Origin of the sequence: Flavobacterium plurextorum (genome assembly GCF_024638035.1) — a bacterium.
GTDB lineage: Bacteria > Bacteroidota > Bacteroidia > Flavobacteriales > Flavobacteriaceae > Flavobacterium > Flavobacterium plurextorum.
Genome location: NZ_CP100442.1, coordinates 57672 through 114709 on the forward strand (window position 1 = coordinate 57672; position 57038 = coordinate 114709).

Sequence of the window (57038 nt, forward strand, 5' to 3'; positions counted from 1 at the left end):
GCTTGAAAATCTAGATTCTCAAGCTTTTTTCGTTTGATGCAAAATACAGGATGTATTTGAACTAAATCAAGGTTTTTCATTTTTAGAGCAATCCGTTTTTTATTTTCATATTCAAACTAAATTTGATATTTTTTATATTAGCCCTATCTATACAATATAATAAGCGTATGCAGCAAACTTTAAAAAACACAACTCTTAATGACGAGGATATTAAGTTCCTAAAAAGACAACTTAAAAAAGGGTATTTAACATGGATCATTTTCTCCTTATTCACGATTGTGTTCCCAGGTGTTTGTATTTATATGATTATTACAAATGAAGAAATTAGCGACAAAGCAACTCCCATTTTAGCTGTTATAATTATTTTTGGCTTCTGGATCTACATAACCATTAAAGCAATAATCGACACTACAAAAGAGCAGCAGAATTTGTTACTACAGAAAAAAGTAGAAGGAAATATTATAGTTTTAGAAAAAGAAATTATCACTACAAAAGGGCATGAAGCAAACGATACAGATTCTTACGAAATAACAATCTATTCTGAAATCGAAGAAAAACACAAAAATATCTCAGTAAAGAAAAAATACTACGAAAAAATCCAAATTGGAGATATGCTCTGGATTGAGTATTATCTAGATTCCAATTACATAAAAACATTAATTTTTGAGCAACAGGATATTAAATCTAAATATTTTACAAACTAAAAAGTATTGAGATGCAAACAAAGCAACAAAACAACAATGTTTAGCAACTTTTATTTTGAGTCATCATTAATTCTCTATTCATAAATAAAAACACCTTTTTACAAAGAAAAGGAGACGGCATCACTATTATTGCACACACTAACACAGGAAAGCATACTTAAAAAAAAACAAATAATTCAGATCGAAAACCTACGAAGAATTCGAATTCTGTACCGTAGTATCTCAGGCAAAGCAAGATACGTTAAAATAAAATTTAGTTTTTTTTTCATAAAAACCACTACTTTAATTTTTTATTAAATTTACTTGAAAAAGATATTGTGAGATCAAAAATAACTTTCTATATTTGCACCCGCGTTCAGGGAATGCAATGACTCGATAGCTCAGTTGGTAGAGCACATCACTTTTAATGATGGGGTCCTGGGTTCGAGCCCCAGTCGGGTCACAAAAAGGTCGAGTATTAATTTACTCGACCTTTTTTCATTTTAGGCCATGTGGAGAAACGGTAGACTCGCCATCTTGAGGGGGTGGTGCTCGTAAGGGCGTGAGGGTTCAAATCCCTCCATGGTCACTAAAAAAAGGAAAAGTATATTTTATGTTTTTCCTTTTTTTATGCTTTGTATTTTTCCTAATTAGTCTTTTCCATACGTACTAAGAATAATTATAATTCGTTTTACAACTTAATGAAAGCATACTTTTCTTTTTTATTTCTTTTAGCATTCCCGTATTTCTGCGTAGCACAGATTGACACCACCTATATTAAACCATTTGACAACAAACTTTCTGTGAGAACTTATTTATCCATGAAGTTTATATCAATGGAACAAGAAGTAGACGGTGAGATTAAAAAATTCATGCCTAACAGTCCTATGAGTTTAGGCGCAGGAGTTTCTATAAACAACACAATAATCAATTTGAGTTATGGTTACGGATTAAATTTTATGAAAGATGACAAAAAAGGAAGAACAAAAGCACTAGACTTTCAAATTCACAATTACGGAAGAAAATTCATAATTGATCTTTTTGTTCAAAAATATCATGGCTTTTACACTTCAGACAACTCAGATAAAAACATACAACTGTATCCAGATTTAAAAATTCAGCAATATGGTGCTTTTGGACAATATGTTTTTAATAACAAAAAATTCTCTTATAAAGCAGCTTTTAATCAAAATGAAAAACAATTAAAATCTGCAGGAAGCTTTTTAGTGGGTGGAGGAGTTTACTTTTCAAAAATAAACTCAGACAGTTCCTTTGTACACAAATCAAAAAACTCACTGCGTAATTTTCAATTTGGATTCAGCGGCGGTTATTCCTATACTTGGGCAATCAATAAAAGATGGTTCGCCAGCGGCTCAGCAACAACGGGAGTTAATTTTGGCACCGAAAGAATAAATGATTTTGGCAAACAAAAAATAGAAATCTACCCTACATTTTTCCCACGAATATCCGTTGGTTACAACAAAGAGAAATGGTCGCTTGGCTTATCATACGTCAATAATTTTATCTTTTCTTCTTTCTCAGACAATAACAACAGTAACATTGGCTTATCTTCAGGAAATTTCCAAATTGGATACATCTGGAGATTAGATTCGAATCCTTTCTTCAGTAAGAAAAAATCAGAATAAAGCATTCCTTTTTTACTTCGTTAGAAGATATTTTGCAACAGCATCATAAGCAGGCAGAGAATACGGGTCGTTTGCTGTATTTCCCGCTACAGGATTTGATGCAAAACGCACAATAACCATATCAGCTTTTGGATCAACGTAAATTACCTGTCCATGCACGCCGCGAGCACAAAATGCGCCGTGATCATTATTAGTTATCCACCACATGTTTCTATAACTCCAACCTTTCAAGAGTGAATATCCGGCTTTTTCAAATGCTTTTTTATCACCGCCTTTTCTAATATCATCAATAGCAGCTTTAGGAATAATCTGCTCCTGCCCTACTTTACCATCATTTAAAATCAACTGCCCAAAGCGAGCCATATCTCGCAAACCAAGATTAAAACCACCACCCGAAAAAGGCGTTCCTATTGCATCTACCGAAAAATATCCGTCTTGCTCAGCTCCAATTTTCTTCCATATCCTTTCAGACAAAACTTCAGGTACAGATTTACCTGTAACTCTGGCTATAATCCAACCCAAAACATCTGAATTAACCGTTTTATATCCAAAAGCATCTCCGTGATTACCTTTCTTCTTAACTGTTGGCAAATATTCATAATAAGTTCTCGGTCCGTCATAATCTTTAGGCTTTGGGAGTGGATTCCCTGCCGCAGAGAATTTCCAAATTTCTGCATTAGGATCTGCGTAGTCTTCACTAAACTGCAGCGCCGTTGTCATATCCATAACCTGCCTTACAGTTGCATCTCCAAAAGCAGAATTTTTAAGCTCTGGAACGTAATAAGAAACCGTTTTCTCAGTATCTATCAAACCCTCTTTTGCCAATATAATTCCAAGAGTTCCCGTAAACGATTTGGTAACCGACATTGCCGCATGCTGTCCGTCAATCGTTAAAGCACCAAAATACTTTTCATAGACAATTTTTCCATGATGCATAACAATCACTCCATCCGCATAAACCTTTTCAAGCGACTCTTCCCACGTCATCGACTTAGTTTCTCCAAGAGGAACAAACTTCACTTTATCAATATCTCTGTTAAAATTTGTTAGTATAGGAATTGAAGCTCCTAATCCGCGAGAAACATTTACAGTCGGCATAAACTGACGCATGTGCGCAACACTCCATCGAAGAGCCGGAAACTGAAAAAAACTCCCATCATCAAATCGAGGAATACGATCAGCGGGCGGCGGCGAACCAATCATCCATCCCATTCTTGCAGGATCACTTTGCAGCGCATCTAAATATTTCGTCTTTTCCTGAGCTGTAGAAATAGTTACACATAAAAACATCAACACGAAAAACAATAACCGAGAACAAAAATGAAGTGATTTCATATTATTTAATTTATAGAAATGAACACTAAAAGACTTAATTCGAGAAGATAACGAATTCTTAGTAATAATAATTATAAGAATTTACGCTAAGTTAAGAACTTAATTTCAAACACGTTACTGTGTACATTATAATACTTCTGTTAAAAAAGAAAAATAATAGTTATTTCACAGAAAGAACTTCTCTTACAAAACAAAACTTTCTTAAATTCGTTTCAAAATAATTAACCACTAATCCCAAATTAGTTTATGAAAAACCTGCTAGTATTATTCTTTATTATGATTACCTGCTCATTATCGGCACAATCGGCAACCAGTTATTTTGACAAAGCCATGAAAAAAGCCGAAGCCGGCAACACAAAAGGCGCAATCGCTGACTACACTAAAGCAATCAGCCTGAATTCGAAATTTGCTGAAGCATACCAAAACCGAGGCGTAGCAAAACTCAAACTTAATGACCTAAAAGGAGCCTTGGCCGATTTTACCCAAACAATTGAACTTGACAGCATGAACGCCGATGCTTTTACCGGCAGAGCAAACGTAAACTACAAGTTAATGAACTTTAAGGGCACTATTGAAGACTGCACCTCATCTCTTGGTTTAAACCCAAAAGATTATATCGCGTACAATCTGCGAGGTTTGGCTTATAATAAAATTGACGACAAAAAAAATGCCTGTAAAGATTTTTCAAAAGCCATAGAACTTGGAAGTCAAAGTGCTGTAAAAAATAAAGCCACATTTTGTAAATAAAAAACAAGCTTTGAAAAGCAAAAAAAGCAATCTGTAAATATTTTTTTACAGATTGCTTTTTTGTTTAGACAAAAATAGACGTAAAGCACTAATAATCTATGATTTTCACTCTCTACTAAGAGATTCTCTAAGATTTTCTTCTATTTTTGTTTATCTAATTGTAAAAAATGGTAAACAACATAAAAACTGTTTTCAGTATTAAAGATCTAGAGAATTTATCTGGAATAAAAGCGCATACGATTCGTATTTGGGAAAAGAGATATAATATTCTAGAACCAATGCGTACAGACACTAATATAAGATTTTACAATCTGCAGAATCTGCAAAAACTATTAAACATAACCTTACTGCATGAGTATGGTTATAAAATTTCTAAAATTGCAACTTATCCTGAAGAAAGGATACCAGAATTAGTACGCGAAATTATATCGAAGAAAAATTCTCAAAACTTTGCCATAACCTCTTTTAAAATGGCAATGATGAATTTTGACCAAGAATTATTCTTCAATACTTTCGATTGGCTTATTGCCGAAAAAACGTTTAAAGAAGTTTTCAAAGAACATTTTCTTCCTTTGTTGAAAGAACTAGGATTATTGTGGCAGTCAGAAACCATCACGCCGGCAAATGAACATTTTATGAGTCATTTGATCAAGCAAAAAATATTGATTTACACAGAAAGTCTTCAAATTCAAAAACCAACTAGAACAGATAGAATCTTTGTGCTTTCACTGCCTTTAAATGAAGTGCACAGTATAGGATTACTCTATCTTCAATATGAAATTTTATTAAAAGGATACAAAACCATATATCTTGGAGAAAGTATGCCTATTGAAAATCTGCAGGATTTAACGAAGCATTTTGAAAATATCACTTTTGTCTCGATGATGACCATTCAGCCAGACCGCAGCGTTATCAATCAATATGTAAAATCGATGGGGCAAAAACTATTGCTGAAAAATAACGAAATATGGCTGATAGGCAATATGATTGAATATATTGATAGAAAAGTTTTACCCGAAAGAATTCAAATTTTTGATTCGATGCAAGAAACAATTGAAAGAATTTAATTTTATTGTTTAACTTTTCTGTACATTTGTTAAACAAATGAAGAAAACAATAACAATCATAGGATCAGGATTTTCTTCCTTGGCTGCTTCATGTTACTTGGCTCAGCAGGGAAATCAAGTTACTGTATACGAAAAAAACCACTCTATTGGCGGGCGGGCACGACAGTTTAAAAAAGATGGTTTTACTTTCGATATGGGACCAAGCTGGTATTGGATGCCAGATGTTTTTGAACGTTTTTTTCAGGATTTTGATAAAAAACCATCGGATTATTATGAGCTCATAAAACTAAATCCTGCTTATCGGGTTTATTTTGGAGTTAATGATTTTATCAGCATTTGCGATAATTTAGAAGAAATAAAAAACGCCTTCGAAAATATTGAAAAAGGCAGTGCAAAAAAACTAGAAAACTTTATAAACCAAGCCAAAAGCAATTATGACATTGCCATAAAAGATTTGGTTTACCGTCCAGGAGTTTCTCCGCTTGAACTAATTACTGCCAAAACAGCTTTAAAACTTAATCAGTTCTTTGGTTCTATAAGTATTGACATTCGTAAAGAATTTCAAAACGAGAGACTAATTCAGATTTTAGAATTTCCCGTTTTATTTCTTGGAGCAAAACCAACTAAAACGCCTTCTTTCTATAATTTTATGAATTATGCTGATTTTGGTCTTGGAACTTGGCATCCAAAAACGGGAATGTTTGATGTAGTTCAAAGTCTCGAAAGTCTTGCTCTAGAACTTGGCGTAGTAATTAAAACAAACACTATTGTTGAGAAAATAATTGTTGAAAACAAAACTGCAACAGGAATTGTCATCAACGGAGATTTTATAAAATCTGATGTTGTATTGAGCGGTGCCGATTATCAGCATACTGAAACTTTGCTCGAAAAGCACCATCGTGTTTATTCTGATACGTATTGGGAAAACCGAATTTTCGCCCCGTCTTCGCTCCTGTTTTTTGTTGGTTTTAATAAAAAAATAGAAAACATCTCACATCATGCTTTATTTTTTGATGTTGATTTCGATAATCATGCAATTGCTATTTACGACAATCCAAAATGGCCTGAAGCACCTTTATTCTATGCCAATTTCCCTTCTAAAACAGATCACACTGCAGCTCCAGACGGAATGGAAAGCGGTTTTTTCTTAATTCCGCTTGCACCCGGAATTGAAGACAGTGAAGCGTTAAGAGAAGAATATTTCGAAAAAATAATCAGTCGTTTTGAAAACCTTACACAGCAAGAAATCAGAAATAACATTATATTTAAAAGATCATTCTGTAAAAATGATTTTATTGCAGATTATAATGCATTCAAAGGAAATGCTTACGGAATGGCCAATACATTATTACAAACGGCTTTCCTGCGCCCAAAATTGAAAAGCAAAAAAGTCAAAAATTTATATTTCACAGGACAATTAACAGTTCCTGGTCCAGGAGTTCCGCCTGCTTTAATATCAGGAAAACTAGCAGCTGAATTAATTCAAAAATCTTTTAGATCGTAAAAAAATGAAATCACCCTTCGACGACGTTTCTTTCAAGTGCAGTAAACTGGTTACTAAAAACTACAGCTCTTCTTTTTCGATAGCTGTAAAAATGCTCTCGCCAAGTATTCGTGATGCGATATACAGCATTTATGGCTTTGTTCGTTTTGCCGATGAAATTGTCGATTCTTTTCATGATTATGAAAAAGAAAGTCTTATTGACGATTTTGAAAAAGAATACTATAAAGCTGTAAATCTCGGAATAAGCCTTAACCCAATTCTAAACTCTTTTCAACATACCGTAAAAGAATATAATATTACCGATGATTTAATTCAGGCATTCTTAAAAAGCATGAAGCAAGATCTCACAAAATCAAATTACAATACACAAAATGAATATGCCGATTATATTTATGGTTCTGCCGATGTTGTCGGCTTAATGTGCCTAAAGGTTTTTACAAAAGGAAATAAAACAAAATACGAACAGCTTAAAAATGAAGCAATGCGATTAGGATCAGCTTTTCAGAAGGTAAATTTCCTTAGAGATTTAAAAGATGATAATTTGATTTTAAACAGAACTTATTTTCCCGGCATCAATTTGAATAATTTTACTGAAGCTGCAAAAACGCAAATTATCAACGAAATAGAAGACGATTTTAATATTGCTTATCAAGGAATTGTAAAATTGCCAATTGAAGCAAAATTTGGGGTTTACACTGCTTATGTTTATTACAAAAAACTGCTTACTAAATTAAAAAACACACCTTATCACGAAATTGGAAACTCAAGGATTCGTGTTTCTAATTATACAAAAGCAGGACTTTTGGCGCAGTCATTTGTAACATATAAACTGAAACTAGTATAATTTCGTTCCGTTTGTCATTTCTACCGAAAGGAGAAATTGACAAGAACAAGTAAATGATAAAATCAAACAATTATTAGAACAAATTCAAAACACAAAAAATGGTTTCCTTTTTAATCTTTTTAGGCGTTTTTTTATTCATGGAATGCGTGACATGGCTTACTCATAAATATGTAATGCACGGTTTCATGTGGTATTTTCATGCAGATCATCATCAGCCCAAATACGAGCATCCTTTTGAGCGCAATGACATTTTCTTTGTTCTATTTGCAATACCAAGTATTCTATTATTTTATTTTGGCGTTCAGGGCGGTTTCAATTATTTGTTTTTCATTGCCTGCGGTGTAACACTTTACGGAGCTTGTTATTTTTTAATTCACGATGTTCTAATACATCAGCGTTTCAAATGGTTTAAAAACACCAAAAACAAATACCTCATCGGATTACGAAAGGCTCATAAAATACACCATAAACACTTAAATAAAGAAAAAGGAGAATGCTTCGGAATGTTGTTTGTTCCGTTTAAATATTACAAAATGTAAAATCCTTTTAAAGCGTCAAAAAATAGATTCTCAAAACAATGACAAAACAAAAAGTTTCTTTTTTCTGGTTCAGACGAGATTTACGTCTGGAAGACAATACAGGTTTGTTTCATGCTTTACAATCAAACTTTCCTGTTGTTCCATTATTTATTTTTGATGATGATATATTGGAAAATCTTCCTGCAAATGATGCCAGAGTAAGCTTTATTTATGATTCACTTCAAAAAATAAATTCAGAATTAAATACTTTAGGTTCTTCACTATTGATCAAAAAAGGTAAAACGATCGAAGTTTGGAAATCACTTTTAGAAGAATTTGATATTCAAAACCTTTTCTTTAATAAAGATTATGAGCCGTTTGCGATCAAACGTGATATTGCCATTTGCTCTTTATTGAAAGAAAGCAATATAGAGTGTTTTTCATATAAAGATCATGTGATTTTTGAAGAGAAAGAAATCACAAAATCTGACGGGCTTCCGTATACCATTTACACACCTTATAAAAATAAATGGCTCGAAAAATATCATTTTTCAGGAGCTGCGATTGAATATGATTCCAGTTTATTTCAATCTAATTTTGTAAAAAGTCAATTTACATTTCCAGAATTATCTGAAATTGGTTTTGACCGAAGTCCTATAAAAGTACTTCCACATAACTTAACTCAAATTGCCAATTACAAAGAAACTAGAGATTTTCCTGCTCTAGACAGCACTTCTTACCTTTCGCCGCATTTACGATTTGGTACAGTAAGTATTCGTAAATTAGTGAATTGGGCAAATAGAAAGAATCAAACTTTCTTAAGCGAATTAATCTGGCGAGAATTCTTTATTCAAATTCTGTTTAGCTTTCCCAATTGTGTAAACAACAATTTCAAATCGGCTTACGACGGAATTCAATGGCGCAATAACGAAGACGACTTTAAGCGCTGGTGTTCTGGAACAACGGGTTACCCAATGGTCGATGCAGGAATGCGGCAACTAAACGAAACAGGATATATGCACAATCGTGTTCGAATGGTTGTTGCGAGTTTTTTATGCAAACATTTGTTGATCAACTGGCAGTGGGGAGAAGCTTATTTTGCCGAAAAACTTTTAGATTTCGAATTAGCTTCAAACGTAGGAAACTGGCAATGGGCAGCTGGAACCGGCTGTGATGCCGCGCCTTATTTTAGAGTATTCAATCCTGAAATTCAGCAAAAGAAATTTGATACAAAAGGAGAATACATCCGCAAGTGGATTCCAGAATTTGATTTTGGTTATAATGAACCAATGATCGATCATGCCTTTGCAAGAGATCGAGCGATTGCAACTTATAAAGCTGGAATTTTAAAATAGTTTGTCTTGGTTTCAGGTTTCAGGTTACGTAACTTGAAACCTGAAACAAAACTTAATACTTCAAATAATTTTCAACAACAATCTTTGCTTTCAAATCAAACATTAAATTATACAAACCAAAGAAAGTACGGTTCATATAAATAAAGTGTTTAGAACCTCTGTTCCCGTTCATTTTTTTGAGACTTGTATCATTCGAGAAACGCTCTCCTAATTTTGCAATGCTGTCAAAAAACGTTTCATCAGAAAAATCGAAAGTTTCATTTTGAAAAGGTCTTGTAAAAAGCGACAGCAAATCATGAAACATCTCAGTAAAATATTCAATTTCGGCTGGCGTATCGTCTTTGCGAAGAATTTCTAACTCGAACAATTTTTCATTAAACAAAGTTTTATCTGTAATTACATTTTTATTAATCAATTCAAAATACGGCGTATAAAAATCATCAGGAATTTGTTTCATACAACCAAAATCTAATGCAATTAACTGATTTTGATCATCAACCAAAAAGTTTCCAGGATGTGGATCTGCGTGTACTTTTCTTAAAACATGAATTTGGTACATATAAAAATCCCAAAGCGCCTGTCCTAGTTCATCACCTACTTTCTGATCTTTATTTTTTGCGGTAAATTCTGAAAGATGAATTCCCGTCATCCAATCCATCGTGATAATTTTCTCTGACGAGAACTCTGGATAGTAATTAGGAAAAATAATATTTTCGATTTTACTGCAGGCTTTTACAACTTCTTGACTTTGCTTTAATTCTAATAAATAGTTGGTTTCTTCGATAAGTTTATCTTCAACTTCTTTAAAATATTTATCTGAATCTTTTCCCTGTAGATTAAACATTCTAATAGCAATAGGTTTAACCAAAGCCAGATCTGAAGAAATACTATTAGCTACTCCTGGATATTGAATTTTAACTGCCAGCTTTTTACCATTCTTTTTTGCCAAATGCACTTGACCAATACTTGCTGCATTTACAGAATTTGCATTGAATTCATCAAAAATCTCGTAAGGCGTTTTGCCAAAATTACTTTTGAATGTTTTTAAAACTAATGGTGCTGAAAGCGGCGGAACTGAAAATTGTGATAATGAAAATTTCTCTACGTAAGCTTGAGGCAAAAAATTCTTGTCCATGCTTAACATTTGAGCTACTTTGAGCGCACTGCCTTTTAAGCTTTTTAATCCGTCATAAATATCTTCGGCATTATTCTCATTCAGCTTGTCTCGAGTTAAATCAGGATTAACCATTTTTTCGGCATAATGCTTAACATAGTTTACACCAATTTTTGCTCCCGTTTGAACCAATTTTCCGGCTCTTTCTATTTTCGAGGTTGGAATATAATCGATCGTTTTCATTGTTTGCTGTATATTTTTTCTTTGAATAGAAATTTCCCAAAATCGATCAAATGATTCATTGGCGCAACATTCATCAACTCAAATGATGCATTAACTGATTTTTCGATAAAAATATCTGTTTTCTCAAAAGCAGCAGATTCATCTTCCATCCAGAATTTTATGGTGAGCATTAATTGCAGCCAAGCAGATTCCTGAATAGCTTTTTCTTGAAATTTTTGCAGTTTTTCTTGTTCAAGTCTATAATCATCAGTTAAAATTTCGGAAACATAATTTCTAAAATTATCTCTAAGCAAAGTAAGCTGTACTAAATTTTTGAGCGGGTTTTTATCCATTTTAAGCACTTGCAGCACATAACTTCTATTTGCGGTTAAAATTTCGAAAAAGGTAAAATAGAAACTCAACATTTTATTTTTCATGTCATATTCAAGGTAGTCTCCATTTTTATGCAGTAAGTCGACTGTATTCTCAAAAAACAGTCGGAATATTTCCTTTTCTAAACCTTCTAACGTTCCAAAAAAAGAATAAAATTCAGCTTCGGTAAAATCATTTTCTTTAGTAAAATGATAAACTGATTTTGGTTTTGTTCCTTTTTCTAAAACTTCATTCATGTATTTTGAAACGATATCCTCTTTTGTGATAGTCTTTTTTTTAGTCGCCATTTCATTAAATTTAGAATTTGCCTTAAAGGTAAGCATTGTTTAAGTACCTTTACATGTCCCTAAACAGAATGCGCTGTTAAATATATTATAAACTATCATGGTTGAAAATGTTCTAATAACAGGTGGAAGCGGATTCATTGGCAGGCATTTGACAAATGCTCTAATTGAAGCTGGCTTTACTGTGTCTGTTTTAAGCCGTACCGACAAAGAAAACACTCCTGAAATCACTTACTATAAATGGAATTTAAACAGCAATTATATTGATGAAAATGCTGTTTTAAATGCGGACTACATTATTCATCTTGCCGGCGAAGGAATTGTTGAAAAAAGATGGACACGACGAAGAAAAAGAAAACTTCTAGAAAGCAGGGTTAAACCAATTGATTTGATATTTTCTATTTTAGAAAAAAACGATAAAAAACTAAATGCTTTCGTTTCGGCTTCGGCAATTGGAATTTATGGCGCTGTTACAAGTCATAAAATTTGCACTGAAACAACTGAGCCCGCAAATGACTTTTTAGGTACTATTTGTCAGAAATGGGAAAATGCATCAAACAAACTGGAGGCTTTAGGTATTAGAACCGTAAAAATTAGAACTGGAATTGTATTAGGTAAAGATGAAGGTTTTTTAAAAAAACTCGGCCCTACTTTTAAATCTGGCTTTGGTGCCGTTATAGGAACAGGAAAACAATATTTACCATGGATTCATATTGACGATTTATGTGAGATTTACTTAAAAGCTCTGCTAGACGAACATATGCATGGCCCGTACAATGCTGCTGTTACTGATAATACTACAAACTTGAGATTCTCTAAAATATTAGCTGCATTATACGGATATGCAATATGGCTTCCTAAAATTCCATCTTTTATTCTTAAAATAAGTTTAGGAAAAATGAGCGAAGCTATTTTAAAAGGGCAAAGGGTGTCATCTGAAAAAATACAAAAAACTGGATTTGAATTTCAATTTACTGATTTAGAAAAAGCACTTATCAGCACTACAAATTAAACATTACTTCATTATTCCGCTTAAATCTGTCTGAACCGTTTTTGAAATTTTATTGGCCACAACATAAGGAATTTCAATATTAAAGTCAGAAATAGATATTGGAAAAGTGGAAACAATCTGAATACCATCCGGAACTCTTTTCAACAAAGCTTTTACCGTAATCATTTTCGATTTCCCATGAATATATAATTTCCCCTTGACATCGTATTCTCTTGATGTTTCATCAATTTCGGTGATGTCAAATTTTTGTATTTTGCCTTTAAAATAAGCTTTAGGATAACGATGACTTTCGATATAATTGTCGTTAAAATGTTCTTCCATTAAATCCATTTTAAAACGAAAATCTTTTATTATTACAGTACAAATTAAAGTACTTGTTTGAGGTTCAAGAACAATAGTTCCGAGCTTATTTACCGCTTTTACCTCTTCGAAGAATGGAACTGAAGCTTCAAAATTTATAATCGCCGAAGTGGTTTTAAATTTTTCCTGAGCTGTAATCGAAAATGCGGTAAAAAGTAAAAATAATAATGTAGTTCTTTTCATAATCGTCAGCAATTAAACAATTATGTCATTTCATTTTTTAAAATAAAGAAAAACAAACTTACGGTAAGTTAAAAAAATGAATGGCAGTACTCCGTGAAAAAATCGCAACTAACTTTCTATTTTAAAGTTACGAAATTTTCCGTCGTATGGTTCTGGAACTAATGCTAAATATTTGTGAATATTTTTTTCTTCTAAAATGTACATTACATTTCGACTGGTGTACAAATTTCAAGTAGAAAACCATCTAAATCTCGTACATAAGCTACAACTTGTCCCCATGGTTTTTCCTTTGGACTTGTTTCTAAAACGGCTCCAAAAGAAATTGCTTTCTGTACCAATTCAGCAACATTATCTGTAATAAAACCAAGTTCAAAAGCAAAAGGTTTATTATTTAAATCGCTCTCGATAAAACCTTCTTTTAAATTTTGAACTGCCAATTTTTTTGAAGCAAATGAAATTGTAGTTTCTCCCGTAAACAATTCTCCGTAATCATTCTCTGGGCTTACAAATTTTCTCGAAAAGCCAAACGCGTTTTCATAAAACGAGATTGCTTTTTCTACATTTTCTACATATAAAATTGTATAACCAAACTTTACCATTTTCTCTTATTTTAATATTATTTAAATCCGTTAGACATAATTACTTCGTCTCTTTCGTTCTCGTACTAATCATTTTTTTTAAAACACATAAAAACATAGATTTTATACTTAAAAAAGAATACAAAAAGAAACACCTTTCTTTCACATAAGTATTCTCTGTGTTTTTTAATTATGTGAAACGCCTTTTTAAGAAGTCCGAGTTTATCCCTATAACTATCGGGACTATATGTTTAAATCAATTTCTCAAGGCAGATTAACTAATTTCTAAAAGTACATTATACTTTTCTAAACTAGCCAAATCTTCGATAGAACTTACCGTAGTAACTTTTTCATGTTCTTCAATCTCCTTCTTCACTTCGATATGTTTAATCGCTTTTCTAAAACGTCGAACTTCCTCTAAATTGGACAAAATAAGTCCAGGAACCTGAACACTTTTTCCGTCTTTATCTTTGGCTACCATTGTAAAATACGAAGAGTTGCAATGTTTTATAACCCCAGTTTGAATATGTTCTGCCTCAACACGAATGCCAACAACCATTGAACTTCGTCCAACATAATTTACTGAAGCTTTCATTGTAACAAGTTCACCAACCTCAATTGGTTTTAAAAAATTTACAGTATCAACAGAAGCTGTTACACAATAATTACCGCAGAACTTTGATGCGGCCGCAAAAGCAATTTGATCTAGTAATTGCAAAATATATCCTCCATGAATTTTACCGCTGAAATTGGTATGTGATGGAAGCATTAATTCTGAAATACTAATTTTTGATGAAGAAACGGGTTTAAAATCTGCAGTCATGTTTTATGTTTGTCTTAGTTATTGGTTAGTTTTAATTTAGTAACTCACTTTCATCCGTATTTGAAGCTCTCGCTACAATATTGTCTGGAAGTGATTTTTTCGCTTTAGCGCCCATTTTTTTAAGTCTTTCAACACTCGAAATCAAATTTCCTTTGCCGTCAACTAGTTTATTCATGGCACTTTCATACTCGGTTTTTGTATCTTTAATTTTATTTCCAATTCGAACTAAATCAGTTACAAAACCTTCAAATTTATCATACAATGCTCCTGCTTGTCTCGCGATTTCAAACGCATTTTCCTGTTGTTTTTGATTTGTCCACATACTGTCAATAGTACGAAGTGTTGCTAAAAGTGTCGTTGGAGTAACAATTACAATGTTTTTGTCAAAAGCTTTATTGTATAATGTTGAATCTTCATTTAAGGCAATCGCAAAAGCAGGTTCTATCGGAATAAAAAGCAATACAAAATCGGGACTTTCGATTTGATACAGTTCATGATAATTTTTATTTCCAAGCTGTTCAACGTGTCTTTTAATAGAATTTAAATGTTCTTTTAAATATTCGTTTTTAAGAATATCTGATTCTTCATTTGTATATTTTTCATAAGCTGATAAAGACACTTTAGAATCGACAATCATTTTTTTACCATCTGGCAGATTTATTACAACATCAGGAAAAACACGATTCCCTTCACTGGTTACAAAACTTTGCTGTACTTCATACTCACGGCCTTTTTCTAAACCTGATTTTTCCAACACACGTTCTAAAACCAATTCGCCCCAATTTCCCTGCATTTTACTATCACCTTTCAAAGCTTTAGTAAGATTTAGAGTTTCTTTGCTCATTTGAGCGTTCATTTCGCTTAAACCAATAATCTGTTGACGAAGTGCGGCATGATAATCAATACTTTCTTTATGGGTTTGTTCTACCTTTTTCTCAAAGCCTTGAATTTTATCTTGCAGCGGCAGCAAAATATTTTTCATATTCACATTATTCTGTTCTGTGAATTTAACCGATTTTTCTTCGAGAATCTTATTTGCTAAGTTCTCAAACTCCTTTGTAAATTTATCCTGAAGCTCCGTTATTTCGGTTTTTTGCTCTTTATGACGTTCCCATAAATTCTCAAAATCAACTTCTTTTTTAGAAAGTTGAATCGCAAGGCTGTCTTTTTCGGTTCGGATACTTTCCTTTTCCTGATTACTTAATTGAAGTTGTTTTTGAAAAGTAAGTTTTTCATTTTCCTGCTGTTCCTTTTGTACTTGCAGCTGGTTTGTATTTGCATTCAGTCTTTCTTCTAAACCAACTTTTTCTGACTGAAATTTAGCCGAAGACAGTACTTTACCTAAGTATATACCTAGAAATAAAGCAATAACAAAAGCCAATAAATACGGAAGAAAATCAAACATGTCTAAGTTTTTTTAAGTAAAAGTACGCAATAATACGTAGTACTGTGGTTATTAAATTAAAATTTCACGAATTAGTATTTATTCCCAAATTAAAAAACAATTTGAAACTAATTTCTATCTAGTAGATAAAAAAAAATAAAAAAAAGACGCAACCATTTTTAAACACAACCATCTATGAGAATATAACCTATTTAAATTTTATCATGAAAAAAATAATGCTGAGCTTATTTGTAGCTTTTGGACTGAGTGCTTGCTCATTAGGAAATGAAGATTTAACTGTTGATTGCGGACCTATTGGCGAACTTCCTTTTACAGGATTCCCTCTTTTATGTACATACAGTGTAAAAAATTTACCTAATAATCCTACTGCTCTTGCTTTTAACTCTCAAGAAAAACTAGAAACTTACTTCACTAAGCACGAAAACACATGTCCAGCTGCTACTAATCTTGATATTGATTTTACAAAAAACTTTTTGATAGGAATTTTTGCTGGAGCAAAACCTACGAGCGGTTACGACATAAAAATAACTACGATTGTAGAAAACAACTGTCAGATTATTATTAATTTTTATGAGAAAAGTCCTTTGGCTGGTGAAACTCTTACACAGACTCCAACTTATCCATCAGACTTTATATTGATTCCAAAAACATCAAAAACAATTTTATTTAACAGAACAAACGAAAGCTCTGACAATGTTATTATTGGAGATTATGGTATTACAAGTTCTAACTCTTTCTTTCAAATAAACGATTTTAATATTTTGAAATTCTTAGATGTTAAAGCTGAAAAATATGATTTTGAGCAGTACAAATACTCTGCAAAAACTAAAAAAGATGAATATACTTTATTCTTAAAGAATGTTCCTGCAGAAATCCTGGCATTAAAAGGGGGAACAAAAACATACGGAACTCCAGATCCAGCTGATAAAGGCGGAATCTATTTTCAGTTAACTCAAGGAGCTGTTACTACAACAGTTTATATTGATAACAATGATACTCCAGATCAAAACACTGAAATAATATTGTTTAAAAAAGCTGTTCGCCAAAAGATCATCAGTTTGAACTAATTTCACTCCTATGAAAAAACATTTTCTATTTTTAGCTGTATTGTGCATTTTCTCTTCGGCCTATTCTTTAGAATCAACGGTAGCAAACACAAGTTCTATAGTGAATGCCTGGATATGGGAAAAGTCAATTGGAGGAGCAGATAATCCTTATACAGCGACACCTAAAACAATTGGGTTTGCAAAAAAAGTAGTTTTCACTTCAAATGGCAGAGTGATAACGTATAAGAACAATGTAGAGATTAGAAACAGCACCTATCAAATAGAAAAAGGTATTGGCTATTTTGATTCGGCTGAGCATGATCTTATTACTTTTGAAGGCAAGACATATATCATAGAAAAGCTTGACAATCAAAACCTAACCATTGTAAGCAATAACAAAGATGCTTCCCGATCTATCTTTAAAAGATAGTTTTATAAGCTTTTAAAAACTATTTTTGCAAAACCAAACAATACCACTTTTTTGAAAGACGATTTAGAAAAATATATTAAGAAATGCATCAAAAATGACAGAGAGGCACAACTGAAAATTTATCAGTTGTTCTCTCCTGTTTTATATGGTATATGTCTTAAATATATGAAAAATGAAGATGACGCAAAAGATGTTTTTCAGGAAGCATTTGTCATTGTTTTTCAAAAAATGAGTCAATATAAATTTGAAGGAAGTTTCGAAGGCTGGCTGAAACGAATATTTATCAATAAGCTGATCGAGACTTTAAACAAAAAGAAAAAAGAGAGTTTCTTTCTAGATGTTTTTGATCCTGATACCGATTTTGTCGAAGAAGAGGATTTAGACATTCAACCAATAGAACAAGAGAAACTGCTGGAATATATTAGAGATTTACCAGACCAATACCGAACGGTTTTTAATCTCTATGTCTTTGAGAAACTAAAACACCGAGAAATTGCCGAATTACTAAATATTTCTGAAGGTACATCAAAATCAAATTTAAACCGGGCAAAGCACATTTTGCAAAAAAGAATACTGAGCATAAAAAATTTTAAAATAGCATGAAAAAGCAGGATATAGAAGATATTTTTTCATCAATGGAAGACTTCTCTAGTGTTCCGCCTCCTGAATTGTGGGGACAAATTGAAGAAAAACTTGATAAACCTAAAAAGAAGAAAAAAGTAATTCTTTGGTGGTCGGCGGCAGCATGCTTATTATTAGGCTTATTGCTCCCTTCTGTTCTGAATTTTACTTCTAACTCAGGAATCAAAACTATAAATAATGATGCTTTAGAAAACAATAAAGTTGTACTTGAGCCAAAAGATAATAAAAACACTAACGGCAAAGAAAACGGTACAGAGAACAAAACAATTAACAATCAAATTTCATCATCAGAAAACGAACATAATCAATCAAACCAAAATCAGGAAACCGTAAATACGGGAGCAAATTCACAATCTAAATACGATAAGAATGAGGCTGCATCAAAAACAAATGCCTCAAAAAATGCGTTAAACAATGTTGCGGTTCAGCAGAATTATGTTCCTGCAAAAGCAAACGGCTTTAACTCAGCTTCAAAAAATCAAATATCAGATATAGAAAAAAGAAAAGCAGATAAAGTTCTTGCTGAAAAAACTTTTACTTCTGGTAAAAAAAATCAATTCAACACAGGTTTAAATAACGCTCTTGCAAGTTCTATTTTTGAAGAAAAGTCAACTTCAAAAACGCAAAGAAAAACAGTTGTGAGTCTTTCTAGTAATGCTGTAAACTCAAGTGCTTACCAACAAAAAACAGATAAAGCGATTCAAGAAAACAGATCGATTGCAAGCGCTAAAAATGACAATTTGAAAAACAACAATTCAAATATCACAAACAGCTTGACTAAAAAAGATTCTATACAACTTAGAGAACTTCAAAATTTAGAAAAAGGCATTGCTGCAACTGAAAGTAAAAAAGAAAAAGAGGACAAAACACTTTCAAAACAAGACAAATGGGCACTTCAGCTTTTTGCAGGCGTAGGAAGCTCTGAAAACTATAAAAACAATAAAACTTTAGGAAACGTAAACGACTCTAAACAAAGTAATTCATACGGAGTAAAAACGCAATATAAGATCAATAAAAAATGGGCGGTTGCTTCTGGAGTTAAAATTAACGAACTTGGTCAGAGTGTTGCTAATGTTTCTTACTTAAGTGCTAAAAACAATGCGTTTTTTAGTGCAAGCGATTATTTTGCTCAAAATGTATCAGCACCTTATATTGCAAGTGATGCAAATTATGTACTTGTTTCTAACAGTACAAAAGAGGCCATGAAAAGTGAAAATATACAAACTGGTAACTTAGATCAAAATCTTCGTTATGTCGAAATGCCGTTAGAAGTTTCTTATTCTGTTTTTAGTAAAAACAAAGCAAGTATTAATTTAAATACTGGCGGATTTGTTGGTAAATTAATTTCAAATAGTGTTTCTATCGACGGAAGTTCTATAGGAGAAAATGTAAATGCAAACGATTATGTATACGGTTCTACTTTGAGCAGTACGATACAATATCGTGTTTACAAAAAAACAAATGTTTTTGTTGAGCCTGCAGTAAATTATTATGTAAATCCGTTAAACAGCCAGTCTTTCAATCAGTTTCAATGGGGATTGAATTTCGGACTTAATGTTTCTTTTTAATTGTTGTAATTTATTGTAATTTCACAAAAAAAGAAATTAATGCCTTTAAATAAGAAGCTGGAAGATTCTGTTTTTCTTCCTAAAAACTTAAAAATTGCCAAAGAATTAATTTATGATCTCTGCGGATTTACATGTTCTGAACTACAGCCAGAAACCGAAAGTCAAGATTATGAAGCTTTAGATTTTAAAATCGATAATCAGCCTATTAAATTTAGATCGGCTAAAATTACCCCGACCAAAACTGGTCAGTTTGTAACTTTATGGAAGCGTAATAAATCAGGTATAATTGAACCTTTTGATTATTCTGATTCTATTGCTTTTGTAATTGTAAGTGTTCAAAAAGGAAATCTTCTTGGACAATTTGTTTTCCCTAAAGATGTTCTGCTTAAAAAAGGAATTTTCACGACTGAAACTAAAGAAGGAATAAGGGCCACTAGGGTTTACCCGCCTTGGGATGAAACAACTAGTAAACAAGCACAGAAAACACAGCAATGGCAATTGAATTATTTCTACGAAATAAACCCGAATACTGATTTAGGTACTTTTAAAAAGCTTTTTGCATTATAAGACGCAATCTGGTTTCCAAGTTCTTAATGTCTTTTTTTATAACTTTAGACAATCGGCAATAAAATGCTGTTTCTAAACTATCAATTTAAAAGAAACGAAATGAACTTTTTCAAAATCAAAACCTGCTGGTCAAATGCCGACTTTATTGTCTTGAAACTTTGCATTGCTTCGGCTTACATTTTAATAGGCACTTATTTTCATGATTTTTTCAGGAATTACTACACTCCTTTAATTCTCTTATTTGGCATTACAGTAATTTGGTCTGTTTATTTATGGCTGAGCAAAATGAAAAACAGGAATAAGGAGTAAGCACAAACTCGAATTACTTGTAAAAACAAAGCTATCTTTGCAAAAAAATAAAACATGCATCGACACTTCATTCTTTTTAAGCCTTATGGTTATTTAAGTCAATTTATATATGAATTGAAAAGAAAGAAAAAACTTTTAGGCGAACTGCATGACTTTCCAGAAGGAACTATGGCAATTGGAAGACTTGATGAAGACTCTGAAGGTTTATTATTACTCACAACTGACGGAAAGGTAAGTGAGCAAATCAGAAGTAAAAAAGTCGACAAAGAATATTATGTTCAGGTAGACGGCATTATTACACCTGAAGCAATCGAACAATTACAGAAAGGTGTAGAAATAGGTTTTGAAGGTGGAAAATACAAAACAAAACCCTGCTCAGCTTTTATTGTAACTGAAATTCCTGATTTTGGACCTCGAGCAAAAAAAATCCGAGACGAACGCCACGGACCAACTTCGTGGGCATCAATTACCGTGAATGAAGGAAAATTTCGTCAAGTTAGAAAAATGACTGCCGCTGTTGGATTTCCTACTTTACGTTTAGTTCGCGTAAGAATAGGAAATGTATATTTGCAAAACTTAAAAGCTGGAGAAGTCCTTGAGGTTTCTGATTTTAAATTAGATAATTCTCAAATTAACGATTAACCGAACAAACAAATAAACGATAATGCTAAACGTAGTTCTTGTAGAACCAGAAATACCAAATAATACTGGAAACATTGGAAGATTGTGCGTAGGAACTGAAAGCCGACTGCACTTAATTCATCCGTTCGGATTTGTGATAAACGATAAAAATCTAAAACGTTCTGGTTTGGATTATTGGGTTCATCTTGACGTTACGGAATACCAAAATATAGAGGAGTGGATCAAGCAGATTCCAGATCAATCACGTGTTTTTTTGATGAGCTCTCATGCTGAAAAATCATATTTAGAAACAGATTTTCAAGATGGAGATTGGTTAGTTTTTGGCAAAGAAAGCGTTGGATTAAGCAAAGAAGTTTTGGCTCGTTTTGAGAATCATTTAACGATTCCAATGTCAAAACTAATTCGCAGCTTTAACATTGCAAATTCTGTTGCTTTTGTGGTTGGTGAAGCGAAGAGACAGATTGGAGCTAAAAAAGTTTAATCGCTTATTTGTTAAGGTGTTTAATCGGATAATCAAAGTTCTTATGAAAACGGATGCGCTAGCCCTGATGGAAACGGCATCCTTTTGTGGCGGCCCCGAAGCCTCGGGACGCCACAAAAGATATAGTGAACAGCAGGATTAGCTCCTGAAAAAACTTCTAAGTAATCACAAATTTCCCTTTTTCGGCATCAAAAACAATATGTTCATCCTTGAACAAAGTGGCAAAATTTCCGTTTGAAATTAAATTACAAGGTTCATCTTGAACAACACTTTCTGGGGTCATGATAATCATTTCGTCACTTAATTGAATTGCTAAATCAATATCGTGAGTAGAGAATAAAATGCATTTTTGAGTTTCCTGTGTTAGTTTTTTCAGCAATTTAAATAAAGAAACTTTGTGCAGTAAATCAAGATGTGTTGTAGGTTCATCTAAAATAATCAGCGGCGTATCTTGTGCCAAAGCTCTGGCGATTAAAACCTTTTGCAATTGACCATCGCTAATTTCAAAATGCTTTTTTTGAGCCAAATGTTCTATTTGTGTCAGCGCCATTGCTTCCTGAACCTTTTCAATATCTGTTTCAGTTAAAGAATCAACCCAATTGGTATAGGGCTGACGGCCTAATGCCACCAACTCAAAAACAGTGAGATTACTTGGCGGCAGTTTTTCGGTTAAAACCAAACTTAGATTCTGAGCCAAATCTAACGGCTTATAGGTATTGATATTTTTATCATTCAAAAAAACAGTTCCTGACAAAGGCTTCTGAATTCCTGTAATAGTTCGCAGCAAAGTCGATTTCCCAATTCCGTTAGCACCAATCAACGAAACGAGTTTCCCAGAAGTTAAATTCAAATTTAAATTTTCAGCAATAGTCACAGTTGCTTTCTTGGTTTTATATCCAATATTTAAATTTGAAGTTTTTAAAATTGATTTCATCTATTTTAAGGTTCTGAGTTGATAAGGTTCTAAGTATCTAAGTTTTTCCTTGTCTCAAGATTAATTTATTTAATAACATGAGATAATCCTTTTTATCTATATAATCTGTGGCTAATACAATTTACTGAAAGTTTCTTTTTCGCATTAACAGCCAAATTACAACCGGCGCGCCAATAATTGATGTAATTGCATTAATTGGCAATGTTACCTCTAAACCCGGCATCTGTGACGCCATATCGCAGAACAGCATAATTATGCCGCCAAAGAAAAACGTACTCCAATATAAAACAGTATGATTACTCGTTTGAAACGTCAGCTTCGCAATATGCGGAACAGCCAAACCTATAAAGGCAATAGGTCCTGCAAAGGCAGTAACACTTCCAGCTAAAATACTTGTTGCCAAAATAATTACTAATCGTGCTCTCTTATAATTCAAACCCATACTTTTAGCATAATTTTCGCCTAAAAGCAATGCATTTAAAGGCTTGATACTGCCTGCACTTAAAAGTAAACCAAAACCTATACAAACCGCCAGAATAACAATCGATGTCCAAGAAAGATTTCCCAGACTTCCTAAAGACCAAAAGGTAAACTTCTGCAATTGTTCAGCTGAACTAAAATAGGTTAAAACTCCAACAATGGCACTTGTAAAACTGGCAAACATAAGTCCAACAATTAAAATTGCCATCGTATTTCGCAATCTTTGCGCAACCAGTAAAACTAAAAGCAAAACAGAAATACTACCTAAAGTAGATGCCAATACAATTCCATATGGAGATAATAAAACTGAGCTTAAAAAAGACGGTAATATTCCTGCACCTAAAATTACAATAGCAACTGCCAAAATAGCTCCAGAACTCAGTCCTAATACATCAGGACCTGCCAACGGATTTCTAAACAATGTCTGCATCAGCAAACCGCTTATAGACAACCCTACTCCAACCAAAATAGCTGTAATTGCTTTTGGCAGACGGTAATTAATAATAATATATTCCCAAGTTGATTTACTTGCCTGTCCTCCTGTTAAACTGCTGCACACTTCTTTGAATGGAATTGTAACAGATCCTAAACTAATGTCTAGGAAAAACATAAACAAAAGTACCAATCCAAGTATGGAAAACAGAGTTATATTTCGCGTTTTTTTTATCAATTGATCTTAGTTTAATTTAGATGCAAAAGTAAACTCATAACTTGGCAACAAATCAGGATGGAAAATTTTTATATAATCTTTTAAGACTAAATCTGGACGACTCGGCGCTAATTCATAATAAACAGTTCCGCCTGTTGCTCCAAATTTGCCTTCGAATGTATACACATTTTTATTTTTAAAAGCATCAAACTGACTGTAATGCGGATTTGTTTTCGCTATTTCATCTAAGCTTTTAAAAGATCCTGAAGCGATCCAAAAATCAGCTGTTTTAGCTTTTACTAATATCTTTTCAAATGACAAACCTTCACTTCCAGTTCCTTTTAAATCTGACCATAAATAATTGGCGTGAGCATCTTTCATAAACTGAGCAACCCAGCTGTTTCCTTTGGCAACATACCAAACATCTTCGTACATCGAACCATACAAAACTGTTGAAGATGCAGGTTTATCTGCCACCAATTTTTTAGCTTGATTATAGCTTTCCACAATTTTATCAAACAATTCTTTGGCTTTTTCTTCTTTACCAAACAAAGCTCCGTACAACTTAATCCATTCTGCTTTTCCAAGTGGAGACTGTTCCATCCAATCCGCTTGAATAAAAACATTTAGACCGCTTTTCTTTAAATTATCCAACATCGGATTATTGTTGTCTACTCCAAACGTTACGATCAAATTTGGTGCTAATTCGATTAACTGTTCAATATTTAATTTTTCATTTTGACCTACATTTTTTACCGAACCTTTATCAATTAAAGCTCTTGTTTTTTCTGATGAAACATAATCTGTGTGTGGAAAACCAACCAGTTTATTTTCGACCTCAAGCATTTCTAAAAATGGTACATTAGTAGTTGACGTAACCACAATTGACTCTAAAGGCACTTTTATAGTTGTGTAAGTTTCCAAACTATCCGGAACCTTTGCATCTTTTTCTTTTAAAATGTATTTGAAATTTTTATTGGCATTAGGCCACGGTTCCATAACCGTAACAACTGAATATCCATCATATTTAATGATCGAAAGCCCTGAAGCAAACTCAATACTATTTTTTGCACTTTCAGATTTTGCAACCTCAACTGTTTCAGACTTCTTACATCCTGTAAGGATAAAAAAAGAGAAAATAAAAATTAACTTAGGGAATAAATATTTCATGTTTTACGTTTTGGATAGGAACAAAGGTAAACCATTTTCTATTTTTTTTGTTTATTTTTATTCCTACAAAATTCAACAAACTGTATCTTTACACTATGAATACCACAAAAACAAAAGTTTGCTCAAGCTGTGAAACTCAATTCAGCTGTGGAGATATTTCGGTTGAAAACAAATGCTGGTGCAATGATTTTCCGCCTATTTTCAATCTTTCTGAAGGAGGCGATTGTCTATGTCCAGTTTGTTTTAAAGAAGCATGCGAAGATAAAATCGACGCTTACATTGAAACACTGACTCCTGAAAGAGCACTTAAAAATAAAGCTGCAACCCTGCCTAAAACAGAAAACCTAATTGAAGGTATCGATTATTATATCGAAGATGGCAATTATGTTTTCAAGACTTGGTTTCATCTCAAAAGAGGAAGTTGTTGTGGAAATGACTGTCGACATTGCCCTTATTAATTGTTAATTATAAATTGTTAATTATGAAAGAAAATATTGTAAAAAACAAAACTTTTGACTTTGCAATCAGAGTAGTTAAACTATATCAATATTTAAGTAATGACAAAAAGGAATTTATACTTTCTAAACAACTTATAAGATCTGGAACAAGCATTGGTGCGATGGTACGTGAAGCTGAACATGCAGAAAGTAAAAGTGATTTCATTCATAAATTCGCAATTGCACAAAAAGAAGCTAATGAAACAATTTATTGGTTAGAATTATTAAAATCGACTAATTTTCTAAATGAAAAAGAGTTTGAAAATATTTCTAGTGATGCAATAGAAATTTTAAAATTAATAACAAGCATTATTAAAACCACTAAAAATCAAATCAACTCCAAACAATCACAAAAATTAACAACTAACTAATTAACAATTCATAATTAACATTTTATAATTAACTAATGATTTACTTGATTACCGGCGGCGAACGCTCAGGAAAAAGCGGATATGCCCAATCTCTAGCTTTACAACTTACAAACAATCCGATCTATGTAGCTACGGCCAGAAAATGGGATTCTGATTTTCAAAATCGGATAGACCGTCATCAAAAGGATCGTGATGAGCGATGGACAAATATTGAAGAAGAAAAATACTTAAGTAAAATTGATTTTTCTGGTAAAGTTGCTCTAATTGACTGTGTAACACTTTGGCTTACCAACTTTTTTGTAGACCATAAAAACAATGTCGATTTAAGTTTAGAAGAAGCTAAAAAAGAATTTCTTTTGTTAGCCGAACAAAAAAATACATCGATTATTATTGTAACAAACGAGATTGGAATGGGCGTTCATGCTTCTACCGAAATTGGACGAAAATTTACTGAACTGCAAGGCTGGATGAATCAATTTTTGGCTTCAAAAGCTGATGAAGTTGTTTTAATGGTTTCGGGAATTCCTGTAAAAATCAAAGGATAAAATTCTAATCCTAAAAAGGGAATTCCAAAATTAAAATTCCAAATTCCAACACTATATCCTACCTTTACTTATATATTCAAATTTCAGTCGCAATGGAATTTGGACTTTAAAAACTGGAATTAAAAAATGAGCTATTTAGATGATATTTTAAAATCACGCCGTGATACAAGGCATTTTACAACAGACGAAGTTCCCGATGAAGTAATTCAGAAAGCTTTGCAAGCTGGACATTGGGCACCTTCTGTTGGGCTGACCGACGCGACAAGATATTATATCATAAAATCTAAAGAAGTTAAAACCGCAGTAAAAGAGCTTTTTTTAGATTATAATAAAAAAGCCGAAGAACTAACTGATAATCCCGAGCAAAAAGAACTTTACAGATCCTTAAAATTAGAAGCAATTGAAGAGGCTCCTCTAGGACTTATTATTGCTTACGATCGTTCTGTTCTTAATCAGTTTACGATTGGAACAATTGGAAGTAACGAAGCGGTAAAATTCAGCTCAGTTTGTGCAGCTCAAAACATTTGGCTTTCGCTTACTGAACAAGGCTATGGAATGGGCTGGGTTTCGATTATCAATTATTATCAATTTAAAAAAATTCTTGACTTACCAGATAATATCGAACCGCTTGGGTATTTCTGTATTGGAAAACCCGCAACAAATTATAATAATCAGCCAATGTTACAGCAATTACATTGGAAACAAAAATCTGAAGCTCCATTTTGTACTGAAATCGACAAAATACAGAAATCAAATTTTCTTGATTTAGATTTAAAACAACAAAATAGCACTGAGATCAAAACAGATTTCAGCGCACTCCTTCAAGATAAAATAGATTCAAAAACAAAACCTATAGGCGCTTTAGGAACTTTAGAAACCTTAGCTTTTCAAATGGCAACCGTTTTTGAAACCTTAAATCCAAAAATAATAAATCCAAATATAGTAGTTTTTGCCGCTGATCACGGCATTGCAAATCATGGCGTTAGTGCTTACCCGCAAGATGTTACCCGCCAAATGGTTACTAATTTTCTGGAAGGCGGAGCCGCAATCAATGTTTTCTGCAGTCAGAATAATATTGATTTATCTATCGTAGATTCAGGTGTAAACTATGATTTCCCAACGAATGCAAAATTGATAAATGCTAAAATTGCAAAAGGAACTCAATCTTTTCTTCATGTTCCAGCAATGAGTGAAACCGAAGTGCAATTGTGCCTTGAAAAAGGAAAATCGGTTGTTGATGCGATCGCCAAAACAGGTTCAAACTGTATTGGTTTTGGTGAAATGGGAATTGGGAATACTTCGACAGCATCTGTATTAATGAGCCTTTTAACTAATTTACCAATTGAAGAGTGTGTTGGAAAGGGAACTGGTGTTGAAGACGAAAAGCTAATTCAAAAACAAAATTTGCTCAAAAGTGCCATTCAGAATTATTCTGGTCAAGCCGATTTAAAACAGCAACTGGCATATTTTGGCGGTTTTGAAATTTTACAAATTGCCGGCGGAATGCTCGCAGCTTATGAAAACAAAATGCTCATTCTAGTTGATGGCTTTATTTGCAGTACGGCTTTTTTAATTGCTTCAAAAATAAATCCTGACATCAAACATAATGCTGTTTTCTGCCATTGCTCTGCCGAAAAAGCACATATAAAATTACTAGATTACCTAAATGCAAAACCTGTTTTAAATCTAGATTTGCGCTTGGGCGAAGGAACCGGCTGCGCAGTCGCTTTTCCGATTTTAAAATCGGCGGAAGCATTTTTAAATGAAATGGCTAGTTTTGAAAGTGCAGGAGTCAGCCGCAAGTAAACTCCAAATAAAAATTTATTTTAAATGAAAAAAGAACTACACATCTTCTTCACCTGTTTGATGTTCTACACTAGAATTCCTTGTCCAAAAAACATCAATCATGATCCAGATTACTTAAATAAAGCAACGCGATATTTTCCATTTATCGGTTGGATTGTAGGAACAATTTCATTTGCTTTTTTCTATATTTTTTCTCTTTTCCTATCAACAGAAACGGCAGTTATTTTTGCCATCATAACTTCTGTATTAACAACTGGAGCTTTTCACGAAGATGGATTTGCTGATGTCTGCGATGGATTTGGCGGAGGATGGACTAAAGAAAAAATCCTCATGATTATGAAAGACAGCGCAATTGGAGCTTATGGAGCAATTGGATTAGTTTTACTTTTTTTAGCAAAATTTAAATTGCTGACAGAATCAATTTCACTTTTTACAAACAGTAATTCTTATTTATTAGTTTTTTTATTATTTATTTCCGCTCATTCTATAAGTCGTTTAGCCGCAATTAGTATTATTTTCACGCATGAATATTCTCGAGACGATGCTTCAAGCAAAAGTAAACCGATTGCTAAAAAGCATAGCTGGAAAGAAATTTTCGGATCTTTTTTCTTCGGATTGATTCCTTTGCTGGCACTCTCCTATTTCAATTCTAAATTTCTTTTAGCTTTAATTCCTGTTTTTATTATGCGTTATTTTCTCGCTAGATATTTCCAAAAATGGATCGACGGCTATACAGGAGACTGTCTTGGCGCAACACAGCAAGTTTGTGAAGTTGTTTATTACTTAAGCTTTCTTTTGATATGGAAATTTATTTAGTTCGTCATACTGAAACGGTCTGTGAGAAAGGAATCTGTTACGGGCAATCTGATGTTGATATTGCTGCTCCTTTTGAAATGATATTCGAAAACATTGTTTCACAACTACCTTCAGAAGCTCTCATTTTTACAAGTCCGTTAAAACGCTGTGTTACTTTAGCAAAATACATTCAAGCAAAAACCAAAGCAATTTCATATCAAGAAGACGAGCGTTTAATGGAAATGAATTTTGGCGATTGGGAATTGAAAAACTGGAATGAAATTCCACCAGAACAATTAAATCCATGGATGAAAGATTTTGTAAATATTAAAGTTCAAAATGGAGAATCGTTTGCTGTATTACACGAAAGAGTTGCAGACTTTATAACAGCACTTATCTCAAAAAAAATAAAATCTCCAATCGTTATTACAGCACATGCCGGTGTAATCAGAAGTATTTTATGTCACCAGACTTCACTGCCGTTAAAGGATGCTTTTCAAAACAAAGTAGACTTTGGACAGGTTATAAAAATCGAATTATAAAGTCCTTTTGTTTGCATTTTAATCTGAAAAGCAAAACAAATTTGAATTATCATTATTTTTAACTTTATATTTGCAGCAAATTAAGGTTGTGTTTTATTATTAACACATTAAAAGGGAATCAAGTAAAAATTCTTGAGCTGTACCCGCAACTGTAAGCTTTGTTCTGAAAAGAATGCTTGTTGTAAACTACAAAACCACTGTTCGCCACGGCGAATGGGAAGGTAAACAACAAGACGCAAGCCAGGAGACCTGCCTTTGTAACAAATATCGAGCTCTCGGGAAAAAGAGTGTAGAAATTATGACTTTAAAAATACGCTTTGCTTGTCTTTTCTTATTGTTGTGCCAGAGTATTTTGGCGCAAAAAGATTCTATTAATAACCTGAAAGAAGTTCTGGTTTCTGATGCTAATCTTAAAAAATACTCCAATTCTCAATCCGTTTTAAAACTTAATGATTCCATTATAAGTAAAAATGAAGCTTTACTTACTGATTTGTTAAATTTTAATTCAACTCTTTACTTTAAAGAATATGGCCGCGGAATGCTTTCTACGGTTTCTTTTCGAGGAACTACTTCTTCGCAGACTGCAGTAATCTGGAACGGAATTAACATTAATTCTCAAATGAACGGAAGCACTGATTTCAACACAATTTCAGGTTCTGATTATAATTCTGTCAGTGTAAAAGCAGGCGGCGGAAGTGTTATTTATGGCAGCGGTGCAATTGGAGGAACTGTGCATTTAAATAATGACATGAGTTTTTATAAGCGTTTTGAGAATAATTTAAGATTAGACTACGGCAGTTTCAACACGATTGGAATCAATTATAAAACCAATATTTCTAACGAAAAATGGAGCGCTCAAATTGGTTTTTCGAAAAACAGCTCAACAAACGATTATAAGTATTTAAATCGATATACTTGGAGAGGTGAACAACGCTGGAACCAAAACGGACAATACGACGTTATTACAATGAATGCTAATGTGGGATATAAAATTAATGCCAAAAACAGCTTAAAATTATACACTCAGACTTCAAACACAGATAGAAATACTTCTTTAATTACTGAAACAGAAACTAAAAGTAAGTATGTTAATGGTTTCAACAGAAACTTATTAGAATACGATGGTAATTTTGGAAAACTTACTGCGAATTTCAAAACGGCATATATTTTTGAAAACTATCAGTATTATGCTGATAATTCAAAAAATCAATATACATACGGAAAAACGGAGAGTTTTATTTCTAAAGCTGATTTGGGTTACACTTTGTTTAAGTCGACTCAGATAAACGGAATCGTAGATTATAACAGAACAAAAGGTTACGGAAGCGGTTTTGGAGATAACACTAGAGAAATTGGTTCGGCTGCTTTACTTATAAAACAAGATTTTTCGACTGACTGGAAGAATGAATTTGGTATTCGAAAAGAATTTACAGACAATTACAAATCTCCTGTTTTATTCAATCTTGGATCTTCTTATCAGTTTAACAAATTGTACAATTTAAAACTGAATTTATCTCGAAACTTCAGAATCCCAACTTTCAATGATTTATACTGGGAACAAGGCGGGAATCCTGATTTAAAGCCAGAAAGCTCTTATCAGGCAGAAATTGGAAACGTTTTTACTTTTAAAAACATTTCGTTGACACAGACTTTTTATTACATCAAAATTAAAGATTTGCTGCAATGGGTTCCGGGTTCAAATGGTATTTGGACACCTCAAAATAGAGATAAGGTTAATAGTTATGGTGCCGAAACTTTGTTGAGTTGGAAAAAACAGTATGGCAAAAATATCTTTGGTGCAAATGCTTCTTATGCTTACACTGCTTCTAAAGACGAAGAAACTAAAAAACAGCTTTTCTTTGTTCCTTTTAATAAAGTGACAGGTTCCGTTTCTTATTCTAGAAATAGAATCTCTGCTTATTATCAATTTTTATATAACGGATTTGTTTACACTAGAGCAGATAACAATCCAGACGAAATCATAAAAGATTATACCTTATCCAATATTGGAATCGATTATGATTTTAAATTTCTTGACTCCTTCAAACTTGGCATTCAGGTATTGAATATTTTCAACGAAAATTATGAAAGTCTTGAGGACAGACCTATGCCGGGTCGAAATTTCAACATGTATTTAACTTTAAAATTTTAATAATTATGAAACTTAGTAAATTACTTTTAATAGCACTTGGTGTTTCCTTATTTGTGTCTTGTTCTAATGACGATGATGACCAGCCAAAAGGAGAATACGACAACGGATTTTTCATTTTAAATGAAGGAAGTACAGGACAAGGGACGGTTTCTTTTTCTAGTGATAATTTTAGTCTTTTTACAAAAGATGCTTACACTGCAGCAAATGGATCAGATTTACTTGGAAAATACGCTCAAAACATTTTCTTTAACGGAGACAGAGCTTACATCATTGCTGGTGGTTCAAATGTTATAAATGTAGTAAACAGATATACTTTTAAATTAATCGCTAAAATCGACAGCGGACTTGCTAATCCAAGATATGGTGTTGTAAAAGACGGAAAAGCTTACGTTACTAATGCAAATACTTACTCGTACATTAATGCTGCCACTGGCGATACTGATGATTACGTTGCTGTAATTGATTTAGCGACAAACAAGGTAGAATCAAAAATCGAATTGAATGCTACTGCAAACAGACTTATTCTTGAAAATGGTAAATTGTACATTACTGAACCAGATGCGAGCGATAAACTTTTGATTGTTAATATTGCAACTAAAACTGTAGAAGCTCCAATAACAATTGGAACGAGCGCTGATTCAATTGAAGAGGAAAATGGTATTCTATACATATTAAGAGCACCTTGGGGTGGAGCAAGCAGCGAAATTGTAAAAGTAAAATTAGCAGACAAATCTGTTTCTAAACTTCCATTCCCTGCAAGTTTAGAAAAAGCTGGATATTTAGATATTTCTGATGACAAAATTTATTATACAGTAAAAAATTCTGTTTTTGTTATAAACACTTCTGCAACTGCAGTTTCTTCAACTCCAATTTTCAATGCTCCTTCAGTTGCTAACTTATACGGTTTTGCAGTTAAAGACGGAAAAGTTTACTTGGCAGACAGCGGTAACTACAAAGTAGACAGTAAAGCATACATCTATAACTTGACTGGAACTTTACTAAAAGAATTAACAGTTGGTATTGCACCAAATGGTTTCTATTTTAATGATTAATTCTTTTAGAATTTGTTATTAGTTTTTGGAAAAAAAATAGGCTTTCATCTCTGAAAGCCTATTTTTTTTACTTCTATTTTAAAGTCCTCATAAATTCTTTTGGAACATTCTCTAAATACATTTCATTTCGAAGTCCATTTATTTTTTTAGAATTGCTGATTTCAGGTAAATCGAAACTGTCGTCGGTTTGGATCTTCTTAGCTGTTGCTCCTGTTATTTTTGAAATCACTAGATTTAACAACGGCTCCGTTTTATCTCCTAATATCCCCAAATGAGTACCTGGCTCATCCTTTATAACAACCTTTTCATTTAAAGGAAAGGTTGGTGATAATCCTTGTGTATAATCTCCAAAATCAGCGGCATTAGCAATTTTAAAAACCAACGGCTGCATAGCATATCTATGATTTGGATTCACCTTTGTCTTTGTTAAAGTTGGAGAATCATAAACCGTAAACGAACCCACATTTTTACCTGTAGTAATTTCGCCTACCTGAACAACTTCAATATATGGTTTTAGTCCGTTTATAACCAATTCGCTTGCAGATGCTGTATTTGCTGTGGTGATAATAAATACTCTCGCTAAGTTTAAACTATTTATTGCTGCACCATCAATACTTTTTACAAATCTTTCATTCAATAGCTCTAAATCATCGGCTGTCATACCGGCCATCAACTTAAAATTATATTGTCTTTTCGAAAATATTTTCCCTTCAAACTGTCCGGTAATCATGCTGGCTAAACGTGTAGAAGATCTTACAGAACCTCCGCCGTTATATCTTAAATCTAAAACCAGATCCGTAATTCCTTTTAAGTCGCCAAAAGCCTGGTTTAACTTGGCATCATATCCTGCATAAAATCCATTATACATTAAATATCCTATCTTGTGTTCTCCAGATTCAATCACTTTATTAATAAGAATAGGATTTTCTTCTAAAGTTGTTTTAGACAAGGAAACCGTTTTTCCATTCAATACAAATGCCGATCCGCTAAAATCAGCTAGATCTAACGTATAATTATCATTACTTAATAAAGATTGATAATTTGAAATCGTAAGTTTAGTTCCGTTTATACTCGTAAACAAATCTCCTCTTTTAATATCTTTAGTCGATGCATTAGAATTAGGAATAACATAACGAACATAGCCCACTAAATCATTAGATCCCTGAGCAATTCTAGTAAGTTTAAAATCTAAACCATTATTTTTTGAAATTCCGTTAAGCTCCTGTTCTAAAACTGTATAATCATCAACAATCCAGCTAAAACGATCAATTGCATTACCATTTGGGTATTTGCTTATTGGTTTATTCAACAAATCCTGAAATAAATCTTCCGGTCTTGAATAACCCGCTAAATAATTTTCTAAGTCCGCTTTTGTCGCAAAACGATCATCGGCTAAATTTGGCACATCAGCCTGCCACAAATAAACTTCATTCAATCCTCTCCATACAAAATCATTAACTTGTAAATGAGACGGAGACATAACATCGTCCTGATCTTCACAAGATTGCAAAGAAAATGCAAGCATACACAAGAGAAGTGCTGATCTTAGAATTGTTTTCATAAAATTTGGTTTCGGCATCATTATAAAATACTAACGTAAAAATACTATCTTTAGTTTTAAGTAGTATTCTTTTTTTATAAAAAAAATACAAAGTCTTTGTAACAAAAATAATCGTGTCTCGTCTTGACTATATAAGCTAACGAATAACCTTTAATTTATGAACCAGAATGTGTTTATAGAATTAGTAAATCCTTTTAAAGACAAAGTTTTTCGTCTGGCAAAACGATTGCTTACCAGCACCGAAGAAGCAGAAGATGCTGCTCAGGAGGTAATGGTTAAATTATGGAATAAAAAAGACGATTTAAGTGCTTATAATAATGTTGAAGCATTGGCAATGACAATGACTAAAAATTATTGTCTTGATCAGTTAAAATCAAAAAGAGCCGGAAATCTAAAAATTGTTCATAATAATTTTACCGATCGTGAGCCGCAATTGGATAAAAAACTGGAAGATTCAGACAGTTTAGAGTGGGTTGAAAAAATAGTAAACCAACTCCCTGAACAATTGCAAATATTACTTCAATTGCGAGATGTCGAGCAATATGAATTTGATGAAATTGCAAAAATTGTCAATATGAATGAAACAGCGATTCGAGTAGCACTTTCAAGAGCAAGAAAAAAAATTAGAGAAGCAATGATTAACACACACAGTTATGGAATCAGATAAAATAGAATATATATTAGAAAAATACTTCGAGGGAGAAACAACTATTGCCGAAGAAAATCAATTAAAAGAATATTTTTCATCATCAAATGTTGCGCAGCATTTGGAGCAATACAAACCGCTTTTTGGTTATTTCTCTCAAGTAAAACAGCAAAAATCGACGCAGGAAATTCCACTACAAACTAAAAAACGAAATGTGGCGTGGTTATCGATTGCTGCTTCGGCTGTTGTTTTACTCGGAATTGGAGCTTATTTTTTGGTAAGTGAAAAAAATGCAGCTCCAGTGGTTGCAGCACAATCAGAATTAGGAACCTATGATAATCCGGAAGAAGCGCTGAAAGCGACTCAAAAAGCTTTGGCACTATTATCAAACAATGTTAATGTAGGTATCGAAAGTGTACAATACATTAATGAATACGAGCAATCAAAAAACAAAATCTTTAAACAGTAATTAAATTCAATCAAAAATGAAAAATCTTATCATAACACTAGTATTCGCCTTTGTAACAAATGTATTTTATGCTCAAGGCGCTTTTGACAAATTTGATGGTCAGGACGATGTCACTTCAGTAATCGTAAACAAAAAAATGTTCGATTTAATGAGCAAAGTAAAAGCTGACCCAACTGACAAACAAACACAACAATACATTAATCTGATTAAAAAATTAGATTATTTGAAAGTGTTTACAACAAAAAATCCAAAAATCGAAGCTGATATGAAAGCTTCTGCTGATAAATATATTAAAACAGCTGGTTTAGAAGAACTAATGAGAGTAAATGACAGCGGTAAAAATGTACGCATAATGGTAAAATCAGGTGCCAGCGATACACAAATTAAAGAGCTGCTAATGTTTGTTGACGGTGCAAAAAATGACGAAACTGTCTTACTTTCTCTAACTGGGAATTTTGACTTAAACGAGATTTCAGTACTTACAGACAAAATGCAGCTTCCAGGCGGTTCTGACTTAAAAAAAGCCTCTAAAAGCAAAAAATAATTGCAAAATCACCAGTAGTAAAAAGTTTGTGCAAACGAACATTTAACAATCAAAAGGTGATAACATACATGACCTATAAAAAATAAATTCAACATAGATGAAACTCAATGTTTTTACCTCAGCCCTTTTAGTTTTATTGACTTTAGTAAGTTGTAATTCTGAACCTTCATTGCAAAAATATTTTGTACAAAACACAGACAATAAAGATTTTATTGCTCTCGATGTTTCCTCTAATATTTTAAATTTAGACAAAGCAAAATTATCTGCTCAGCAAAACGAAGCTCTAAAATCATTTAACAAAATGAACATTCTAGCTTTTAAAGCAAATGACAAGAACCAAGCTCAATTCGAAACTGAAAGAGCAAAAGTCAAAGCTATTTTAAAAGATCCAAAATACCAACAGCTGATGACGTTTGGTTCTGGTAAAGACGGCGCTTCTATAAGCTATGTGGGCACGGATGAAAACATTGAAGAGTTTGTTGTTTTTGCTAATCGAAAAGAAAATGGTTTTGCAGTAGTTCGTGTTTTAGGAAAAAACATGAATCCAAACAATATAATGACTTTAATGACCGTTCTAAAACAATCAAATATTGATTTGGAACAGCTAAAACCTTTACAGCAGCTGGTTAAATAACAACTACATCTTACTTTAAAAATAAAAAGCTCCATTACGGAGCTTTTTTATTTTTAACAATTAAGAAGATAAAACTGAATAATCTTTAGATTCTTTTTCGTATATATTATACGAATTTAATTACATTTGCCTTTAACCAATACATTTAATAAATTAAAACAAACATGGTACAAAAAACATCAGTTGCCTTTATAGCGGCATCGTGGGTAGCTCTTGGAGCTGGAACAATTGGATTTATAGTTGGGCTTGCAAGAGCTGAAATGCTTTTAAACGAGAAAGGATATTACTTTACTGTATTAATGTTTGGTCTATTCGGAGTAGTTTCATTACAAAAAAGCGTTAGAGATAGACTAGAAAATCTTCCTGTTACAAATATGTATTACGGTATATGCTGGTTTGGAACGCTTTTATCAATTGCTTTATTGACCATCGGATTAGTAAATGCGACTATCTTACCAAGCGAAAAAGGTTTTTATGCTTTTGCTTTTCTACTTGCTTTATTCGGTGCCATTTCCGTACAAAAGAATACAAGAGACAATATGTCGTACGAAAAAAGCGAATAACAAAAAATAATCAAAACAAAAAAGCTCCAATTTTATTGGAGCTTTTTTGTTTTGATGCAGCTCAGAAAAGGTTTTAGAATATTTAGGTATATTTGATAAGCATCACACTATCCTAAACCAACACCAAAATCAACATGAAATCAATTCTTCCATACCTCTTTCTTATTCTGACCTTGTTTAAAACAGATATTTATGGTCAGAAAAAAATCAATGATAATTTCAAAAAAGAGACTATTATAAAAATTGACACCTTGTTAAATGAAAACTATGTATTTCCTGATCAGGCGCAAGCAATAGGCAGACATTTAAAAAAGAAACTAAAAGAAGGAGCCTTCAAAAAGTATGAAATCATAGACTCTTTTGCAATTGCTTTGACAAAAGAAATCAGGTTTGTAAATAACGACAAACATTTAGGAATATGGCCTGCATTTGTTCCTAAAAAGCAAAATGAATCATTAAGTAATGATTATCAACTTTACTTAAAAAATTACACTGATACCCGAAAACAAGCAAATGGATTTAAAGAGACAAAAATAATAGATGGAAATATCGGTTATCTCGACATCAGCTTTTTTCTTTCAGAAACCGATAAGACAATTGATTCCTATATGAATCTTTTATCAAACACAGATGCTGTTATTATCGATTTAAGAAATAATGGCGGCGGCAACCCTAGAACAGTAAATTATTTGTGCAGTTATTTTCTTAAAAATCAATTATTGATCAATACTCTATATTTTAGAAAAGGAAATCGAAGTGACAAAATTTTCACTCGTGAGGTCAACGGAAAAAAAATGATTGACGTTCCTTTGTTTATACTTATAAGTTCAAAAACTTTTTCTGGAGCTGAGGAATTTAGTTATGACATGCAGACTCAAAAAAGAGCAATACTAGTTGGTGAAACTTCTGGCGGTGCTGCTAATCCAGGAGAAGTTTTCAAAATAAATAATGACTTAGAAATTTTTATACCAACAGGAACAGGCATCAATCCGATAACAAATACAAACTGGGAAGGAATTGGAGTTATTCCGGAAATTAAAACCTCTCCAGAAAAAGCTTATGATAAAGCCGTAGAATTAGCAAGAGAATCAGCACAAGAATATCGCAGTAAAAAAAATTCAGAATCAAAACTTTTATATGAAAAATTACAAAGTATTATTGACAAAAACGCCCAATTATCAGCAGTAGAAAACAAAGACTCTGACATAGAACAACAAATAATTGAGATTTTTAAAACGGGAAATTCACTAAATTTATTCAGCGAGAATGATATCAACTTTTTTGGCTCGCAAAACATCAAAAAAAATCCTTTAATTGCTGAACTGATTTTAAAAAGTAATATTATTATTTTTCCAAAATCACCTATTGCCTACCTTAATTATGCTGATATGCTTGAAATAAACGGTAAAAAAGATTTAGCTTTAACTCACTTTGCAAAAGCTATTGCTTTAGCAGAAGAACAAAAAGCCCCCTATCTTGAAGGTTTAAAAATGAGATATGAAAAAGCAAAGAATACTAAATAACAAAAAGCTCCAATTTTCATTGGAGCTTTTTTTATATTAGAATTTGAGATTATTTACTCAAATACATTTTTCTTCTAGAGTACAATTCGTAGAATTGATCGTCTTTTAAGTCATCAATAAACAAGATGCTTTCTCCAGTTGACTTCATTTCTGGTCCTAATGCTTTGTTTACATTATGGAATTTACTGAAAGAGAAAACCGGTTGTTTGATTGCAAACCCATTTAATTGCGGGTTAAAATCAAAATCTGTCACTTTACTGTGTCCTAACATTACTTTTGTAGCGTAGTTCACATAAGGCTCACCATAAGCTTTTGCTATAAATGGCACCGTTCTAGAAGCTCTTGGATTTGCTTCGATGATGTAAACTGTATCGTCTTTTATAGCAAACTGAATATTGATTAAACCAACAGTTTTCAAAGCTCTCGCAATTTTTTCTGTATGATCTTTTATTTGCTGCATTACAAATTCTCCTAAGTTAAAAGGAGGCAAAGTAGCATTACTATCTCCAGAGTGAACTCCGCAAGGTTCGATATGCTCCATAATTCCTATGATGTAAACATTTCCGTCAGCATCACAAATTGCATCTGCTTCAGCTTCGATTGCCCCAGCCAAATAGTGATCTAAAAGCAATTTATTTCCTGGAATCGTTTTCAGTAAGTTGATTACGTGCTCTTCTAATTCTTTTTTGTTGATTACAATTTTCATTCCCTGACCTCCTAATACATAAGAAGGACGAATCAATAATGGGAAGTCCAAAGTATCTGCAAGAGCAGAAGCTTCATCAGCTGTTTCAGCAATTCCGAATTGTGGGAAAGGAATGTGTAATTCTCTCAATAAATCTGAGAAACGTCCTCTATCTTCAGCTAAATCAAGTGCATCAAAACTAGTTCCGATGATTTTTACTCCGTATTTAGATAATTTTTCAGCCAATTTTAAAGCCGTTTGTCCACCTAACTGAACAATAACACCTTCTGGTTTTTCATGCTGAATGATGTCATAAATATGCTCCCAGAAAACGGGTTCGAAGTACAATTTATCAGCTGTATCAAAGTCAGTCGAAACTGTTTCAGGATTACAGTTGATCATGATCGTTTCGTAACCACATTCTTTTGCTGCCAAAACTCCGTGTACACAAGAATAATCAAACTCAATTCCTTGTCCAATTCTGTTTGGTCCAGAACCTAAAACGATGATTTTCTTTTTATCCGTAACAACACTTTCGTTATCTACATAACGCTCGCCGTTTGCTTTTTCGATTTCAGCCTCAAAAGTAGAGTAATAATAAGGTGTTTTTGCTTTAAACTCAGCCGCACAAGTATCAACCAATTTAAACACACGGTTAATATTTTGATCCATACGTAAAGTATGCACTTCACTTTCTAAGCAATTTACCATGTGAGCAATTTGTCTATCGGCAAAACCTTTTTGTTTCGCTTCTAGCAAAAGCTCTTTTGGAAGATTAGATACTTTATAGTTAGAAATTTCTTTCTCTAAAGTATAAAGTTCTTCGTATTGTTTTAAGAACCACATATCGATTTTTGTGATTTCATGAATACGGCTCAACGGAATTCCCATTGCAATTGCATCATAAATTACAAAAACACGATCCCAACTTGCAAAAGTCAGCTTCTCGATAATTTGTTCGTAGTTTTTATATCCTTTTCCGTCAGCACCTAAACCATTTCTTTTAATTTCTAAAGATTGAGTTGCTTTGTGTAATGCTTCTTGGAAAGAACGTCCAATTCCCATTACTTCACCAACAGATTTCATCTGAAGTCCTAAAGTTCTATCAGCACCTTCAAATTTATCAAAGTTCCAACGTGGTATTTTTACGATTACATAATCAAGAGTTGGTTCAAAAAGAGCCGAAGTTGATTTTGTAATTTGGTTTTGCAATTCATCAAGGTTGTATCCTAAAGCCAGTTTAGAAGCAATTTTAGCAATTGGGTAACCTGTTGCTTTTGATGCTAATGCAGATGAACGAGATACACGAGGATTAATTTCAATCGCAACGATATCTTCTTTTTCGTCTGGTGAAACCGCAAATTGAACGTTACAACCTCCTGCAAAATTTCCGATACTTCTCATCATTAAGATAGCGTAGTCACGTAATTTTTGGAAAGTTGTATCTGATAATGTCATTGCTGGTGCAACTGTAATTGAATCTCCAGTATGAATTCCCATTGGATCCATATTTTCGATCGAACAGATAATTACAACATTATCATTTTTATCTCTCAAAAGTTCTAACTCATATTCTTTCCATCCCATTAAAGCTTTGTCAATTAAAACTTCGTGAATTGGAGAAGCTTCAAGACCTCTTGTTAAAAGCTCATCAAAATCTTCTTTTTTGTAAACAACTGCTGCTCCAGTTCCTCCAAGTGTAAATGAAGGGCGAATTACAAGAGGGAAACCAAATTCCTGAGCAATTTCTTTTCCTTCTAAATATGAAGTAGCTGTTTTTGCAGGTGCAGTTGGCACATTAATTCTTTCTAAAAGCTGTTTAAACTGCTCTCTATCTTCGGTAATGTTAATTGCATTTACATCAACCCCGATTAATCTTACGCCGAAATCCTGCCAAATTCCTTTTTCTTCAGCTTCCAAACACAAGTTCAAAGCCGTTTGCCCTCCCATTGTTGGCAAAACAGCGTCAATTTGTGGATGTTCCTTTAGAATTTCAATAATCGATTTTGTAGTTAGTGGTTTCAAATAAACATGATCGGCCATGGTAGGGTCGGTCATAATCGTCGCTGGATTTGAGTTTATCAAGATAACTTCAATTCCTTCTTCACGAATTGAGCGTGCAGATTGAGATCCCGCATAATCAAATTCGCAAGCTTGACCAATAACAATAGGTCCTGAACCTATTATTAAAACTGATTTTATTGATGTGTCTTTAGGCATTTTGTATGTATTGTGTAGTTATTATAATGTATTCAAAAAACATTCACAGTGCTTTAGAAACTAGAATGTTACAAATTTATTACCGACAAGGTATAAAAAAAGGCGATACTAAAAAAGTAATCGCCTTATGTATGTTTATACAAACATTATTTTTTGTGTCTAGGCTCGCTAGAAACAGTTAATTTATGTCTTCCTTTTGCTCTTCTACGCGCTAGAACTTTTCTTCCATTCGCAGAAGCCATTCTGTCCATAAATCCGTGCTTATTTCTTCTTTTTCTTTTCGATGGTTGAAATGTTCTTTTGCTCATTGCTTTGTATCTTTAAATGGTATCTAATATCTCTTTTTCTGTTTTGGATATCCTTATTCCAAAACCGAGTGCAAATATACAAAGGTTTTTTTTTCTGGCAAGTACTTTAATAAAAATATTTTTAATTCATTTTACTATATTTGCAATCACAAATATACATCAATTATGTTTAATAAAATTATCAAACTTATTTTAGCTGGATTACTTGTAGTAGCTGGCATCTGGCAATTTACAGAAAGCAATATAGGTAACGGAATATTCCTTTTATTACTTACTGCAATTCCAATTTTTCTTTACTTTAAAAATGAATTTATCCTTTTAGCCTTCCTTAAATTAAGAAAACAAGACTTTGAAGGAGCAAAAAAATGGCTGTCTTATATTAAAAACCCTGAAACTGCATTAGTAAGAAAGCAACAAGGTTATTTTAATTATCTTCACGGAATCATGTTATCTCAAACAAATCTTATTCAAGCGGAGAAACATTTCAAAAAAGCAATTGAACTGGGATTGTCTATGGATATGGATCTAGCTGTAGCAAAATTAAACCTTGCAGGAGTTGCAATGTCACGCAGAAGAAAACTTGAAGCGACAAATTTATTAGCTGAAGCTAAAAAATTAGACAAACAAGGAATGCTGAAAGAGCAAATCTCAATGATGAAAGAACAAATGAAGAAAATCTAATTTTCTAAATTATAATCCCGATACTTCGGGATGAAATCCCAAATTCCATCTCGAAGTCTCGGGAGAGTTTGGGATTTTTTTTTGTTTAATAGAATTATCATCAAGTCTGTCATTTCGACCACAGGGAGAAATCTTCACAAGCAGCTCCACAAAGATTGTTAAATCCAAAAAGAATTAGAATTTGGATTTTTAATCCCGATAGTTATCGGGATGGAATTTACTCCAATATAATAGAAGGCAGATTCTCATTCAGCCATTTGTATTTATTGAGAATCATAATATGAGTTCCGCCTTTTACAACAATACAGCTATTAATATACTTTATAGGAAAAACATCATCCTGATCTCCGTGAATATGAATCACTTTTTCATCTATTTGATTCCTATTCCATAAAATAACCGATTCTACTGCCCACTGTAAATAATTAAGATCACGAACCGCTAAAAACTTTTCATACAACTTAATACGTTTATTAACTTTTTCACCAAAAGAGTATTTTGCAAGATTCTCAATGTTTAAAATTAACTTCATCGGAATCAATTTGTAGGCTTTTGTTGTTTTGCCAATTTTCATTCTTCTCGGAAACTCAACATTACTTCTAACACTTGAAATAATAATTACTTTTCTAGTTTGAATATGTTTTGCCATCTCTTGAACTAAGATTCCCCCAAAGGAAACTCCAATTAAAACTGGATTTTCATGTTTTATATTTTTAGAAATTCGAAGGGCATAATCAGACAATGACTCTTTTGGTTTTGGAATTTCCCATTCCAGTAAACACATTTCAAAAATAGTTTCATCAAGTTTGATTCTTTCAAAAATGGCAGGACTTGCTGCTAAACCAGGCATAAAATATACAGGAATTTTGCTCATTTGTCTGAAAACGGATTATAATTACGGCTATAATTTCAAGTTAAAAGTACTTTTTTTAGTTATATGCACAGCAAATCTTACACCATAATTGAACAGTAAAAAAATAAAATCAAAAAAAACAGTATCATTCGGGACTAAAACACAGATTTTAAAAAATAATCTAATATTGAAAATCAAATGATTACCTTTGTAGTCCGACATTTTTTAAAAGTTTGAAAAAGAATTCTACATGAGATTGTTCCACCCCATTCTCTATTACATATTAACGACTAATAAAAAACATGACAAATTATGGAATCTATTGAAATTACTATGGAAATCAAAGACAATACTTTTGCAAGACAATTTGAAACCACAGTTCCAGAAGGATTATTAAGCATTGAATATTCATTTCAGGAAAAGAAAATTTTCCTAACCAAAATCAACACTCCAGAAAACTACGAAAATCAGCCTGTAATCGACACCTTACTTAAAAATATAATGGAGTTGAGTACAGAAAAAAAGTTCAGAGTAGTTCCAATCCACCCAAAAATCGTTTCTTTTTTCAAGAAAAACCCTAAGTATAAAGAATTGCTTCCTCCGGGAATTAGAATCTAAAAATCGCCTATCAGCTTAAGCCACATACCGCCGATTACCATATATATAAAAAGCATCACAAGTCCGGTTATTAAACCTTTGACCCACCAGCTTTTTAAATCTACGTAGCCGCTCCCGAAAAAAACAGGTGCCGGCCCATGACCATAATGCGTTAAAGTTCCATAAATTGATCCCACAAAACCCAGCATAAAAGCTAAAAGCAATCCTGGAACTCCTAATGAAACCCCTACTCCTAAAAGTGCCGCATACATTGCCGCCACATGAGCTGTTGCGCTGGCAAAAAGATAATGACTAAAAAAGTATACTAACACAATAATAGGAAATGCCATCTGCCAGCTTAGCCCTCCTATTTCGGCTTTTATTACATTACTAAACCAGTTTATAAAACCTAGTTCATTCAACGAACTTGCCATCATAACTAAAACTGAAAACCAAACGATTGTATCCCAAGCTCCCTTTTCAGCTTTTACATCATCCCAAGTTAGAACAGAAGTTAAAAGCAAGATCACTAAACCAATAAAAGCTGTGGTTGTAGCATCAATAGAAAACAAATCACCAGTCATCCACAGAAACAACAAAATAAAAAACGTTAATAACATCATCCATTCGTTACGGGTAATCGGCCCCATTTCTTTCAATTTCTGAGCAGCAATCTGCGGTGCATCTCCGGTTTTTTTAAGTTCGGGCGGATAAATTTTATATAAGACAAAAGGAATTACAAAAAAAGCACACAAACCAGGAACTATTGCCGCTGCAGCCCACGACATCCAAGAAATTTTTATTCCTAAATTAAGTGCAAATTTTTGACACATTGGGTTACTGGCTGTCCCTGTTAAAAACATAGACGATGCGATTAAATTTGCATTGTAACTGCTTAGAGTAAGATACGATCCTAGTTTTCGGTGTGTTTCAGGTTGATCCGGCATAGAACCAAAACTCATTGACATTGATTTCATAATAGGATAAATAATTCCTCCGCCTCGAGCTGTATTACTAGGTACTGCAGGGGCTAAAACCAAATCAGCTAAACCTAAACCATAAGCTAGACCCAATGAACTTTTTCCGAATATTCTAATAAACAAAAAAGCAATCCTGTTTCCTAAACCTGTTTTTATAAATCCTCTAGCTATAAAAAATGAAATTCCGATTAACCAAATCACTTTATCTCCAAATCCTTTTAGAGCCAAAGTAATAGATTTACCTGCATCACCAGGAGCCAAAACCTGAGAAAAAGCGGTTAAAGCAATGGCAATCATACACATTGTACCCATTGGAGCAGCTTTTAGAATAATTCCTAAAATTGTTGCTACAAAAATGGCAAACAAATGCCATGCTTCGATTACTACACCATCTGGTGCAGGGATTAACCAAATTGCAATTCCAACTACTAGCGTAATTAAGGTTTGAGGGATTTTTACTTCTTTCATAAAATTAGGATTAAATTAGACTACAGTCTGCATTGAAACTGAATTAGAAACAGATTATCATTATAAGAAGAGGTGTCTGGGATATTGCGAGCATATCTGTCTATTTCAAATCCCATTTCGATACGACCTGTATAAGCTTTTCCAAATTCAAAACTAATCATTGGCGTATAAGTCTTCCTAACATTTGAATTAATTTTATAACTTGGATCAAAACTTTCAAAACGACAAGACAACTCTAAAGATGTTAATTTTTTGTAATTAACAGAGTATCTTAAATTAGGAAGAAAATAAATTCCGCGCATTTGATAATCCGAAACATCAGGAGTTCTTGTATCTGCGGGTAACGAAAAATATAAATTATGATTTGTTCCCTGCTTGTACTCTATTTGCAAATCAAAAGTAAACTTATCTGTTAACTTAAAATCGCTGGTAATATCAGCTCCAAAAGCAAAAACTTTTTCTTTGAAAACTTTCCCCGTTCCAGCGTTCAAACCTAAATTTATTTTATGTTCTTTTGACAATCCAAAAACCCAGCGTGTAGAATATTGCTTTCCGTTATCTTTATCCATTTCCTGATTTTTTCCGTTTCCATTTAAAACCGAAACAGCATAGTTTACAGGGATTTTACCAATGTCAAAATTTCCAGTTGCCGAAGCTCCGATTTGAAAACTCGTCCATCCGTTTTTTCCAAACTCATAATATTGATTAGAGAAATCGAAAGATTTAATGATATCAACAGGAACTAATTCTTCGATACCAAAAGCTGGTCGAAATTGACCACCAGTTACGGCTATATATTTACTAAAAGTATATTTTGCATAAGCATTTTCAAGCACCTTACCTTTTGTATCTGATTTGAAGTCAGCTAAATTCACTAAGATCACAACTTCGGTTGCCTCACTTAATTTTGTATTCAGACCAACCCTCATCCTTTTAATATCAAAGGAACTTTGAGTTACATCTCCTGTTGAATGATGAACTCCTAGAACATCAACATTTTTACCAAAGCTTTCTAAATATCGAGCTTGAAAAAGCCCTTTAAATTGAAACTGCGGATATTTAACACCATCATCAGAATCCGTTGCCGTTTGAGTTGCTGCGGTTTGACCATTCATAAAATGTGGTATTATCAAAAGGATAAAAACAATTTTTATTAGTAAAGATTTATTCATAAAGACTTTAAATAAAAAATTAGTATAATGTTAGCTTTGCTTACTTTTTTTATTCCCTTCTCATCTTCTATCTGAACTTCTATTTGCCGGCCTTGGGGCTGCTGTACTTCTATTTGGTGCTGGACTTGGCGCTGGGCGAGCTGCAGGTCTTGCTACTGGTGCCGCAGGACGAGTTACAGGCTGCGTTGGTCTTACAGCCGGTCTTGTTGACGGGGTCGCAGGACGAGTTACCGGTCTAGTTGTACCCGGATTTGTCACACCAGGTCTAGTCGTTGGATTTGTAGGTCGCGTCACCGGTCTTGTTGTACCCGGATTTGTTGGACGTGTTACTGGTCTAGTTGTGCCTCCAGGTCTTGTCGACGGATTTGTAGGTCGAGTTACTGGTCTTGTACTATTTCCCGGTCTTGAAGGTCTTGCAGGCGTTACTGGTGCAGGTCTTTTATAATCTCTGCCATTATAAGTTCCTCTATAACGTCCGTTAACTCGATTATCTCTAACTACGACTGATGTATTTCTTCTGCTGGCATAACTATTATAATACCTAGGATTTCTTATAACGGTAGTTCTTCGATAATAACGATTGCTATAATAATGTCCATGATACCCCCAATAATCATGATAATAAACGGGACGCCATGGACGCCAGTACGGAGGATAATATCCCCAATACCAAGGTGATCTGTAAGCTACATACACAGGAGAGAACAAAAACAAAACCACAGGCCACGCACTCACACTTGTACTTACATAACTTGGACTGGTTGTTGTATTGTAATTATTTGTTGTATTATTATTTATAATTACAGTCTGATCTCCTTTATAACCGGGATTGGGTGTTCCAGAAACTGTATCTGCAGGTTCAACTATATAATTTTTCCCGTATAAATCTTCGTCTCCAATTGCCTGAACGTGAACATTGTTTTTTTTGTCTTTATCAACTTCAATAACAGCAACATCTTGAGTTTCTTTACTATTTACCGCTACTTGAAGCACAATTACATGTGTATTTCCTTCTTTATGACTTTCGATTTCAATATAATCGATTTCTCCATCATTATTTAAATCTAAATTGTTAACCTTAGTTTCTGGATCGTTTAATGCCTTTTCAAAATCTTCTAATGTTTTTGATTTTTGAAACACATCTAATACCGCATATAAATTAAGATTATCCCCAGGCAGACCTAAAGCTACAGGTTCATCATTTGTTTGAGAAAACAAAGGATTAAACAAACTACTCATTAAAACCGCAAAAAATAGAATACTTTTTTTCATGTTAATAATTAGTTAATTAAGTTTTACCTTGACTAAGGTATGAAAAAACAGACAAAGTTTTAACAACATGTTATAACTTTCTATTTTACACTATAAAATACTAAATAAAAACAGTCTTTTTACTCAATTTTACTTCTCAAAAAGGCAATATTGTAAGACTTATATTCTTATATTTGTAAATAAGCGTTCTTTATGAACATCTTTTTCTTTTGTACTATCTTACAAAATCTGTTTTACGATTTGTCAAATTATAGAAATTAAATTGCGATGAAAAAACATATACTTCTTTTTCTTTTTTTTCTTTCAATTACCTATGGATATGGCCAAATTGAGGTCTCTTCAACTTTGGATGATGCGATCCAGAAGGCTATAGAAAAAAGCGCTTCTTTAAAAAACAAGGATTTAGATATTGAAAAATTGAATCTTCAAGAAAAAAGCGTCTGGAATAAATACATTCCAACGGTTGAAGCTAGTGCTCTTTATACTTATTTTGACAACAAACTTACTGTAGATCTCCCTACGGCAACTATTCCAATTGTAAACTATCCTTTATTTGACGGTAAAACTGCTTTTAAAAATTACGGAAATATCTTTAACGGAAGCGTAATGGCAAAAACGGTATTGTTTAGCGGTATGCAAATTCCGAACGGCGCAAAAGCTATTGGAGAAAAAACCAAAGGAACAATGTTCCTGAAAGAATCTGAAAAGGATCAAATCACAAAAGAAGTCATCAACACTTTCGATCAATTGGCATTATTAAAAGAGATTGACAAACTGCTAAAGGAAAGCGAAAACCGACTAGAAACGGAAACAAAACGTGTCACGAAAGCCATCGAACAAGGACTTGCAATTCCGTATGATCGAGATAAAATTAAGCTGGCTTCATTAGAACTGACTTCAAAAAAAATTGAACTTGATGGAAAAAGAAAGTTAGTTTATAAAAAAATTCAATATTTAACGGGTTATTCTATAACAGAAATAGAAAATGTTCATTACGACTTAAACCCATATTTAATAGCGGATGAAAAATTAAACACTCAGAACAAACAAGAAATAAAAGCACTTGAATCCTTTAAATCTGCTTATGAATATTTATTAAAGAAGGAAAAAGGAACTTACCTGCCAACTTTAGGAGCATTTGGAGGGGTTTCGTATTCCAGTCTTTTTGATGCAAATGCTACCACACCAATAATTACAGGAATTAATCAAGCTTTATATTTAGATTTAAATGAAGCTACAATAAGTAACAATTGGGTTGTAGGAGCTGCTATGAAATGGGAAGTTTTTTCTGGTTTTGAAAGAAAACACAAAGTGCACGAAGCCAAAATAAATATTGAACAGGTTCAAAACCAAATTGACGACACTAAAGAAAAACTCGAGCTTCTGCTGGAAAAAAATCTTGTTGATTATAGTGTCCTGACTCAAAAAATAGACATTACTCAACAGCAGGAAAAAGTGGCAAACAATAATTTAAATCTTGCCATAAAACAGTATAAAGAAGGTTTAATCAACATATCAGAACGTCTTGAAGCAGAAAATGACTCTTATAAAGCATCTGTAAACAAAACAACGACATTGATTGAACAAAGGCTTGCCGCTATTGAAACTATAATTGCCACTGGCGATTTATCAAAAAAAATATCTAAATAAAAGTTCTATTTTATGAAAAAAATAATTGTAACCACTGTCGCAATTCTCCTTTTAATCGGCTGTCAAAAAGCAAAAAAAGAAGATACAATTCAAGGGAAAATAGAAAAAGAACAAATTGCAGTTGTCAGTAAAATTCCTGGCAAGATTCTAAAAATCTTTGTCAAGGAGGGAGACATTGTACAAAAAGGAGATACGTTGGCAATTTTAGATATTCCGGAAGTAGATGCTAAAAAAAGCCAAGCTGAAGGTGCAGTAATCTCGGCTCAAGCACAATATAAAATGGCAGTAAAAGGCGCTACTGAAAACCAAATAAAACAGCTTGAAGCTAAAAAAATGGGATTGAAAGAACAATATGAGTTTGCTCAAAAATCTATCAAACGATTGACCAATATGCTTAAAGATTCTTTGATTTCTCAACAAACTTACGATGAAACTTTTGCTAAGTATCAAGGAGCACAGGCGCAATACAATGCGGTTATTGCCGAGCTTGATGATGCAAAAAAAGGCGCTAGAATCGAACAGCAAACAATGGCTTTAGGACAACAAGACAGAGCGCTTGGCGCATTGCAGGAAGTAGAAACAGCGAATAAGGAACGTTATATAATTGCTCCGCAAAATATGAGTATCGAAACCATTACTTTAAATCTTGGCGAACTCGCATTGCCGGGCTACACTTTGTTTAATGGTTATATTGCCGACAGTACTTATTTTCGTTTTACAATACCTGAAAAACAATTGGATAAGTTTAAAAAAGGACAAGAAATAACTGTGCAGGTTCCATATAAAAAAGAGAATATTAAAGGAACTGTAACTACCATAAAACAATTGGGAGCTTACGGAAATATTGCTACTGCATATCCAGATTATGAAATGCAGGAAAGCTTATTTGAAATAAAAATAACGCCTTCGAATATTGAGCAGGCAAAAGATCTTATTACAAAAACAACTGTTACTTTATCGCTTTAACTATGCAAAACTTTTTTTCATTGCTTAAACGGGAATTCCAATTATTTTGGAAAAACAAAGTCCTCCGAATACTATTCATTGGCGCACCCATACTCTATGGTGTTTTATTAGGATATGTTTACGGCAAAGGCAAGGTAACCGATTTACCCATAATTGTAGTTGATCAAGATCGAAGTGAACTAAGCTCAAAAGCGGTTCAAATGTTTGAGGATAATGAAGTTTTATCTATCGCTTCTATTTTGTACGATCAAAATAATCTTTCGAAAATTGCCATTGAAAAAGAAGCCACTTGTGTAGTTATTATTCCAAAAGATTTTGAAAAAATGACGCTCACTAAAAAATATCCTGAAATTACAACTATTGTAAATACGTCTAATGTTCTAACCGCTAATTATGCTTCGACTGCTATACAAGTTTGTTTAGGAACATTAAAAGCAGGCGTTCAAATTGAAACTTTAAGAAAACAAGGTGTTCCTGAAAATTTGCTTATGTCGCAATATGAGCCTTTCAAAACTACTTTTATAAAAAAATACAATCGCAGTACTAACTATATGTATTTTCTTTGGCCAGGCGTTCTTGCAACGGTACTGCAGCAAGTACTTTTGCTGGGATTAGCACTTTCTTTTGCTTCTGAATTTGAAAACGGAACTTTTAAAGATTTAGTAAAAAGATGCCCGTCAGTTTTCAAAATGCTTGCCGTAAAAATAATTCCATATCTGATAATGAGCTTTGGTGTCTGGCTTATTTACTGGCTTTTTACTTTCTGGTTCAGGCTTCCATTTTATGAAAATTTATTACCACTTACTTTTATCGCCGGGATATTTGTACTCTCTGTTTCTTTCATCGGAATTTTGGTAAGTGTAGTTGTTCCAAATCAATTAAAAGCGACAGAAATTTTAATGGTAATCGCAACTCCAAGCTTTATATTGAGTGGTTTTACTTGGCCGTTAAGTCAAATGCCTCAAGCCGTTCAAGCAATCGCAAATGTGATTCCGCTGACTCATTTCTTGAAAGCTTTTAGAATTCTTATTATTGAAGACGGTGCTTTTTCACAAACGACAGCACCAATTTGGAATATGATTATTATTGGCTCAGTCTGCTCAGTTGGCGCTTACATTGCTTTGTATTTTAAAAAGAAAAGCGTTTTAAAAGAAGCATAAAATTTTGACATAAAAAAAAGGCATAAGAATCAACTTATGCCTTTATATTTTTTAAAGAGAGAATTACTTTTCAATCTCTCTCATAGAATCCATCTTTTTATGAGCAAGGAAACCTGCTACATCTTCAAAATGCTCTTTCACACGTTTGTTTCCAAATTCGAAAACCTTAGTTGCTAATCCGTCAAGGAAATCACGATCGTGCGAAACTAAGATTAATGTTCCGTCAAAATCACGCAAAGCATCTTTGATAATATCTTTTGTCTTCATATCTAAGTGATTCGAAGGCTCATCCAAGATCAATAAATTTACAGGCTCTAACAACAATTTAATCATTGCCAAACGCGTTTTTTCTCCACCAGAAAGCACTTTTACTTTCTTAGTAATATCATCACCCTGAAACATAAATGCTCCAAGAATATTTTTGATCTGTGTACGAATATCTCCAACAGCAATTGCATCGATAGTTTCAAAAATAGTTGCATTCTCATCTAATAATGAAGCCTGATTTTGAGCGAAATATCCAATTTGTGCGTTATGTCCAATTTCAACACTTCCTTCGTCAATTCCTATTTCTTTCATAATCGCTTTGATCATGGTAGATTTTCCTTCTCCATTTTTACCAACAAAAGCAACTTTCTCACCACGTTCAATTACAACATTGGCATCTTTAAAAACGACATGATCTCCATACGATTTAGACATTTCTTTTACCACAACAGGATATTGTCCAGAACGTGCAGCCGGCGGAAACTTCAAACGCAATGCAGAAGTATCTACTTCATCAACCTGAACAATTTCAAGTTTTTCAAGCATTTTTACACGTGATTGTACTGCATCGGTTTTTGAAAACGTTCCTTTAAAACGATCAATAAAAGCTCTATTGTCAGCAATCATTTTTTGCTGTTCATCATAAGCTTTCTGCTGATGAATACGACGGTCTTTTCTAAGTTCTAAATAATGAGAATATTTAGCTTTATAATCGTAAATTCTTCCCATTGTTACTTCGATTGTACGATTTGTAATATTATCTACAAACGCTCTATCGTGCGAAATTACCACAACCGCTTTGGCAGAAGTCAATAAAAACTCTTCCAACCATTGAATACTTTCAATATCCATGTGATTGGTAGGCTCATCTAGTAAAATCAAATCTGGTTTTTGAAGTAAAATTTTAGCCAATTCAATACGCATTCTCCATCCTCCAGAAAATTCAGAAGTTTGACGTGTAAAATCTTCTCTTTCAAAACCTAAACCAACTAAGATCTTTTCAACTTCGGCTTCGTAATTTACCTCTTCAATTGCATAATATTTCTCGCTTAAGTCAGAAACTCGCTCGATCAATTTCATGTATCCATCACTTTCATAATCTGTACGAACCGTTAACTGCTCATTGATTTCGTCGATTTCGGCTTTCATTTTAAAAATTTCACCAAAAGCTTTAGAAGCTTCTTCCATTACAGTCGAACCGTCTTTGGTCAATAAATGCTGAGGCAGATAAGCCACAACAGCATCTTTTGGTGTAGAAATACTTCCTGTAGAAGGTTTACTTTGTCCTGAAATTATTTTTAGAAGTGTCGATTTTCCCGCACCATTTTTACCCATAAGGGCAATTTTATCATTTTCGTTTATAGCAAAAGAAACATCGCTAAATAATGTAGTTCCACCAAACTGAACCGAAATATCGTTAACTGTAATCATTACTTTCTGTGAATTTGTTTAATCGGTTAATCGTTTATCTGACTACCCATTTTTTTCGTGCTGCAAAGATAGATTAATTAGAGTATTAGACAATATTTTTTAGATTACTGAGCTGCAGGATTTTTTAAATTATATCAATATTCTTACATATTCACAAAATTTAATCTTATCTTGTATAAGAATTTAAAAATCAGCAAAATATGAGAACTAAATTAAACATAACTGCCAGCCTTATTACAGCGTTATTATTTGGACTTTCTGCAAACGCACAAAAAACTGTAATTAAAAAAGAAGCTTTACCAGCAAATGCTCAAACTTTTTTAAAAACGCACTTTGGTTCAAAAAAACCAAGCTACATATTAGAGGATAAAGAAATTCTCTCTACAGAATACAAAGTTCAATTTGATAATAAAATTGAAATCGAATTTGACAAAAAAGGAAACTGGAAAGAAGTTGATGGTAAAGGTGCAAAACTTCCATCATCTATTATCCCTAAAAAAATCGCTTCGTACATAAAAACAAACTTTCCTAAAGAAAAAGTAACTAAAATTGAACTGGGAACTTTTGGCTACGAAACAAAACTAAGCAACGGTTTAGAATTAAAATTCAACACAAAGGGAGATTTTACTAAAATCGATAAATAACATTTGTTTCATATTAGCAAAGGATATATATCGCTTTCTGCCACAGATTAGAGGATTTTCACTGATCACTTTGTCTTTGCTAAAAAATCTTTTCAATCCTCTAATCTGTGGTTAAAAAATAACACCGATAGATTTCAAAAATCTATCGGTGTTATTAAATTATCAAATTGACTAATTATCTAATTAGTCTTTTCTCCATTTTTTAGTTTCCTCAAAAATATGTTCTAAGATTGAAGCTTCTATTTCATCAAAAGCAATATTTCGTCTTCCCATTACTAATTTGGCAGTTTCAAAAGCTTTTTTGGTTACATAAGTTGTAAAACCTGCTGCTCCGCCCCAAGAAAAACTCGGAACAAAATTTCTAGGAAATCCAGAACCAAAAATATTAGCACTTACTCCAACAACAGTTCCGGTATTAAACATGGTATTGATACCGCATTTACTGTGATCTCCCATCATTAAACCACAAAACTGAAGACCTGTTTTTGCAAATCCTTCTGTTTCATAACTCCACAATTTCACTTCTTCGTAATTATTCTTAAGATTCGAATTATTACTATCGGCACCAATATTGCACCATTCTCCCAAAACTGAGTCACCTAGAAATCCGTCGTGCCCTTTGTTTGAATTTGCAAAAAGAACTGAATTCTTAACCTCTCCTCCTATTCTAGATCCTGGACCAACTGTTGTTGCGCCATAAACTTTAGCATTAAGCTTAACTGAAGCATTTTCGCATAAAGCAAAAGGACCACGAATTACAGTTCCTTCCATAATTTCAGTATTCTTACCTATATATATAGGTCCTGTAGACGCATTTAAAGTTACAAACTCTAGTTTCGCACCTTCTTCGATAAAAACATTTTCAGGCGCAATAACATTTACACTCTTAGGAATAGGCTGTGATTTTCTATCTTCAGTCAAATAAGCAAAATCAGCACGAATCGCCGCATCATTTTTAGAGAAAATATCCCACGTATGCTCAACCGTTAAACAATCGTCATTGTACTGAATAATTTCATATGAATCAAAATCAACTTCTTCTTGATTTTCTGTTGTAAAAAAAGCAACAACATCATCACCTTTAAAGATCGCCTGATTTTCTTTTAAATCAGAAATTAACTCTGCCAGAACATCATTTGGCAAATATGCCGCATTGATCATTACATTTTCCTCCATTTCCACCATAGGAAACTTGGCAGATAAATAATCTTCTGTAATTGTTGTAATGGTAGAACCTAGACGAGATTCCCATTTTTGGCGGATCGTCATAATTCCAATTAAAATATCAGCCACAGGTCTTGTAAAAGTAAAAGGCAGTAAAGCATTCCGGACCGGACCGTCAAAAAGAATATAATTCATAAATTAAATTTGTACTTGTTAAAATCTTGATTTGGTTATCAGGGTCAAAGTTACAAATATTTATGTTTTTACTAAACTTGTTTTAGTAGTTCGCAATTAATTCCTGAATAATTACATTGCTCTTAATTATAATAAAAAAAAAACATAGCCCGTAGTTTCAACCACGAGCTATGTTTTAAAATCTAGTTTTTGTCTTTTAATAATTTAGAATAAAATAATTCGTGAATTCGCGGCTAATAAATTATTGTATAAAAAAAGCCTTCCAATTGGAAGGCTTTTGTATGATTGTAAACAGCTATTATTTTTTAGCGTGTTTTGCATATTTAGTTTTGAATTTATCAATACGTCCTGCAGTATCGATAAGTTTAGATTTACCAGTATAAAAAGGGTGAGATGTTCTAGAAATCTCCATTTTTACAACTGGATACTCAACTCCGTCAACTTCAATTGTTTCTTTTGTATCTGCAGTAGATTTAGTGATAAAAATCTCATCGTTAGACATGTCTTTAAATGCAACTAATCTGTAATTTTCTGGGTGGATTCCTTTTTTCATCTTTTCTTTTATTTATTGTTTTAGAGCATTTTTATTTTGAAGCTTTTCCATGGTTAGAAAAAGGTATAAACAACTCTACTCTTTTTTGTTTAAAAATTTAATTATTTTTGAGTGTGCAAATTTACAATTCTTTTTTAATAAACAAATACTTAGCTCGCTTTTTTTTAGTTTATTTCGAAAAGCTTTTTTTATCTTCGATTATAGTGGGAATTACTATATTTGTGGATTAATTTTAAACTTATAGAAATATGATTAATGAAGTTATTAAAAAGAATGGAGTTACTTACGGCATTACTCTAGGAATCATCCTAGCTTTGATTACTGCAGCAATGTATGCTATAGATCTAAAATTGTTTGTTTCAGGCTGGATAGGCGCTCTAACATTTGTGCTTTATTTAATAATCGGCATCCTATTATTGGTTAAAACAAAAAAAGAAATCAATGGCTTTTTTTCGTTTAAAGATGCATTTACCACTTTTTTTATAACTACTATAGTTGCCTTAGCAATTTCTACCTTATTTAGTATCATATTATTTAATGTAGTTGACCCAGGCGCTAAAGACACCGTAAACGAGTTACTTATAAAATACATGGCTGAAACTTTACAAAAGTTTGGAACACCAGCTTCAGCTGTAAATGAAGCCTTAGCTAAAATGAAAGAAAATAGTCCTTTCTCAACTATAGAACAAATAAAAGCTTTAATTTTCAGTATTGTCGGCTACTCTATTTTAGGATTAATTTTAGCTGCATTTTTCAAAAGCAAATCTACACAAGAATAAAAATATAAATGAATTTATCTATACTTATACCGCTTCTAAATGAAGAGGAGTCACTTCAAGAACTCTACACATGGATTATTAAAGTGATGCAATCTAACAATTACTCTTATGAAATCATTTTTGTGGATGATGGAAGTACAGATGATTCTTGGAATATTATTGAACGTTTCTCAAACGAAAATTCCAATGTAAAAGGAATTCGTTTCATGAAAAACTTTGGAAAATCACAGGCTTTACATGCTGGTTTTGCAAAAGCAAAAGGCGATGTAATTATTACAATGGATGCCGATTTACAAGATAGT

Annotated in this window: 60 protein-coding genes, 2 tRNA genes and 1 riboswitch (2 of these 63 cut by a window edge); of the genes, 41 read left to right on the forward strand and 21 right to left on the reverse strand. The window is 32.9% G+C overall.

The features are described 5' to 3' along the window. Window positions 1–80, reverse strand: the 5' portion of a protein-coding gene (locus NLG42_RS00300) for a hypothetical protein (RefSeq protein ID WP_257682695.1). It extends 127 nt beyond the left edge of the window; only the first 80 of its 207 coding nucleotides appear in the window; its start codon is at window positions 78–80; the stop codon falls past the left edge of the window. Between the two features lie 87 nt (window positions 81–167). On the opposite strand from NLG42_RS00300, the gene NLG42_RS00305 reads away from it, so the two are divergent. The 4 genes from NLG42_RS00305 to NLG42_RS00320 all read left to right on the forward strand — a co-directional run bounded on the left by NLG42_RS00305 (window position 168) and on the right by NLG42_RS00320 (window position 2329). Further along, a complete protein-coding gene (locus NLG42_RS00305) occupies window positions 168–704 on the forward strand; it encodes a hypothetical protein (RefSeq protein WP_257682696.1) in 537 nt (178 codons plus the stop codon). Window positions 705–1073: 369 nt separating this feature from the next. After that, window positions 1074–1146: transfer RNA gene (locus NLG42_RS00310), tRNA-Lys, on the forward strand. A gap of 43 nt (window positions 1147–1189) precedes the next feature. Then, a tRNA-Leu gene (locus NLG42_RS00315) sits at window positions 1190–1272 on the forward strand. Between the two features lie 112 nt (window positions 1273–1384). Next, window positions 1385–2329 (forward strand): DUF4421 family protein, encoded by a 945-nt coding sequence (locus NLG42_RS00320; RefSeq protein ID WP_257682697.1) that lies wholly within the window; start codon window positions 1385–1387, stop codon window positions 2327–2329. 12 nt (window positions 2330–2341) lie between these two features. Here the strand turns inward: NLG42_RS00320 and NLG42_RS00325 are convergent, their stop codons facing one another. Then, window positions 2342–3664, reverse strand: coding sequence for a serine hydrolase domain-containing protein (locus NLG42_RS00325; protein ID WP_257682698.1), 1323 nt, complete (start codon window positions 3662–3664; stop codon window positions 2342–2344). A 246-nt stretch (window positions 3665–3910) separates the two neighbouring features. Between NLG42_RS00325 and NLG42_RS00330 the strand changes: the two genes are divergently transcribed. From NLG42_RS00330 to NLG42_RS00355, 6 genes are all read left to right on the forward strand, one after another. Then, entirely contained in the window at window positions 3911–4411 is a 501-nt protein-coding gene (locus NLG42_RS00330; protein WP_244281314.1) for a tetratricopeptide repeat protein, read from the forward strand. Between the two features lie 167 nt (window positions 4412–4578). Next, window positions 4579–5478, forward strand: coding sequence for a MerR family transcriptional regulator (locus tag NLG42_RS00335; protein WP_089057270.1), 900 nt, complete (start codon window positions 4579–4581; stop codon window positions 5476–5478). Between the two features lie 37 nt (window positions 5479–5515). Continuing rightward, window positions 5516–6982, forward strand: coding sequence for a phytoene desaturase family protein (locus NLG42_RS00340; protein WP_257682699.1), 1467 nt, complete (start codon window positions 5516–5518; stop codon window positions 6980–6982). Between the two features lie 4 nt (window positions 6983–6986). After that, a complete protein-coding gene (locus tag NLG42_RS00345) occupies window positions 6987–7826 on the forward strand; it encodes a phytoene/squalene synthase family protein (protein WP_257682700.1) in 840 nt (279 codons plus the stop codon). A gap of 98 nt (window positions 7827–7924) precedes the next feature. Further along, the gene (locus tag NLG42_RS00350; RefSeq protein ID WP_089057273.1) at window positions 7925–8365 is read left to right on the forward strand and encodes a sterol desaturase family protein; all 441 of its coding nucleotides are present in this window, start codon (window positions 7925–7927) and stop codon (window positions 8363–8365) included. 38 nt (window positions 8366–8403) lie between these two features. After that, window positions 8404–9699: a cryptochrome/photolyase family protein gene (locus NLG42_RS00355; protein WP_257682701.1), complete on the forward strand. Its 1296-nt coding sequence runs from the start codon at window positions 8404–8406 to the stop codon at window positions 9697–9699. A 52-nt stretch (window positions 9700–9751) separates the two neighbouring features. Here NLG42_RS00355 and NLG42_RS00360 read toward each other — a convergent pair whose 3' ends face one another. Next, complete coding sequence (locus tag NLG42_RS00360; RefSeq protein ID WP_257682702.1) at window positions 9752–11056, reverse strand: ABC1 kinase family protein; 1305 nt, start codon at window positions 11054–11056, stop codon at window positions 9752–9754. Beyond that, entirely contained in the window at window positions 11053–11715 is a 663-nt protein-coding gene (locus NLG42_RS00365; RefSeq protein ID WP_089057297.1) for a TetR family transcriptional regulator C-terminal domain-containing protein, read from the reverse strand. The genes NLG42_RS00360 and NLG42_RS00365 overlap by 4 nt, the downstream gene beginning before the upstream one ends. A gap of 97 nt (window positions 11716–11812) precedes the next feature. On the opposite strand from NLG42_RS00365, the gene NLG42_RS00370 reads away from it, so the two are divergent. Further along, window positions 11813–12724: a TIGR01777 family oxidoreductase gene (locus tag NLG42_RS00370; protein ID WP_089057276.1), complete on the forward strand. Its 912-nt coding sequence runs from the start codon at window positions 11813–11815 to the stop codon at window positions 12722–12724. A 3-nt stretch (window positions 12725–12727) separates the two neighbouring features. Here NLG42_RS00370 and NLG42_RS00375 read toward each other — a convergent pair whose 3' ends face one another. The 4 genes from NLG42_RS00375 to NLG42_RS00390 form a co-directional block, all read right to left on the reverse strand. Then, window positions 12728–13267, reverse strand: coding sequence for a YceI family protein (locus tag NLG42_RS00375; RefSeq protein ID WP_257682703.1), 540 nt, complete (start codon window positions 13265–13267; stop codon window positions 12728–12730). A 203-nt stretch (window positions 13268–13470) separates the two neighbouring features. Continuing rightward, window positions 13471–13866, reverse strand: a complete 396-nt coding sequence (locus tag NLG42_RS00380; protein WP_099720549.1) for a VOC family protein — start codon at window positions 13864–13866, stop codon at window positions 13471–13473. Between the two features lie 253 nt (window positions 13867–14119). Beyond that, complete coding sequence (locus NLG42_RS00385) at window positions 14120–14668, reverse strand: acyl-CoA thioesterase (protein ID WP_089057279.1); 549 nt, start codon at window positions 14666–14668, stop codon at window positions 14120–14122. 31 nt (window positions 14669–14699) lie between these two features. Continuing rightward, the gene (locus tag NLG42_RS00390) at window positions 14700–16073 is read right to left on the reverse strand and encodes a DNA recombination protein RmuC (protein ID WP_257682704.1); all 1374 of its coding nucleotides are present in this window, start codon (window positions 16071–16073) and stop codon (window positions 14700–14702) included. Between the two features lie 203 nt (window positions 16074–16276). On the opposite strand from NLG42_RS00390, the gene NLG42_RS00395 reads away from it, so the two are divergent. From NLG42_RS00395 to NLG42_RS00430, 8 genes are all read left to right on the forward strand, one after another. Beyond that, a complete protein-coding gene (locus NLG42_RS00395) occupies window positions 16277–17140 on the forward strand; it encodes a protease complex subunit PrcB family protein (RefSeq protein ID WP_257682705.1) in 864 nt (287 codons plus the stop codon). Window positions 17141–17150: 10 nt separating this feature from the next. Continuing rightward, window positions 17151–17549, forward strand: coding sequence for a hypothetical protein (locus NLG42_RS00400; RefSeq protein WP_089057282.1), 399 nt, complete (start codon window positions 17151–17153; stop codon window positions 17547–17549). A gap of 51 nt (window positions 17550–17600) precedes the next feature. Continuing rightward, window positions 17601–18152, forward strand: a complete 552-nt coding sequence (locus NLG42_RS00405; protein WP_089057283.1) for an RNA polymerase sigma factor — start codon at window positions 17601–17603, stop codon at window positions 18150–18152. Further along, window positions 18149–19759 (forward strand): hypothetical protein, encoded by a 1611-nt coding sequence (locus NLG42_RS00410; RefSeq protein ID WP_257682706.1) that lies wholly within the window; start codon window positions 18149–18151, stop codon window positions 19757–19759. The genes NLG42_RS00405 and NLG42_RS00410 overlap by 4 nt, the downstream gene beginning before the upstream one ends. Before the next feature lie 39 nt (window positions 19760–19798). Then, window positions 19799–20326 (forward strand): MepB family protein, encoded by a 528-nt coding sequence (locus NLG42_RS00415; RefSeq protein WP_257682707.1) that lies wholly within the window; start codon window positions 19799–19801, stop codon window positions 20324–20326. 99 nt (window positions 20327–20425) lie between these two features. Then, window positions 20426–20635: a hypothetical protein gene (locus NLG42_RS00420; RefSeq protein ID WP_257682708.1), complete on the forward strand. Its 210-nt coding sequence runs from the start codon at window positions 20426–20428 to the stop codon at window positions 20633–20635. A 54-nt stretch (window positions 20636–20689) separates the two neighbouring features. Then, the gene (locus NLG42_RS00425; protein ID WP_089057287.1) at window positions 20690–21277 is read left to right on the forward strand and encodes a pseudouridine synthase; all 588 of its coding nucleotides are present in this window, start codon (window positions 20690–20692) and stop codon (window positions 21275–21277) included. 22 nt (window positions 21278–21299) lie between these two features. Continuing rightward, the gene (locus tag NLG42_RS00430; protein ID WP_099720545.1) at window positions 21300–21758 is read left to right on the forward strand and encodes a tRNA (cytidine(34)-2'-O)-methyltransferase; all 459 of its coding nucleotides are present in this window, start codon (window positions 21300–21302) and stop codon (window positions 21756–21758) included. 157 nt (window positions 21759–21915) lie between these two features. Here NLG42_RS00430 and NLG42_RS00435 read toward each other — a convergent pair whose 3' ends face one another. The 3 genes from NLG42_RS00435 to NLG42_RS00445 all read right to left on the reverse strand — a co-directional run bounded on the left by NLG42_RS00435 (window position 21916) and on the right by NLG42_RS00445 (window position 24991). Next, window positions 21916–22692, reverse strand: a complete 777-nt coding sequence (locus NLG42_RS00435; protein ID WP_257682709.1) for an ABC transporter ATP-binding protein — start codon at window positions 22690–22692, stop codon at window positions 21916–21918. Between the two features lie 121 nt (window positions 22693–22813). Then, window positions 22814–23782, reverse strand: a complete 969-nt coding sequence (locus NLG42_RS00440; protein WP_099720543.1) for an iron ABC transporter permease — start codon at window positions 23780–23782, stop codon at window positions 22814–22816. 66 nt (window positions 23783–23848) lie between these two features. Further along, the gene (locus tag NLG42_RS00445; RefSeq protein ID WP_089057291.1) at window positions 23849–24991 is read right to left on the reverse strand and encodes an ABC transporter substrate-binding protein; all 1143 of its coding nucleotides are present in this window, start codon (window positions 24989–24991) and stop codon (window positions 23849–23851) included. A 95-nt stretch (window positions 24992–25086) separates the two neighbouring features. On the opposite strand from NLG42_RS00445, the gene NLG42_RS00450 reads away from it, so the two are divergent. The 8 genes from NLG42_RS00450 (at window position 25087) to NLG42_RS00485 (ending at window position 32751) form a co-directional block, all read left to right on the forward strand. After that, window positions 25087–25449 (forward strand): DUF5522 domain-containing protein, encoded by a 363-nt coding sequence (locus NLG42_RS00450; RefSeq protein WP_089057292.1) that lies wholly within the window; start codon window positions 25087–25089, stop codon window positions 25447–25449. Between the two features lie 23 nt (window positions 25450–25472). Beyond that, window positions 25473–25859, forward strand: a complete 387-nt coding sequence (locus NLG42_RS00455; protein ID WP_257682710.1) for a four helix bundle protein — start codon at window positions 25473–25475, stop codon at window positions 25857–25859. A 35-nt stretch (window positions 25860–25894) separates the two neighbouring features. Beyond that, window positions 25895–26404, forward strand: a complete 510-nt coding sequence (gene cobU / locus NLG42_RS00460; RefSeq protein ID WP_257682711.1) for a bifunctional adenosylcobinamide kinase/adenosylcobinamide-phosphate guanylyltransferase — start codon at window positions 25895–25897, stop codon at window positions 26402–26404. A 126-nt stretch (window positions 26405–26530) separates the two neighbouring features. Beyond that, on the forward strand, window positions 26531–28210 hold the full coding sequence (gene cobT, locus NLG42_RS00465) for a nicotinate-nucleotide--dimethylbenzimidazole phosphoribosyltransferase (protein ID WP_257682712.1): 1680 nt from the start codon (window positions 26531–26533) through the stop codon (window positions 28208–28210). Window positions 28211–28234: 24 nt separating this feature from the next. Further along, entirely contained in the window at window positions 28235–29026 is a 792-nt protein-coding gene (locus tag NLG42_RS00470) for an adenosylcobinamide-GDP ribazoletransferase (RefSeq protein WP_257682713.1), read from the forward strand. Beyond that, window positions 29011–29547 carry an alpha-ribazole phosphatase gene (cobC, locus tag NLG42_RS00475; RefSeq protein WP_257682714.1) on the forward strand — a complete coding sequence of 179 codons (537 nt, stop codon included), beginning with the start codon at window positions 29011–29013 and terminating at the stop codon, window positions 29545–29547. The genes NLG42_RS00470 and cobC overlap by 16 nt, the downstream gene beginning before the upstream one ends. A 66-nt stretch (window positions 29548–29613) precedes the next feature. Continuing rightward, window positions 29614–29818: riboswitch (cobalamin riboswitch) on the forward strand. 27 nt (window positions 29819–29845) lie between these two features. Then, on the forward strand, window positions 29846–31699 hold the full coding sequence (locus NLG42_RS00480; protein ID WP_257682715.1) for a TonB-dependent receptor plug domain-containing protein: 1854 nt from the start codon (window positions 29846–29848) through the stop codon (window positions 31697–31699). 5 nt (window positions 31700–31704) lie between these two features. Further along, entirely contained in the window at window positions 31705–32751 is a 1047-nt protein-coding gene (locus NLG42_RS00485) for a YncE family protein (RefSeq protein ID WP_089058329.1), read from the forward strand. Between the two features lie 73 nt (window positions 32752–32824). Here NLG42_RS00485 and NLG42_RS00490 read toward each other — a convergent pair whose 3' ends face one another. Beyond that, window positions 32825–34312 carry a S41 family peptidase gene (locus NLG42_RS00490; protein WP_257682716.1) on the reverse strand — a complete coding sequence of 496 codons (1488 nt, stop codon included), beginning with the start codon at window positions 34310–34312 and terminating at the stop codon, window positions 32825–32827. 157 nt (window positions 34313–34469) lie between these two features. Here NLG42_RS00490 and NLG42_RS00495 point away from each other — a divergent pair, with 157 nt between their 5' ends. The 6 genes from NLG42_RS00495 (at window position 34470) to NLG42_RS00520 (ending at window position 38691) form a co-directional block, all read left to right on the forward strand. Next, a complete protein-coding gene (locus NLG42_RS00495) occupies window positions 34470–34979 on the forward strand; it encodes an RNA polymerase sigma factor (RefSeq protein ID WP_257682717.1) in 510 nt (169 codons plus the stop codon). Then, window positions 34966–35427, forward strand: coding sequence for a hypothetical protein (locus tag NLG42_RS00500; protein ID WP_257682718.1), 462 nt, complete (start codon window positions 34966–34968; stop codon window positions 35425–35427). Before NLG42_RS00495 ends, NLG42_RS00500 begins: the two co-directional genes overlap by 14 nt. 16 nt (window positions 35428–35443) lie before the next feature. Beyond that, window positions 35444–35971: a DUF4252 domain-containing protein gene (locus NLG42_RS00505; protein WP_089058332.1), complete on the forward strand. Its 528-nt coding sequence runs from the start codon at window positions 35444–35446 to the stop codon at window positions 35969–35971. 97 nt (window positions 35972–36068) lie between these two features. Continuing rightward, window positions 36069–36605 carry a DUF4252 domain-containing protein gene (locus NLG42_RS00510; protein ID WP_257682719.1) on the forward strand — a complete coding sequence of 179 codons (537 nt, stop codon included), beginning with the start codon at window positions 36069–36071 and terminating at the stop codon, window positions 36603–36605. A gap of 164 nt (window positions 36606–36769) precedes the next feature. Then, a complete protein-coding gene (gene yiaA, locus NLG42_RS00515) occupies window positions 36770–37168 on the forward strand; it encodes an inner membrane protein YiaA (protein ID WP_089058334.1) in 399 nt (132 codons plus the stop codon). Window positions 37169–37302: 134 nt separating this feature from the next. Beyond that, window positions 37303–38691, forward strand: a complete 1389-nt coding sequence (locus tag NLG42_RS00520; protein WP_257682720.1) for a S41 family peptidase — start codon at window positions 37303–37305, stop codon at window positions 38689–38691. 49 nt (window positions 38692–38740) lie between these two features. Here the strand turns inward: NLG42_RS00520 and carB are convergent, their stop codons facing one another. Together carB and rpmH are read right to left on the reverse strand one after the other, a co-directional pair. After that, a complete protein-coding gene (carB, locus tag NLG42_RS00525; RefSeq protein WP_089058336.1) occupies window positions 38741–41596 on the reverse strand; it encodes a carbamoyl-phosphate synthase large subunit in 2856 nt (951 codons plus the stop codon). 146 nt (window positions 41597–41742) lie between these two features. Continuing rightward, window positions 41743–41904: a 50S ribosomal protein L34 gene (gene rpmH, locus NLG42_RS00530; protein WP_008464848.1), complete on the reverse strand. Its 162-nt coding sequence runs from the start codon at window positions 41902–41904 to the stop codon at window positions 41743–41745. Between the two features lie 165 nt (window positions 41905–42069). On the opposite strand from rpmH, the gene NLG42_RS00535 reads away from it, so the two are divergent. Further along, window positions 42070–42585: a hypothetical protein gene (locus NLG42_RS00535; protein ID WP_089054166.1), complete on the forward strand. Its 516-nt coding sequence runs from the start codon at window positions 42070–42072 to the stop codon at window positions 42583–42585. A gap of 217 nt (window positions 42586–42802) precedes the next feature. Here NLG42_RS00535 and NLG42_RS00540 read toward each other — a convergent pair whose 3' ends face one another. Then, window positions 42803–43459 (reverse strand): alpha/beta hydrolase family protein, encoded by a 657-nt coding sequence (locus NLG42_RS00540; protein ID WP_089058338.1) that lies wholly within the window; start codon window positions 43457–43459, stop codon window positions 42803–42805. Between the two features lie 312 nt (window positions 43460–43771). Here NLG42_RS00540 and NLG42_RS00545 point away from each other — a divergent pair, with 312 nt between their 5' ends. Beyond that, complete coding sequence (locus NLG42_RS00545) at window positions 43772–44056, forward strand: GNAT family N-acetyltransferase (protein WP_089058402.1); 285 nt, start codon at window positions 43772–43774, stop codon at window positions 44054–44056. Here NLG42_RS00545 and NLG42_RS00550 read toward each other — a convergent pair. The 3 genes from NLG42_RS00550 to NLG42_RS00560 all read right to left on the reverse strand — a co-directional run bounded on the left by NLG42_RS00550 (window position 44053) and on the right by NLG42_RS00560 (window position 47927). After that, a complete protein-coding gene (locus tag NLG42_RS00550) occupies window positions 44053–45483 on the reverse strand; it encodes an anion permease (RefSeq protein ID WP_089058339.1) in 1431 nt (476 codons plus the stop codon). The genes NLG42_RS00545 and NLG42_RS00550 overlap by 4 nt on opposite strands. A 20-nt stretch (window positions 45484–45503) precedes the next feature. Beyond that, window positions 45504–46598 carry a porin gene (locus tag NLG42_RS00555; RefSeq protein ID WP_089058340.1) on the reverse strand — a complete coding sequence of 365 codons (1095 nt, stop codon included), beginning with the start codon at window positions 46596–46598 and terminating at the stop codon, window positions 45504–45506. A gap of 117 nt (window positions 46599–46715) precedes the next feature. Further along, window positions 46716–47927, reverse strand: coding sequence for a hypothetical protein (locus NLG42_RS00560; RefSeq protein ID WP_257682721.1), 1212 nt, complete (start codon window positions 47925–47927; stop codon window positions 46716–46718). 267 nt (window positions 47928–48194) lie between these two features. Here NLG42_RS00560 and NLG42_RS00565 point away from each other — a divergent pair, with 267 nt between their 5' ends. From NLG42_RS00565 to NLG42_RS00575, 3 genes are read left to right on the forward strand one after another with little or no spacing between them, the layout of a single operon-like run. Next, on the forward strand, window positions 48195–49577 hold the full coding sequence (locus tag NLG42_RS00565; protein WP_257682722.1) for a TolC family protein: 1383 nt from the start codon (window positions 48195–48197) through the stop codon (window positions 49575–49577). A 12-nt stretch (window positions 49578–49589) separates the two neighbouring features. Next, window positions 49590–50543, forward strand: a complete 954-nt coding sequence (locus tag NLG42_RS00570) for an HlyD family secretion protein (RefSeq protein WP_257682723.1) — start codon at window positions 49590–49592, stop codon at window positions 50541–50543. A 2-nt stretch (window positions 50544–50545) separates the two neighbouring features. Beyond that, the gene (locus NLG42_RS00575) at window positions 50546–51703 is read left to right on the forward strand and encodes an ABC transporter permease (RefSeq protein ID WP_257682724.1); all 1158 of its coding nucleotides are present in this window, start codon (window positions 50546–50548) and stop codon (window positions 51701–51703) included. 63 nt (window positions 51704–51766) lie between these two features. Here NLG42_RS00575 and NLG42_RS00580 read toward each other — a convergent pair whose 3' ends face one another. Then, a complete protein-coding gene (locus tag NLG42_RS00580; RefSeq protein ID WP_089058345.1) occupies window positions 51767–53401 on the reverse strand; it encodes an ABC-F family ATP-binding cassette domain-containing protein in 1635 nt (544 codons plus the stop codon). 200 nt (window positions 53402–53601) lie between these two features. Here NLG42_RS00580 and NLG42_RS00585 point away from each other — a divergent pair, with 200 nt between their 5' ends. Next, window positions 53602–54045: a PepSY-like domain-containing protein gene (locus NLG42_RS00585; protein WP_089058346.1), complete on the forward strand. Its 444-nt coding sequence runs from the start codon at window positions 53602–53604 to the stop codon at window positions 54043–54045. 183 nt (window positions 54046–54228) lie between these two features. On the opposite strand, the gene NLG42_RS00590 is transcribed toward NLG42_RS00585, so the two are convergent. Together NLG42_RS00590 and NLG42_RS00595 are read right to left on the reverse strand one after the other, a co-directional pair. Further along, a complete protein-coding gene (locus NLG42_RS00590) occupies window positions 54229–55404 on the reverse strand; it encodes a GlmU family protein (RefSeq protein WP_257682725.1) in 1176 nt (391 codons plus the stop codon). A gap of 298 nt (window positions 55405–55702) precedes the next feature. Further along, on the reverse strand, window positions 55703–55957 hold the full coding sequence (locus tag NLG42_RS00595; protein WP_089058348.1) for a type B 50S ribosomal protein L31: 255 nt from the start codon (window positions 55955–55957) through the stop codon (window positions 55703–55705). 248 nt (window positions 55958–56205) lie between these two features. Here NLG42_RS00595 and NLG42_RS00600 point away from each other — a divergent pair, with 248 nt between their 5' ends. Then, window positions 56206–56736: a DUF4199 domain-containing protein gene (locus NLG42_RS00600; RefSeq protein WP_089058349.1), complete on the forward strand. Its 531-nt coding sequence runs from the start codon at window positions 56206–56208 to the stop codon at window positions 56734–56736. Between the two features lie 8 nt (window positions 56737–56744). Beyond that, window positions 56745–57038 carry the beginning of a glycosyltransferase family 2 protein gene (locus NLG42_RS00605; RefSeq protein ID WP_089058350.1) on the forward strand. It continues 663 nt past the right edge of the window, so only the first 294 of its 957 coding nucleotides appear in the window; its start codon is at window positions 56745–56747; the stop codon falls past the right edge of the window.

What these genes read in the sequence shown, in the direction of transcription:
- NLG42_RS00410 (WP_257682706.1), top strand. Translation starts at nt 18,149, where the DNA reads ATGAAAAAGCAGGATATAGAAGATATTTTTTCATCAATGGAAGACTTC.
- cobC (WP_257682714.1), top strand. Translation starts at nt 29,011, where the DNA reads ATGGAAATTTATTTAGTTCGTCATACTGAAACGGTCTGTGAGAAAGGA.
- NLG42_RS00455 (WP_257682710.1), top strand. Translation starts at nt 25,473, where the DNA reads ATGAAAGAAAATATTGTAAAAAACAAAACTTTTGACTTTGCAATCAGA.
- NLG42_RS00490 (WP_257682716.1), bottom strand. Translation starts at nt 34,312, where the DNA reads ATGAAAACAATTCTAAGATCAGCACTTCTCTTGTGTATGCTTGCATTT.
- NLG42_RS00520 (WP_257682720.1), top strand. Translation starts at nt 37,303, where the DNA reads ATGAAATCAATTCTTCCATACCTCTTTCTTATTCTGACCTTGTTTAAA.
- NLG42_RS00415 (WP_257682707.1), top strand. Translation starts at nt 19,799, where the DNA reads ATGCCTTTAAATAAGAAGCTGGAAGATTCTGTTTTTCTTCCTAAAAAC.
- cobU (WP_257682711.1), top strand. Translation starts at nt 25,895, where the DNA reads ATGATTTACTTGATTACCGGCGGCGAACGCTCAGGAAAAAGCGGATAT.
- NLG42_RS00510 (WP_257682719.1), top strand. Translation starts at nt 36,069, where the DNA reads ATGAAACTCAATGTTTTTACCTCAGCCCTTTTAGTTTTATTGACTTTA.
- NLG42_RS00325 (WP_257682698.1), bottom strand. Translation starts at nt 3,664, where the DNA reads ATGAAATCACTTCATTTTTGTTCTCGGTTATTGTTTTTCGTGTTGATG.
- NLG42_RS00435 (WP_257682709.1), bottom strand. Translation starts at nt 22,692, where the DNA reads ATGAAATCAATTTTAAAAACTTCAAATTTAAATATTGGATATAAAACC.
- NLG42_RS00390 (WP_257682704.1), bottom strand. Translation starts at nt 16,073, where the DNA reads ATGTTTGATTTTCTTCCGTATTTATTGGCTTTTGTTATTGCTTTATTT.
- cobT (WP_257682712.1), top strand. Translation starts at nt 26,531, where the DNA reads ATGAGCTATTTAGATGATATTTTAAAATCACGCCGTGATACAAGGCAT.
- carB (WP_089058336.1), bottom strand. Translation starts at nt 41,596, where the DNA reads ATGCCTAAAGACACATCAATAAAATCAGTTTTAATAATAGGTTCAGGA.
- yiaA (WP_089058334.1), top strand. Translation starts at nt 36,770, where the DNA reads ATGGTACAAAAAACATCAGTTGCCTTTATAGCGGCATCGTGGGTAGCT.
- NLG42_RS00350 (WP_089057273.1), top strand. Translation starts at nt 7,925, where the DNA reads ATGGTTTCCTTTTTAATCTTTTTAGGCGTTTTTTTATTCATGGAATGC.
- rpmH (WP_008464848.1), bottom strand. Translation starts at nt 41,904, where the DNA reads ATGAGCAAAAGAACATTTCAACCATCGAAAAGAAAAAGAAGAAATAAG.
- NLG42_RS00420 (WP_257682708.1), top strand. Translation starts at nt 20,426, where the DNA reads ATGAACTTTTTCAAAATCAAAACCTGCTGGTCAAATGCCGACTTTATT.
- NLG42_RS00500 (WP_257682718.1), top strand. Translation starts at nt 34,966, where the DNA reads ATGGAATCAGATAAAATAGAATATATATTAGAAAAATACTTCGAGGGA.
- NLG42_RS00395 (WP_257682705.1), top strand. Translation starts at nt 16,277, where the DNA reads ATGAAAAAAATAATGCTGAGCTTATTTGTAGCTTTTGGACTGAGTGCT.
- NLG42_RS00545 (WP_089058402.1), top strand. Translation starts at nt 43,772, where the DNA reads ATGGAAATCAAAGACAATACTTTTGCAAGACAATTTGAAACCACAGTT.
- NLG42_RS00400 (WP_089057282.1), top strand. Translation starts at nt 17,151, where the DNA reads ATGAAAAAACATTTTCTATTTTTAGCTGTATTGTGCATTTTCTCTTCG.
- NLG42_RS00550 (WP_089058339.1), bottom strand. Translation starts at nt 45,483, where the DNA reads ATGAAAGAAGTAAAAATCCCTCAAACCTTAATTACGCTAGTAGTTGGA.
- NLG42_RS00445 (WP_089057291.1), bottom strand. Translation starts at nt 24,991, where the DNA reads ATGAAATATTTATTCCCTAAGTTAATTTTTATTTTCTCTTTTTTTATC.
- NLG42_RS00595 (WP_089058348.1), bottom strand. Translation starts at nt 55,957, where the DNA reads ATGAAAAAAGGAATCCACCCAGAAAATTACAGATTAGTTGCATTTAAA.
- NLG42_RS00565 (WP_257682722.1), top strand. Translation starts at nt 48,195, where the DNA reads ATGAAAAAACATATACTTCTTTTTCTTTTTTTTCTTTCAATTACCTAT.
- NLG42_RS00505 (WP_089058332.1), top strand. Translation starts at nt 35,444, where the DNA reads ATGAAAAATCTTATCATAACACTAGTATTCGCCTTTGTAACAAATGTA.
- NLG42_RS00365 (WP_089057297.1), bottom strand. Translation starts at nt 11,715, where the DNA reads ATGGCGACTAAAAAAAAGACTATCACAAAAGAGGATATCGTTTCAAAA.
- NLG42_RS00425 (WP_089057287.1), top strand. Translation starts at nt 20,690, where the DNA reads ATGCATCGACACTTCATTCTTTTTAAGCCTTATGGTTATTTAAGTCAA.
- NLG42_RS00590 (WP_257682725.1), bottom strand. Translation starts at nt 55,404, where the DNA reads ATGAATTATATTCTTTTTGACGGTCCGGTCCGGAATGCTTTACTGCCT.
- NLG42_RS00495 (WP_257682717.1), top strand. Translation starts at nt 34,470, where the DNA reads ATGAACCAGAATGTGTTTATAGAATTAGTAAATCCTTTTAAAGACAAA.
- NLG42_RS00580 (WP_089058345.1), bottom strand. Translation starts at nt 53,401, where the DNA reads ATGATTACAGTTAACGATATTTCGGTTCAGTTTGGTGGAACTACATTA.
- NLG42_RS00430 (WP_099720545.1), top strand. Translation starts at nt 21,300, where the DNA reads ATGCTAAACGTAGTTCTTGTAGAACCAGAAATACCAAATAATACTGGA.
- NLG42_RS00330 (WP_244281314.1), top strand. Translation starts at nt 3,911, where the DNA reads ATGAAAAACCTGCTAGTATTATTCTTTATTATGATTACCTGCTCATTA.
- NLG42_RS00485 (WP_089058329.1), top strand. Translation starts at nt 31,705, where the DNA reads ATGAAACTTAGTAAATTACTTTTAATAGCACTTGGTGTTTCCTTATTT.
- NLG42_RS00360 (WP_257682702.1), bottom strand. Translation starts at nt 11,056, where the DNA reads ATGAAAACGATCGATTATATTCCAACCTCGAAAATAGAAAGAGCCGGA.
- NLG42_RS00305 (WP_257682696.1), top strand. Translation starts at nt 168, where the DNA reads ATGCAGCAAACTTTAAAAAACACAACTCTTAATGACGAGGATATTAAG.
- NLG42_RS00320 (WP_257682697.1), top strand. Translation starts at nt 1,385, where the DNA reads ATGAAAGCATACTTTTCTTTTTTATTTCTTTTAGCATTCCCGTATTTC.
- NLG42_RS00380 (WP_099720549.1), bottom strand. Translation starts at nt 13,866, where the DNA reads ATGGTAAAGTTTGGTTATACAATTTTATATGTAGAAAATGTAGAAAAA.
- NLG42_RS00370 (WP_089057276.1), top strand. Translation starts at nt 11,813, where the DNA reads ATGGTTGAAAATGTTCTAATAACAGGTGGAAGCGGATTCATTGGCAGG.
- NLG42_RS00375 (WP_257682703.1), bottom strand. Translation starts at nt 13,267, where the DNA reads ATGAAAAGAACTACATTATTATTTTTACTTTTTACCGCATTTTCGATT.
- NLG42_RS00575 (WP_257682724.1), top strand. Translation starts at nt 50,546, where the DNA reads ATGCAAAACTTTTTTTCATTGCTTAAACGGGAATTCCAATTATTTTGG.
- NLG42_RS00355 (WP_257682701.1), top strand. Translation starts at nt 8,404, where the DNA reads ATGACAAAACAAAAAGTTTCTTTTTTCTGGTTCAGACGAGATTTACGT.
- NLG42_RS00535 (WP_089054166.1), top strand. Translation starts at nt 42,070, where the DNA reads ATGTTTAATAAAATTATCAAACTTATTTTAGCTGGATTACTTGTAGTA.
- NLG42_RS00555 (WP_089058340.1), bottom strand. Translation starts at nt 46,598, where the DNA reads ATGAATGGTCAAACCGCAGCAACTCAAACGGCAACGGATTCTGATGAT.
- NLG42_RS00560 (WP_257682721.1), bottom strand. Translation starts at nt 47,927, where the DNA reads ATGAAAAAAAGTATTCTATTTTTTGCGGTTTTAATGAGTAGTTTGTTT.
- NLG42_RS00440 (WP_099720543.1), bottom strand. Translation starts at nt 23,782, where the DNA reads ATGTTTTTCCTAGACATTAGTTTAGGATCTGTTACAATTCCATTCAAA.
- NLG42_RS00340 (WP_257682699.1), top strand. Translation starts at nt 5,516, where the DNA reads ATGAAGAAAACAATAACAATCATAGGATCAGGATTTTCTTCCTTGGCT.
- NLG42_RS00385 (WP_089057279.1), bottom strand. Translation starts at nt 14,668, where the DNA reads ATGACTGCAGATTTTAAACCCGTTTCTTCATCAAAAATTAGTATTTCA.
- NLG42_RS00480 (WP_257682715.1), top strand. Translation starts at nt 29,846, where the DNA reads ATGACTTTAAAAATACGCTTTGCTTGTCTTTTCTTATTGTTGTGCCAG.
- NLG42_RS00600 (WP_089058349.1), top strand. Translation starts at nt 56,206, where the DNA reads ATGATTAATGAAGTTATTAAAAAGAATGGAGTTACTTACGGCATTACT.
- NLG42_RS00450 (WP_089057292.1), top strand. Translation starts at nt 25,087, where the DNA reads ATGAATACCACAAAAACAAAAGTTTGCTCAAGCTGTGAAACTCAATTC.
- NLG42_RS00470 (WP_257682713.1), top strand. Translation starts at nt 28,235, where the DNA reads ATGAAAAAAGAACTACACATCTTCTTCACCTGTTTGATGTTCTACACT.
- NLG42_RS00540 (WP_089058338.1), bottom strand. Translation starts at nt 43,459, where the DNA reads ATGAGCAAAATTCCTGTATATTTTATGCCTGGTTTAGCAGCAAGTCCT.
- NLG42_RS00345 (WP_257682700.1), top strand. Translation starts at nt 6,987, where the DNA reads ATGAAATCACCCTTCGACGACGTTTCTTTCAAGTGCAGTAAACTGGTT.
- NLG42_RS00585 (WP_089058346.1), top strand. Translation starts at nt 53,602, where the DNA reads ATGAGAACTAAATTAAACATAACTGCCAGCCTTATTACAGCGTTATTA.
- NLG42_RS00335 (WP_089057270.1), top strand. Translation starts at nt 4,579, where the DNA reads ATGGTAAACAACATAAAAACTGTTTTCAGTATTAAAGATCTAGAGAAT.
- NLG42_RS00570 (WP_257682723.1), top strand. Translation starts at nt 49,590, where the DNA reads ATGAAAAAAATAATTGTAACCACTGTCGCAATTCTCCTTTTAATCGGC.